The following is a 54,843-nucleotide window of genomic DNA, read 5'->3' as shown; positions in this document are numbered from 1 at the left end:
CGTTGCGCGCAGCGGATCGCGCAGACATAGCCGCCGGGGCCGGAGCCGATGATGATCACGTCGTAAGAAGCCATGTCTTTGGTCCTTTGTTTTTGGGTCGGGACGGGGGCGCTGCCCCCGAAACCCCCGTGGTATTTTTGGTCAGAAGAAACTCACAAAAGGGCGGCGATCAGCATGCACACCGTGGCCGAAAAGCCGACAAACCAGATGTAGCTGCGCCAGGGCGTCCAGCCAAAGGCGTAGGCTGGCACATAGGCGATGCGGGCGGCGAGATAGAGATAGGCACATGTTGACGTGACCGTGCCGGATTTTTCGCCCAGTGTCACCACCACGCAGGCGATGGTGAACAGGATCAGCCCTTCGAAATGGTTGTCGAGCGCGCGGTAAAGGCGCGCGGTGCGGGTGCTGAGCAGATCCTCGATGTCGCCGCCCAATCGCGCGCGATCCCGTGGTGACATGGTTTTGCCCTGGCCAAGTTCGAGGTTTGCCGGGATGGCCATCAGCACGAATTGCACGACTTGCAGCAGGGCAGCGAGGGTCAGTACGGTGAGTTCCGGGGTCATGTGACGGGCATCATCCCAACAGCGGCGGGATCATGAGCGCGAGCCCCGCCAGAGACGTGAACCACGCGATGGAGCGCCCGAAGGGAATGCCCGAGGCAAAGACAGGAACATAGGCGACGCGCGCCCAGAACCAGATCGCGGCCCCCAAGGCGGTGGTTTCACTGCCCAGATCGGTGACCTTGAGCATCAGCGCCAGGGCGACGAAGGCGGGCAGGTTGTAGACATAGTTGCGCAAACCCCGTTCCAGCCGCCCGGCAACAGGGCTGGGGTCGCGCGCTTCGTCCTGGGTGCCAATGGCCCATCCGATCCCCTTGGTCAGGGCAGAGAAGGTCGCCTGCACGAACATGTGCACGATCAGCAGGATGACGGCATAGGTGAGGTAGGTGAGTTCGGGGGTCATTTTTTCATTTCAACTATATCAGTCTTGATTGCGAGTGCATTCAAGTTTCCACCACGCCACTGAGCAAAAGTACAAGTCCAATGATGAGAGAACCGATGCAAATAATCGCCATTCCTGCATTGACGGAAATCACCCATCGATCCCAATACCTGTGCCAAGCAGTATCAGGGTGTGCCGCGGTGTATGTATAGGAAATCAACAACGCAATCAGGATAGAGCATATTCCAACGACAAATGATGTCATAGCTTGTTTAATTACGCAGATTTTTACAGTAATAGATGTCTGCGCAGACGCATTGCCTAAAAAAGTCATAAGCGCCAATAATGCGCCTCCGTGCAAGACGATCATTGTCCGTACAAAAGACATGCCCAGAGCATCTGCTCGTTCCAGACGAGATATTTCCGACTCATCTCTTTTCAATTGCGTTTCCACCCAGTCATAGAAACCGTCGGCGGGGTGAAACCCCGCCTTACCGCTTTTGAGTAGGGTGGGGTTTCACCCCACCACACCATCACAAATCCATCAACAACCGCCGTGGATCCTCCAGTGCTTCTTTCACCCGCACAAGGAAGGTCACCGCGCCTTTGCCGTCCACGATCCGGTGGTCATAGGACAGCGCCAGATACATCATCGGACGGATCACCACCTGACCGCCAATCGCCATGGGGCGATCCTGGATCTTGTGCATCCCCAGAATCCCCGACTGCGGCGGGTTCAGGATGGGCGAAGACATCAGCGATCCATAGACCCCGCCATTGGAGATCGTGAACGTCCCGCCCTGCATTTCGGCCATGCTCAGCTTGCCGTCCCGCGCGCGCGCGCCCTTCTCGGCGATTGCCTTTTCGATGGCGGCAAAGGACATCGCATCCGCGTCACGAATGACCGGCACCACAAGACCCGTGGGCGTGCCCGCGGCAATGCCCATATGGACAAAGTTCTTGTAGACGATGTCGGTCCCGTCGATCTCGGCGTTCACCTCGGGCACTTCGCGCAACGCATGCACGCAGGCCTTGGTAAAGAAGGACATAAAGCCCAGCTTGACCCCGTGTTTCTTCAGGAACAGGTCCTTGTACTCGTTGCGCAGGGCCATCACCTCGGTCATGTCGACCTCGTTATAGGTGGTCAGCATGGCGGCGGTGTTCTGGCTGTCCTTGAGGCGGCGGGCGATGGTCTGGCGCAGACGGGTCATCTTGACCCGTTCCTCGCGGGCGGCGTCATCGGCAGCGACCGGGGCACGTGGGGCGGGCGCGGTCGCCGCAGGCGCCGGGGCGGACCCCGCTGCGGCAACGGCGCGGGCCACATCGTCTTTCATCACCCGGCCATCTCGGCCAGATCCGGTCACCGCATCACGGCTGATCCCGGCCTCGGCCATCGCTTTCTTGGCAGCGGGGGCGTCTTCGACATCCTTGCTGGCGGCCGGGGCAGGGGCCGGGGTGGCGGCCGCCGCAGGGGCCGCAGCAGCACCTGTACCGGAGGACGAGATCACAGCCAGCTTGGCGCTTGCATCCACGGTTGTGCCTTCAGGCGCGGTGATTTCGGCCAGGACGCCAGCAGCGGGGCTTGGCACCTCGACGCTCACCTTGTCGGTCTCCAACTCGCACAGCATCTCGTCCTGCGCGACGCTGTCGCCGACGGCCTTGAACCACGTGCTGACGGTCGCCTCTGTCACCGACTCGCCCAGTGTGGGCACCATCACATCGACAGAGGCACCACCGGCGGCAGCGGCCGGTGCTTCGGAGGCGGCGGCCTTGGCTTTGGGCGCGGACGCCGCGGCAGCGCCACCTTCGGCAATGGTGGCGAGCAGCGCGTCGACGCCAACGGTTTCACCCTCGGCGGCGATGATATCGGCCAATGTGCCTGCCACCGGACTTGGCACCTCCACGGTCACCTTGTCGGTTTCCAGCTCGCACAGCATTTCGTCAACGGCGATCGCCTCGCCGGGCTTCTTGAACCACGTCGCAACGGTGGCTTCGGTAACGCTTTCGCCCAAGGTGGGTACGCGGACTTCGGTTGTCATGGTCTTATTTCCCTTTGATGGTCAGCGCTTCGTCAACGAGAGCGGCTTGTTGGGCTTTGTGGTTGCTGGCCAGACCCGTGGCGGGCGAGGCGGACGTGGCGCGGCCCACGTAAACGGGGCGGGTGTGCTTGGCCTTGATGCGGCCAAGAACCCATTCGAGGTTGGGTTCGATAAAGGTCCAGGCCCCCTGGTTCTTGGGCTCTTCCTGACACCAGATCATCTCGGCCTTCTTGAACCGTTCCAATTCCTTGACCGCCGACTGGGCGGGGAAGGGATAGAACTGCTCAAACCGCATCAGGTAGACATCATCGATCCCGCGGGCATCGCGTTCTTCCAGCAGGTCGTAATAGACCTTGCCCGAACACATCACCACGCGCTTGATCTTGTCATCGGCCACCAGTTCGGTGTCCGAATTGCCGTGCTGGGCGTCGTCCCACATGATCCGGTGGAAACTGCTGCCGGTCTTGAACTCTTCGGCCTTGGACACCGCCAGCTTGTGACGCAACAGCGATTTGGGCGTCATCAGGATCAGCGGCTTGCGGAAATCGCGGTGGATCTGGCGGCGCAGGATGTGGAAATAGTTGGCCGGTGTCGTGCAGTTGGCGACGATCCAGTTGTCCTGCCCACACATCTGCAGGAACCGCTCCAACCGGGCGGAGGAGTGTTCGGGCCCTTGCCCTTCAAACCCGTGAGGCAGCAGCACAACCAGACCGGACATGCGCAGCCACTTGGACTCGCCAGAGCTGATGAACTGGTCGAACATGATCTGCGCACCGTTGGCGAAATCGCCGAACTGCGCCTCCCACAGGGTGAGGGCGTTGGGTTCAGCCAGCGAATAGCCATACTCAAAGCCCAGCACCGCATATTCGCTCAGCATCGAGTCGATGACCTCGTATTGGGCCTGCCCGGTGCGGACGTTGTTGAGGGGGTAATAGCGCTCTTCCGTCTCCTGATTGACGAGGCCGGAATGGCGCTGCGAAAACGTCCCGCGGGTCGAATCCTGCCCGGCCAGACGCACCGGATAGCCTTCGGTCAGCAACGAGCCAAAGGCGAGCGCCTCGCCCGTCGCCCAGTCAATGCCGGTGCCGGTCTCAAACATCCTGGCCTTGGCATCCAGCAGCCGTTCGACCGTCTTGTGCAGGGGAATACCGGAGGGCACCGTGCTCAGCGCGCGGCCCACATCGTCAAACGTCTTTTTGGGGATGGCCGTCTTGCCGCGCTGGTACTTCGTTTCCGCCGATTTATCGAGGTGCGACCACTTGCCATCCAGCCAGTCGGCCTTGTTCGGGCGGTATTCCTTGCCGGCCTCGAACTCGTCATTCATGCGGGCCTGAAAGGCGGCCTTCATGTCTTCGATCTCGCCTTCGGGGATCAGCCCATCCTTGACCAGCCGTTCGGTATAGAGGGTCAGCGTGGTCTTATGCTTCTTGATCTTCTTGTACATCACCGGGTTGGTGAACATGGGCTCGTCGCCCTCGTTGTGTCCAAAGCGGCGATAGCAGAAGATGTCGATAACCACGTCCTTGTGGAATTTCTGGCGGAATTCGGTGGCGACCTTGGCGGCATGGACCACGGCCTCCGGATCATCACCGTTCACGTGGAAAATCGGGGCCTCGACCACCAGCGCATTGTCGGTGGGATAGGGGGAAGACCGGGAAAAGTGCGGCGCCGTCGTGAACCCGATCTGGTTGTTGACGACGATATGCATGGTGCCACCCGCACGGTGACCGCGCAGGCCCGACAGGGCGAAACACTCGGCCACAACCCCTTGCCCGGCAAAGGCCGCGTCGCCGTGCAGCAGGATGGGCATGACCGTGGTGCGCTCGGGGTCGTTGTTCTGATCCTGTTTGGCGCGCGCCTTGCCCAAAACGACGGGGTTCACTGCCTCAAGGTGGCTGGGGTTGGCCGTCAAGCTCAGGTGCACGGTGTTGCCGTCAAATTCCCGGTCGGATGACGCACCAAGGTGGTATTTCACATCACCCGATCCATCCACATCCTCGGGCTTGAAACTGCCCCCTTGGAATTCGTTGAAAATCGCCTTGTAGGGCTTGGCCATCACGTTCGCCAACACGCTCAGACGCCCCCGGTGGGGCATGCCGATCACGATGTCCTGCACGCCAAGGCTGCCGCCGCGCTTGATGATCTGCTCCATCGCGGGGATCAGGGATTCACCGCCATCCAGACCAAAGCGTTTGGTGCCCATGTATTTGACATGCAGGAATTTTTCAAAACCCTCGGCCTCGACCATCTTGTTGAGGATCGCCTTGCGGCCCTCGCGGGTGAACTGGATTTCCTTGCCCAGCCCCTCGATGCGCTCTTTCAGCCAACCCGCCTCTTCGGGGTTCGAAATATGCATGTATTGCAGCGCGAATGTGCCGCAATAGGTGCGTTTGACGATGTCGAGGATCTCGCGCATCGACGCCACGTCCAGCCCCAGAACCTTGTCGATAAAGATCGGGCGATCCATGTCGGCCTCGGTAAAGCCGTAGGATTTCGGGTCCAGCTCCGGGTGTGGCTCGGTGCTGCGCATGCCCAGCGGGTCGAGGTCCGCCACCAGATGGCCCCGGATGCGATAGGCGCGGATGATCATCAGCGCGCGGATGGAATCCAGCACGGCGCGCTTGACCTGATCGTCACTGACGGCGACGCCCGACTCGGCCGCCTTGGCCTTGATCTTGTCACCGGCCCCTTTGACCTCGGCCGGGGCCGCCCACTCGCCTGTCAGGGCCTGGGTGAGGTCATCACCCGGCATCGGCGGCCAGTCACTGCGCGCCCAGGATGGCCCCGCCGCCTCATGCTTGACAGAAACCTCGTCATCGCCCATCGCCTTGAAAAACGCCTGCCACGCTTCGTCCACGGCGTGCGGGTCATTGGCGTAGCGGGCGTACATCTGTTCGAGGTACTCCGCATTGTGCCCCTGCATAAAGCTTGAGGCACGGAACTGGTCGTTGGGGGATTGGTCGGTCATGGGGTTACCTCATTGTTTTGATCCGAGGGTGCGGGTTGGGCGCTCGGGCCAGTGAGAATCCAGAAGGCGCGGAAGATGGGCAGCGCCCATATGATTGTGACGACAAAAAAAACTTCGGGCTCGGACGCGTAGAGTTTGTCGTCCAAGGCGGCCAGGAAAAACAGATTTGCGACGAGAATAATCGGGCTGAGGATCAGGATAGGCCACACCCATCTGTCTTGATCGCGCAACCGCCTGACGGCCGCGGCATGTGCCGGAACGAGTGTGACAACATAGACAATGACGGCGGCCCAGATGAAGACAATTGCCGACACAAATATCATGCCCTTTACGCTGAGGTAAAAGTACCAGAATTCCGAGCGGGAGGTTTGGCCGGAGAACGTCGCATATTTTTGAAAGCAGGTTTTTACGGACGTGGTCAGGGTCATATACGACACCTTCCCGCCAAGCTGGGGCAGCCTGACGCGCCGGACCCAATGGCTCTGCCGCGAAACGGCAACGCATATGCGGCACGACGATCCATCACCCCAAGTTCACCTTGACCGAAAATCCCAACTCAAATCGCACGTCCATAACCCGTCCCTTCACGCGTCTTCCCTCCACTGGGGCGGTCCTTCCGCCCCTAGATTTGCCGTCTCCCAAGGCCCACATCCGGGGCCCATCTCTCTCCTCAAAGGTTAAGGGATGGTAAATTCGCCCCTGTAACCCATTGATTTTCCTGCGGTGTGGTGATGTCCCAGCGTGGGACAGCCCTCACTTGTTGATCGCCTCCATCACCGCCTCGCCCAGCGTTGCCGGGCTGTCGGCCACCACGATCCCCGCGGCGCGCATGGCTTCGATCTTGTCTTCGGCCCCACCTTTGCCACCGGCGACAATCGCGCCTGCGTGGCCCATGCGGCGCCCCGGAGGGGCGGTGCGGCCCGCGATGAAACCGGCCGTCGGCTTCCAGCGGCCCTTCTTCTTTTCGTCGGCGAGGAACTGTGCGGCGTCCTCTTCGGCGCTGCCACCAATCTCGCCGATCATGATGATCGAGGTGGTTTCGTCATCGGCCAAGAACATCTCCAAAACGTCGATATGCTCGGTCCCCTTGATCGGGTCGCCGCCGATGCCAACGGCGGAGGACTGACCGATGCCCAGATCGGTGGTCTGCTTGACCGCCTCATAGGTCAGCGTGCCGGAACGGGACACAACCCCGCAGGACCCGCGCTTGTGAATGTGACCGGGCATGATGCCGATCTTGCAGGCGTCCGGCGTGATGACACCGGGGCAGTTGGGACCGACAAGGCGCGACTTCGACCCATCCAGCGCGCGCTGCACCCGCATCATGTCGAGCACCGGAATACCCTCGGTGATGCACACGATCAGGGGCATCTCCGCATCGATGGCCTCAAGGATCGAATCCGCGGCAAAAGGCGGAGGCACGTAGATGACGCTCGCATTTGCCTCGGTCATCGCCATCGCCTCGTGGACCGAGTTGTAGACGGGCAGGTCCAGATGGGTCTGCCCACCCTTGCCGGGGGTGACGCCGCCGACCATCTTGGTGCCATAGGCGATCGCCTGCTCTGTGTGGAACGTGCCTTGCGAGCCGGTCAGGCCCTGGCAGATCACCTTGGTGTTTTCGTCAATCAATACGGCCATGTGGGGCGTCTCCTTGGGGTATTTCGGGGGATGTCTTTGTCATGCGGCCATCTGCGGTTTGCGCAGCAGCACCTTGATATTGTCGTCGACGGGAAGGCCAATGCGATTGACCAGATGGGTTGTAAACCCGGCGCGCCGCACGGTGTCGCGCAAGGTCGCGTAGGTGAAATAGGTGACATGGTCGGGGTAGCGGAACCCGCACCATTTGGGCCCGATCACATGCCGGTTGATCGATCCAAAGTTGGGCACCCGGACATAGACGGCACCGCCGGGTTTCAGGGCGCGAAACACGCCTTTCAGGATGCCCATCAGGTCGATCTCGTGTTCGAGATAGGAATGCATCAGCACGCCATCAAACATCTCGGCCTCGAAATCCCAGACCGCCTCGGCGCCTGCCCCATGCACGCAATAGCCACCGCGGGCACGCATATGGGCATCGGCCTCGGCATGCAGTGCGCGGCTGAGTTCGATGCCATAGGGGATCATCGGTTCGGGTATGTTCTGGTGGCTGCCGCAGCCGATATCCAGCACCTTGCCGTTGTTGAACCACGCGCCCATCTTGGCGTGCTTGCCCTTGTGGGTCAGGCCAAACTGCTGGCGCAGCTTGCGGATCGCAGGGCTGAGGCCGGTCGAGCCACCCGTCTTCTTCTTTTCCACATAGGTCTTTTCCCACGCAAAATCTTCCTCAAGCGCCTCGTAGGCGACCGGGTTGCGCAGGTAGGTCAACGTGCAGGTATCGCAGGTCGCCACGTGCCATTCATCCCGGCTGTAGGGGTCCAGCTTGGTCGCTGAGGGGGTTTCGCAACCGGGGCAGGGGCGCAGTTCGCTCATTCGCTCAACCCCATCCCGGGGGGAAGACGGTCGACGCGGATGAACGTCTCGGGGCCCTTGCGGGTCCCGATATGCACCACCGCCACGCGTTTGCGCAACAACTCACGCGCATCGAGATAGGCGGTGCCATCGTTTGCGGCGAAGGGCGGGGTCAGCGGGATCGAGGTGCCAAAGACAGGCGGTTTGGCCATCTTGGCCTGCACTTTGGTCACGGCATCCGCCGCGTGATCGCCGTCAAAGACCACTTCGCAGCGCCGTTCGGCATACGCTGGGGTGTTGGGGGCAGGTTCCAGCGTCTTGTCCCAGAAGGTGAGGGTAAAGGGCAGCGGGTCACCGACAAGGTCGGCCATATTGGCGTGCGCCTGCGCAGGGGTCTGACCGGCCTTGAAGCAATAGGCAGTAAAGGCGTCGATGGCCGGGTGGGCGGTTGCGGCTAGCGCGACGGAAGAAGCAACGATCCCCGCTACAATTCCGGCCCCATCAGATGCAAACCGGAGATTCAGGGACAAGCCGCTACCGGTCTTGTTGCGGCTGCGCGCCTCCCCCCTGGTCAACCGATTGCGGCGCAAGCACTGCATTCATCCACCCGCCACTGCAAATCGGACATAAAGACGGCCTTCGACATTCGTTGGACGGCCAATCGACACGAGCTCTTCGGAGCCTGCAAGACGCGGAACGGACGTCACCTGTTGTGCTGATTTCAACCCGCCGGTGACCGTCGAACAGCGCCCGTCGATCAATTTGACCGACAAATCATAGTCCTGATGATAATAGGTCAGCGTCTGGGCATTCTGCACAAACCCGCCAATCGCCGCCAATGCCTCAGGGGCGCGGCGAAAACTGGGGCGTGTGGCCAGGCAGGCGGCCCTTATCACGTCAGATGCAATTTTTGGGGTGACGGCGCGCGATCCCGGCCCGGCCGCAAAGGCCACCGGAACGGTGTCCGTTGCGACTGCCGGAACGGCCTGACCATCGGATACACCCGTCTGGCAGGCCGCAACGCCGACCAGGGCCAATGTGGCAAGCATCGCCTTCATTGGATTACCCCTTAACGGCCTTCACGATCTTCTGCGCACCGTCCTTGAGGTCGTCCGCCGCGATCACGTCCAGACCGGAGGAGTTGATGATCTCCTTGCCCGCTTCGACATTCGTGCCCTCAAGCCGGACAACCAGCGGCACTTTCAAACCAACCTCCTTCACGGCGGCCACCACCCCTTCGGCGATCACATCGCAGCGCATGATGCCGCCAAAGATGTTGACCAGAATGCCTTTGACCTGTGGGTCCGAGGTGATGATCTTGAACGCTTCGGTGACCTTTTCCTTGGTCGCGCCACCACCCACGTCGAGAAAGTTGGCAGGCTCGGCCCCATAGAGCTTGATGATGTCCATCGTCGCCATGGCCAGACCGGCACCGTTCACCATGCAGCCAATCTCGCCATCCAGCGCGATATAGTTGAGGTCGTATTTGGAGGCGGCGAGTTCCTTGGGGTCTTCCTCGGTCTCGTCGCGCAATTCGTTGATGTCGGCGTGGCGGTACATGGCGTTGCCGTCAAAGCTGATCTTGGCATCCAGCACTTTCAGATCACCGCTGTCGGTCACGATCAGCGGGTTGATCTCCAGCATCTCCATGTCTTTTTCCATGAACGCTTTGTACAGCAGGCTCATGAGGCCGACGCATTGCTTGACCTGCTTGCCGCTCAGACCCAGCGCAAAGGCGATGCGGCGGCCATGAAAGGCCTGATAGCCAGTGGCCGGATCAACGGAAAAGCTCAGGATTTTTTCGGGGGTGGAGGCGGCAACCTCTTCGATGTCCATGCCGCCCTCGGTCGAGCAGACAAAGCTGACGCGGGAGGTCTGGCGATCGACCAGCAGGGCGAGATACATCTCGGTCTCGATGCCCGAGCCATCTTCGATATAGATGCGGTTGACCTGCTTGCCGACGGGGCCGGTCTGGTGGGTGACCAGCGTGCGGCCCAGCATCTTTTTGGCCTCTTCGGCGGCCTCAGATGCGGACTTGGTCAGGCGCACGCCGCCCTTCTCGCCAGCATCGGCCTCTTTGAACGTCCCCTTGCCACGCCCGCCTGCATGGATCTGCGCCTTGACCACCCAAAGTGGGCCGTCCATTTCGCCTGCCGCGGTCTTGGCGTCTTCGGCGCGCAACACGACGCGACCGTCCGAAACGGGTGCCCCGTAGCTGCGCAAGAGGGCTTTGGCCTGGTATTCGTGGATGTTCATGAGCGTAGGGTCCCGTATTGATGCATCTCAGTTGGCCCTATACGAACAGGACTGAAGACGGCGTAAACCAGCAATGTGCCGAAGACGCGGATTTTGCGCAGAAAAGTGAAATTTGTGATCACTGCCCAAAAAAGTGTGATCACAAAAAAACGATCTGACATCAAAAGGGAATCAAGTGACCTCAGCGCCGACCCGTAAAACCGACCTGCGCGGCCCCTCCGATTGGGGGGTGGTGATGACGGTGAACGAGCCCGCAGCACTTGTTCTGTGCAATGTGCGCTGGCACCTCGCGACGGGCGCGTGCGCGGTGCACGTGTTCCTGGACGATGCAGGCGATCCCGTGGCGCGCGAATTGGGGGCGATTGACGGGTGTCATGTGACACTTTGCGATGACGCCTATTGGGCCGTCCATCGCGGGCAAAAGGGGCGCCCAGCCTCGCAGATGCGCCGCCAGAGCATCAACGCCCATGTCGCCAAAACCGCTGCGCAGATCGACTGGCTGTTTCACATCGATGCGGATGAATTCATCTGGCAGGACGGCGATTTTGCGGGCGAATTGGCGGCACAGGGTGACATAAGCAAGGCCGTGAACCTGACCGTGCTCGAGCGGCTGTTTCCACAAGGAGCGCAGCAGTCACTGTTTGACGGTTCATTCCGCGCAACCTCCGCACTGTCAGAGACGGACGCGCAGATGGCTTTCGGCGAATTCGCGCCCTTCATGAAGCGGGGGCAGTATTCGCACGGGGCGGGCAAAAGCGGCATCCGCACCAGCGCGGATTTGCGGCTGGGCGTGCATCACGCCACCCGCACCGGCTCCGAAGGGCGGCAGCGGCGCGCGGCGCACCATATCGCGACGACCGCCCGTCTGCTGCATTTTGACGGGGTCACGCCGCTGCACTGGCTGGCCAAGGTGCTGCGCTACAAACGCACGCCGCCGCGGGTGCAGGGGGCACTGCTGCAACCCCATCGGGCGGCACAAGTGGCGTGGATGATGGAACGCAGCACAGAGCTGGGCACAGCGCGCGACGCGCACCACGCGCTATTTGCCCTGACTTCAGACCGACAAAAGCGGCTGGAACAGTTCGATCTGCTGCAAGACATCCCCTTTGATCCCGCCGCGCGCATCGGGGCGGGCACGCCTGACCTGTCCCCGGCCGCCTTCGATGCGGACCTGCTCCAGCGCAATCCGTGGATCCGGGACAACCTGATAGGCGACTAGCTTGCGGGCGCCGTCTCCTCCGCCGTCTTGCAGGCGCGCCATTTGCGGTACAGCAGATACAGCAGACCCATCGTCGGCAGGAATGTGATCAGAAAGGGCAAATCAAGGGCGATCTCGAAAAAGAGGATCACGCCGACGCCGCCCAGAATGCGGTTGCGGTCCTTTTTGAACTGTTTGCGCAAGGGGGTATCTTCTTGCGGTTCGTCCGGAACGGGCTGCGCGAGGGCGGGATCAGGGGGCGGCGGACTGTGCGCCACCTTGGGCCCGAGATTGTCCAGAAGGCGCGGCGCGCTCACCCCGTCGGCAACCACGGCATAGACCCCGATCTCTTCGGCGAGATGCTTGGGGGTGGCGGGACCAAGGGGGCGCAACTCAACCGACCCCAACTTGCCATGGGCGTGGTCATAGACATGTTGCGAGATCAGGATGCCGCCGATTTCAGCCATTTCCTGCAGGCGGGCGGCGATGTTCACACCGTCCCCCAGCAAATCGGCCCCTTCGATGATCACATCACCCAAGTGCACACCGATCCGAAACGGCAACAGGCCATCGCCCGCGTTCAGCGTCACCTGAATGTCCGTGGCGCAGCGCACGGCGCGCACAACGGACGGAAATTCGGCGATCAGCCCATCGCCCGAGGTGTTGGCAATGCGCCCGCCCGCCTCGGTGATGGCGGTGTCGATGACCGAGCGCGCGGCGCGCAGGGCCTGCACGGTGCCTTCCTCGTCGCGGTTCATGCGGCCGGAATAGTTGGCAGCATCGGCGGCAAGGATCGTGGTCAGTTTGCGGTCTATGGGGCGCGGCTGGGACATGAGGGGCATATAGCAACGAAAAAGGCCGGACGCGACTGCGCCCGGCCAGAAAAATCACGAAAAAGGGGTCGGATCAGGTCAGGCTGTCGTCAATGCCCTTGCAGGCCTCGACCAGACCCTTGACGGCGGCAACCGAGCTGTCGAACATCGCCTGCTCGTCCTTGGTCATCTGGATGTCGATCACCTTTTCCACGCCACCGGCGCCGATCACGGTGGGCACACCCACATACATGCCCTTGAGGCCAAGGGCCCCGTCCACGTAAGCGGCGCAAGGCAGCACGCGTTTCTGATCCTTGAGGAAGGCTTCGGCCATTTCGATGGCAGAGGTCGCGGGCGCATAGAAGGCCGAGCCGGTCTTCAGCAGGCCAACGATTTCCGCACCACCATCACGGGTCCGCTGCACGATGGCATCCAGTTTCTCCTGGCTGGTCCAGCCCATCTTGACGAGGTCGGGCAGGGGGATACCGGCCACAGTCGAATAGCGGGTCAGCGGGACCATGGTGTCGCCGTGGCCGCCCAGAACAAAGGCGGTGACATCACGCATCGACACGCCGAACTCTTCGGCGAGGAAGTGGCGGAAACGGGCGCTGTCCAGCACACCGGCCATGCCGCAGACCTTTTCATGGGGCAGACCCGAGAATTCGCGCAAGGCCCAGACCATCGCGTCCAGCGGGTTGGTGATGCAGATGACAAAGGCGTTGGGCGCGTGATCGCGGATGCCTTCGCCGACGGATTTCATGACCTTGAGGTTGATGCCCAACAGGTCATCGCGGCTCATGCCCGGCTTACGGGGCACACCGGCGGTGACGATGCACACATCCGCGCCCGCAATGTCCGCATAGGATTGCGTGCCGCTCATCTTGGCGTCGAACCCTTCGGAGGGGCCGGATTCCGCGATGTCGAGGGCTTTGCCTTCGGGCGTGCCTTCGGAAATGTCGAACAGGACCACATCGCCCAGCTCTTTTATCGCTGCGAGGTGGGCAAGGGTGCCGCCAATCTGACCGGCGCCGATCAGGGCAATCTTGGGTCTGGCCATTTGTGAAATTCTCCGCACTAGGGGTTTTCGTTGGCGCGGTGCCTAACGCGCATGGACGCGCCGTGCAAGTGTGCTGCGCTGCGGCACGGACATTCGTGATCGCTGGCAGGGCGCAACGCCTTGGGCTAAAGGGTGGGGAAGGCGGGTTTTTTCGACGGGGCAGGACATGTTGCAGCTGGATATCTGGTTTTTTGCCATCGCCGCCCCCGCGATCGTCTTTGCCGGGATTTCCAAGGGCGGGTTTGGTTCGGGCGCGGCCTTTGCGGCCACATCGATTCTGGCGCTGGTGCTGGAACCGGGCATCGCGCTGGGCGTCACGCTGCCCTTGCTGATGCTGATGGATGCCGCGGCCTTGCGCCCCTATTGGGGCAAATGGGACTGGGCCATATCCGGGCGCATGATTATCGGAGGGTTACCGGGCGTCGCACTCGGGGCATGGCTTTTTGCGCGCACGGATGGCGACGTGTTTCGGGTTCTGATCGGTGTCATCTCGATCGCGTTTGTGATCTGGCAGGTCAGCCGGGCGCGGGGTTGGGTGCGCATGGCCGAACAGGCGCTGCCGGGATGGGTCGGCCTGCTGACCGGGGCGGTGGCCGGGTTCACCAGCTTTGTCAGCCATGCTGGCGGGCCGCCGGCGGCGGTGTATCTGTTGTCGCTCAAGCTGGGCAAGACGGCCTATCAGGCCAATACAGTGCTGATCTTTACGGCTGTGAACGTGTTCAAATTCGTGCCTTATGCCTTTCTGGGGATGTTCACGCTGCAGACCTTCACGGCCAATCTGGCGCTTGCGCCCTTTGCGCTTTTGGGCACGTGGCTGGGGGTCAAGGCGCATCACCTGGTGCCGGAGCGCGCCTTTTTCCTGCTGACTTACGTGCTGTTGATCATGACTGGGACCAAACTGATCTGGGACGGGCTGACCTGACCGGCCCGGCCGCGCACATGAAAAAGGCGCACCAAAGGGTGCGCCTTACGGGCCAGTTGGGTCCGTGGTGGTTTGCTCAGGCGTCGTTGCCTTTGGCAGGCAGCGCCTCGGCCAGTTCTTCAAAGGCCTGACCGCTGGCAATCAGGCAGGTCATGCCGTTCGGTGAGGTCACGGTGATGGTCCACGACCCGGATTCTTCAGAGGCAAACACCTCGATCACCGCATTGTTGGCGCCCAGCCCCATGGACTGGCGGGTTTCGCCGTAGCCTTCGGCCAACCGGTTCACCACAAGGTCGCGCGGACCGCAATTCCGGTTCTGCTGGGCCGCGGCCAGTGTCGTTGTCACAAGGTTCAGCGCAGCGGCAGTGACGAGTGCACCCATCGTCATCAAAGTCGTTTTCCGTTTCATTTTGTTCAGCCTTTCACAATGGAAGGCGTCACCTCTGGTCATCTGGCCCAACCGGACTGCCCGGTGATGACCGGGCGGCCCCGGTTCATATCACATTCCGCGTTCTCTCATTTTCCGCAAAAGTGTTCAGCGGCCCAGCTGAAACGGCCCTCCCGGAGATGTCGGAATGCATGCAGGGTGCGCCCATGCTCTGAATTAATGGTTAATGGCCCGCACGGTCGTTGTTTCAATTTGAATCGTAATCGTAATCCGTGTGTAACTTTCTGCGTTGCAGCGCGACGCTCCTTGAACTATCTGACAAAAAACTGCGGCTGCCCGCGCAACATTATGACCCTACGGAGGTTTCGATGGCCATCGCCCGCCCACTACGCTCTGTTCTGTACATCCCCGGCTCCAAACCCCGCGCGCTGGACAAGGCGCGCAGCCTACCTGTCGATGCTATCATCTTCGACCTCGAAGACGCGGTGTCCCCGGATGAAAAAGAGGTCGCGCGCGGCACGCTCGCGGAGGCACTCAAAGAGGGCGGATATGGCGGGCGCATGAAAATCGTGCGCATCAACGGGCTCGACACCGACTGGGGCACCGCGGACGCGCAGGCGGCTGTTGCCATGGGCGCCGACGCCATCCTGCTGCCCAAGGTCTCGCACACCGATGATCTGGACGGCCTTACCGCCATCACTGGCGACACGCCGCTTTGGGCGATGATGGAAACCGCGCTGGGCATGCTCAACGCGCCACAAATCGCCACCCATCCACAGCTGTCAGGCATGGTCATGGGCACCAACGATCTGGCCAAGGAACTCCAGACCCGGCACCGCGACGACCGGCTGCCGCTGCAAACGGGCCTCGGCCTATGCCTGCTGGCGGCCAAGGCGCACGGGCTGGCCATCATCGACGGGGTCTACAACGCCTTCAAGGACGAGGCCGGTCTGCAGGCCGAATGCGCACAGGGGCGCGACATGGGCTTTGACGGCAAGACGCTGATCCACCCGGCCCAGATCGACATCGCCAATGCGGCCTTTTCCCCCTCTGACACCGACGTAGACCTCGCCCGCCGCCAGATTGACGCCTTCGAGGCGGCCGAGGCCTCTGGGCAAGGTGTCGCCGTGGTCGATGGACGGATCGTCGAAAATCTGCACATCGTGAGCGCACGCGAAACGCTGGCCAAGGCCGACGCAATCGCAGCCATGATGGAAGGATAGGGTATGCACTGGATCATTCTGCTTTTGGGCGTGGGCCTGTGGTGGGCGGCGCATCTGTTCAAACGGGTTGCCCCGGCGCGGCGGGCGGCGATGGGCGATCCGGGCAAAGGGGTGGTCGCAGCCGCCATCGGCATCGGCATCGTGTTGATGGTGATTGGCTATCGGGGCACCGATTTCATCACCATCTGGTCGCCGCCATCCTTCATGGTGCACATCAACAATACGCTGATGATCATCGCGATCTACATGCTCAGCCCCGCGCCGAAACGGGGCAAGCTGATCGCGGGCATGCGGCACCCGATGCTGACGGGCTTTTCCATCTGGGCGGTGGCGCACCTGCTGGTGAACGGCGATCTGGCCTCGCTCATCCTGTTTGGCGGCTTGCTGATCTGGGCGATCCTGACCGCGCGCGTTGTCAACGCGGCCGAGCCAGACTGGCAGCCGGGGCCCGCAGGCAGCTATGCCAAGGACGGTATGTTCCTCTTCGGCTCCGTCATCCTTCTGGGCATCATCGGCATGATCCACAGCTGGCTGGGCGTCTGGCCGTTCCCGAGTTAAGCACATGAAACTATACCGATTTTTGTCCGAAGAAGACACGTCCGCCTTTTGCCACAAGGTCACCGAGGCGCTGAACAAGGGCTGGGCGCTGCATGGCAGCCCGACCCAGACATGGGATCACGCCGCAGGGGTCATGCGCTGCGGACAGGCGGTGACCAAAGAGGTCGAGGGCACCTACACCCCCGACATCAAACTGGGGGCGCAGTGAAAATGGGCAAGACCAATCAGGGCCGGTTTTTCGAGGATTACCATGTCGGCGATGTGCTGATCCACGCGGTGCCGCGCACCGTCGGGCAAGGCGAACGCGCGCTCTATCATGCGCTCTATCCGGCGCGCCACGCGCTCTATTCCTCGGACAGCTTTGCGCAAGGCTGCGGGCTCGCCGCTTCGCCTCTGGACGATATGATCGCCTTTCATACGGTTTTTGGAAAAACCGTGCCGGACGTATCTCTGAACGCGGTGGCCAACCTTGGCTACGCCGAGGGGCGCTGGCTGGCCCCCGTCTGGCCGGGCGACACGCTGACCTCGCAATCAGAGGTGATCGGGGTCAAGCAGAACTCCAACGGCAAGACCGGCGTGGTCTGGGTGCGCACCACCGGACGCAATCAGCACGGGGTCGCGGTGCTCGACTATGTGCGCTGGGTGATGGTGCGCAAAGGGGATGTGGATGCCCCCGCACCCGAGAAGGTTGTGCCCGAACTGGCGTCTGTCGTGGGTCCCGACACCCTTGTCGTGCCCGAGGGGCTGAGTTTCGACACTTACGACTTTGCCCTCGCGGGCGAACCGCACCGTCTGCGCGACTATTCCATCGGTGAACAGATCGACCATGTGGATGGCGTCACGATCGAAGAGGCCGAACACATGATGGCCACCCGCCTGTGGCAGAATACGGCCAAAGTGCATTTCGACACCTCCGCCCGGCCCGACGGGTCGCGTCTGATCTATGGCGGGCACGTGATTTCCATGGCGCGGGCGCTGTCCTTCAACGGGCTGGCCAATGCGCAGATGGTGGTGGGGCTGAACGCGGGCGCACATGCCAATCCCTGCCTCGCGGGCGACACGATCCGCGCGTGGAGCGAAGTGCTGGACACCGCGGAAACCTCCGCCCCTGGCGTGGGCGCGATCCGCCTGCGGCTGGTGGCAACGCGCGGCGGCGCCGCGTTTGGCCTGCGCGGGGATGACGGCAAATACCTGCCCGATGTGCTGCTTGATCTGGATTACTGGGCGCTGATTCCTGAATAGAGCCGTTGGATACAGGCTGTCGGGACCAATTGCCGTCCGAAGACCGCGCTGTCTGACCCGGACTCAAGCCGAAGGCGCCGGGCATTCCATTGCCCGACAGGCGATTTGGCCCCGCTCAAATCTGCCGAGAGGGGCCAGCCCGTCCCGTCGCACCGCAGGTGCGCCAATAACAGGTCTGCATGCCTTTGGCATGACGGGATGGCGATATGATACCCTGGGCGAACAGTTGAACGGGAAGAAGTACCTTGCTGCCATAACGTGCGGTAGCGGGCAGCTCTGATCGCCACCCCACGGGCCGTCGATGACCCGCCTAGTGTTTGTGACGCGTAGCGGGGAGGCTGGATTTCCAAGGCGCGCCAAGGGCGGCATTGCGGGAAAAACCGAGCAATCACCGGCAGTGAGCGAAGGCCTGCTCCCGCAAAAACAAAATGAGTTGCCAGAAGAGACGTCTTGGAACATTGTGAGAACAAATCAGCATTGCGAAAGGTCGAACCATGCAAGATGTATCCCTCTATCTCCCCGGTATCCTTCTTGCGTATTCGGCGTTCCTGCTTGCCATCGCCAGTCCCGGTCCGAACATCCTCGCCGTCATTGGCACGTCGATGAGCGTAAATCGCGCATCGGGCATGGCGCTTGCCATGGGGGTTGCCACCGGCTCATTCACCTGGGCACTGCTCACGGTTTTTGGCCTGTCGGCAATCCTGGCGACATATGCCTCGGCATTGCTTGTGATCAAGATTTTCGGCGGACTTTACCTGCTGTGGCTGGCCTACAAGTCCTTCAAGTCCGCAGCGTCCAGGCACGATATCGAGGCGAAAGAGCTGGCCGGAGGCCGTCGCACGCCGTTTGGCTATTTTCAACGCGGCTACATTATTCAGATGACGAACCCCAAGGCGGCACTTGCTTGGATCGCAATCATCTCATTGGGCTTGCAGAAAGGTGCGCCGCTTTGGGTTGGGGCGGTGATCGTGTTGGGGACTTTTGCTCTGTCGATCCTCATCCACCTTCTCTACGCGGTTACGTTCTCAACGCCCGTGATGGTGCGCGTCTACGGGAAAGCTCGGCGGGGCATTCAAGCGGTCTTGGGCACATTCTTCGCACTTGCAGGGCTGCGGCTCTTGACCAGCAGGACCTGAACTCGGGACGTTCTATCCCGGCATTGCTGCCGACAGCTTGGCCGAACGCCATAAAGGTGCGGCCGGGTGGGATGCACAAGACGAATCCGCCACGCGCTGTTCCAAACTGGCACAGACATGTCCCACATGCTTCACCGACATTTCAGATGCATGTCCGACCCGCTCTGCTACGCTCGCCCCATGTTCCGTTTCTGCACCCTGTCTCTTGCGCTCCTCTCTCCGGTCCAGGCCTTTGCCTGCGAGCTGGCGCTGGTGCTGGCGGTGGATGTCTCGGGCTCGGTCGACAATCAGGAATACCGCATTCAGATGGACGGGATGGCCGCAGCCCTTCGGGACGGCAGCGTTGCCGACGCACTGGTGGAACAACAGGCGCTGGTCACGCTGATCCAGTGGACAGGCTCTTCGCGGCAACGCCAGACCGTGCCCTGGACGCAAATGCGGACCTACGCGGATGTGCTCACACTGGCCGACACGATCGAGACTGACCAACGGATCTGGCGCAACTTCTCGACCGCCGTCGGCGAGGCGCTTGAAGTGGCGCGCGACGCTTTTGGCGCGGTCAGTCACTGCACGCGCAAGGTGATCGACGTCTCGGGCGATGGCGAATCAAACGAAGGGATCGAACCGGCAACACAGCGCCCTGTGCTGCGGGACGCGGAAATCACCGTGAACGCCATCGCCATCGAAACCGACGATGCCGACCTCACCGCCTACTTCTTTGAAAACCTGATCACCGGGCCGGGCGCCTTTGTGGTCACGGCCAATGGATTCGCGGATTACCCCGAACAGATCAGACGCAAACTGCAGCGGGAAACCACGCGACAGGTGACATCTGTCGCGAAATGAAGCGGTTTCGTGATCACAGCCATTTCTCGTGTGATCACAACATGGAAAAACCCGAGCATTGCGCCAATTAACCACGCCATAACATATCGCGCAGTACGTGACTCCCGCACAGAATGCGTTATCAAGTGTCAACGAACGAAAAAAAGGACGCAACATGGCCGACGTCAACCGGGGCAACCGCCCCCTCTCGCCCCACCTGTCGATATATCGTCCGCAGCTGACCTCGATGACATCGATCCTGACGCGGATCACCGGCAACGCGCTCCTGATCTCGGCACTTCTGGTGGTGTGGTGGTTTCTTGCGGCCTCGACCTCGCCCGAAGCCTTCGCCCGCGCCGACGGGGTGCTGACCAGCTTTTTCGGGGATATCGTGATGGCGCTGTCGCTCTTGGGGCTTTGGTATCATACGCTTGCGGGCGTGCGGCACCTGATCTGGGACAATGCGATCGGGCTCGACATCGAAACGGCGGAAAAGATGGGATACGCCGTTCTGGGCGGCTCGGTTGTTCTGACCATCATCACGCTCATCGCGATATAAGGGGGCGAGACATGCGATATCTCACAGACCGCAAACGCGCCATGGGCCTCGGATCGGCCAAGACGGGGACGGCCCATTTCTGGGCGATGAAGGTCAGCTCCTTCGCGCTGCTGTTCCTGATCCCGCTTTTCGTCTTCACCTTCGGCCCGATGCTGGGCGAACCGCATGCTGAGGTCACCGCCTATTTCGCGCGTCCCTTCCCGGCACTTGTGGCCGCGCTGACCATCGTGGTCACCTTCATGCACTTCAAGGACGGTGTGCAGGTGCTGATCGAAGACTACGTGCACGGAACAATGCAAAAGGTGCTCATCCTCGCGATGATCTGCCTCAGCTACGCTGCCGCCGCGACCGGGCTTTTCGCCATCGCGCGCCTGGCGCTTTGAATTAGGAGGCCAAAATGGCTGCATACGATTACGAGACGCATGAATATGATGTTGTGGTGGTCGGCGCCGGCGGCGCGGGCCTGCGCGCCACGCTCGGCATGGCCGAACAGGGGCTGCGCACCGCGTGCGTGACCAAGGTGTTCCCGACGCGCTCCCACACCGTGGCCGCACAGGGCGGTATCGCCGCATCCCTCAGCAACATGGGCCCCGACAACTGGCAGTGGCACATGTATGACACCGTCAAGGGCTCCGACTGGCTGGGCGACACGGACGCGATGGAATACCTCGCCCGCGAAGCGCCCAAGGCGGTTTACGAACTGGAACATTACGGCGTGCCGTTCTCGCGCACCGAAGAGGGCAAGATTTATCAGCGCCCCTTTGGCGGCCATACCACCGAATTTGGCGAAGGTCCCCCCGTGCAGCGCACCTGCGCTGCCGCTGACCGGACCGGCCACGCGATCCTGCACACACTCTATGGGCAAAGCCTCAAGAACAACGCCGAATTCTACATCGAATACTTCGCCATCGACCTGATCATGTCCGAAGATGGCGTGTGTCAGGGTGTGCTGTGCTGGAAACTCGATGACGGCACCATGCACCTGTTCTCCGCCAAGATGGTGGTGCTGGCCACGGGCGGCTATGGCCGCGCCTATTTCTCGGCCACATCCGCGCATACGTGCACCGGTGACGGCGGCGGGATGACGGCGCGCGCAGGCCTGCCATTGCAGGATATGGAATTCGTGCAATTCCACCCCACCGGCATCTACGGCGCGGGCACCCTGATCACCGAAGGGGCGCGCGGCGAGGGTGGGTATCTCACCAACTCCGAAGGCGAGCGGTTCATGGAACGCTACGCGCCAACCTACAAGGACCTGGCCAGCCGGGATGTTGTGTCCCGCTGCATGACGCTGGAAATCCGCGAAGGGCGCGGGGTGGGCGAAAACAACGACCACATCCACCTGCACCTCAACCATCTGCCCAAGGAAACGCTGGACCTGCGCCTGCCGGGCATCACCGAAAGCGCGCGCATCTTTGCCGGCGTGGATCTGACCAAGGAGCCGATCCCGGTCCTGCCCACCGTGCACTACAACATGGGCGGCATTCCGACGAATTACTGGGGCGAAGTGCTGGCCCCCACCAAGGACAAGCCCGACAACATCTCGCCCGGTCTGATGGCCGTGGGCGAGGCGGGCTGCGCCTCCGTGCACGGGGCCAACCGGCTCGGGTCCAACTCGCTGATCGACCTTGTGGTCTTTGGGCGGGCAGCGGCCATCCGGGCCGCTGAAATCGTGGACCCGAAAACGCCTGTTCCGACACCCAACCAACGTTCGATCGACGCTGCGTTCAGCCGATTTGACGGGCTGCGCTATGCCAAGGGCCACGTGCCCACCGCCGAGTTGCGCCTTGAGATGCAGAAAACCATGCAGGCCGACGCCGCCGTCTTCCGCACCGACAAGACGCTGACCGAAGGCGAGGAAAAGATGAAGGACGTGGCCGCCAAGCAGTCCGACCTCAAGGTCACCGACACCTCGCTGGTCTGGAACTCGGATTTGATGGAAACGCTGGAGCTGACCAACCTCATGCCCAACGCCGTGGCCACCATCACCGCCGCCGCTGCGCGCAAGGAAAGCCGCGGGGCGCATGCCCACGAGGATTATCCCGACCGCGACGACAAAAATTGGCGCAAACACTCGCTGATCTGGTTTGAAGGCAACGCGGCGTCCCTGGGCTTTCGCGGTGTGCATCTGAACCCGCTGACCAGCCACAATGACGGCGGGATCGATCTGAAAAAGATCGCCCCAAAGGCGCGGGTGTACTAAGCCCGCATGTCCCAAAGCCTCAGTATCCAGACCCCGACGGCACTTGCCCCTGCGCAGGTGCTGCGGGTCTATGGGATGCGGCGGTCGGGCAATCATGCGGTGATCGACTGGATGATGCGCAACGCGCCCGCCGGGACCGGGCTGTTCATGAACAACTGCAAGCCGAACCGCGATCCGCTGAAAACGGCGCGCGGGGTGGCGACGTATCAGGATGGGCGCGAATTGAATCTCGACACCGAGGCGGACAAGCTGCGCGCCGCCGGGCCGACTCCGTTCACCCTTGTCAGCTACGAAGACACGATGCCGTCGTCCAAGCGGTCTCCGCTGTTTGAGGCGCCCGAAACCTGCGTGATCATCTATCGCAGCTTTCTGCACTGGGCCGCGTCGCTGTTGCGCAAGATCCAGGGCAACAAGGGCTACGGGCCGCTTGAGCGGATGCGGGTGATGATGCAGGCGATGCGCACCTATGGCGAAATGCTGGGCCGCGTGCGTGAGGCAGACGTTGTGGCGGTCTGTTACGACCGCTGGAAAGAGGACGAAGGCTACCGCCGCGCAGCCCTTGACCGGCTGGACCTGCCCGGGCGCGATCTGGGGCTGGGGGCGGTGCAACGCTATGGCGGCGGGTCGTCCTTTCAGGGCAAATCGGCAGAGGCAACCGCGCTGGCCACCGACGAACGCGCCGCGCAGATGGCGCAGGACCTCGAATACCAACTGGTGCTCTGGACAGCGGCGCGCGATCTCGGTTTCATGGTGCGGCTGGCCGAGGTGTTTCCAAATGACGCCGAACGGCTCTCCGGTCTGCTTGATACCGCAACTGCAAAGGTGACGTTGCCATGATGATCCGAACAACGCTGGCCCTGTGCGCCCTGATGGCCGTGACGGCCTGCGATGATGCCACCCAGGCCGTGGACGAGGCGGCGCGGCGCAGCGCCAAGCTGGCCGTGTCCGAAATTGTCGCCACCCGCTTTCCCGTGGTGCCCAAGGCGCTCATCACCCCCTTTACCGACTGCGTGATCGACAATTCCTCGGCCCGCGAGATCGGCACATTTGCCCGCGACGCGGTGATCGGCGTCTCCGATACGACCGCAGCACTTGTGCGCACCGTGCTGGAACGGCCCGAAACGCAGCAATGCGTCGTGCGCGCAGGCGTCAGCGCGCTGGGCACGGGATAGGCACAGATAATGACACCCCATTCAACGACAGATCAGAGCAGAGGATATGACGGATAAATGATAGTGCGGACTCTTTCAGCGGCGTTGGCCGTGTTCACCCTTTCGGTCACTTTTGCGATGGCCGACGCGCCTCGCCTTGCAGCACAGAAATGTGCGGCCAGCACCCACGCGCCGGGCAATTACAACATCTCCAACGCGCCCGGCATCCCCCATGTTCTGCCCGGCGATGGCGGCACCAAAGCAGGGGCGGCCAGCATCAATGACTGCCTGAAAGACGCCTATGCCGTGCAATACGGCACCAAGCAGGGCACCGCGGCAGTGGCAGCAGTGGCACCGCGGGCCGGAACAACCTCCATCGCGGAATGTGACCGAATCCGCAGACAGAATATCACCACCGGCGTCATCGCCACCGTGGGAATCATTGCCGTCCTCGGCGAACCCTATACCGCATCAGCCATCGGCGGCGCGGCAGGGACCATCACCGGGGTGCGCGGCGTCAATCGGCGCCACCGGGCCTGTGTTGCAGCAGCCTCGGCCACGCCTGTCGACCCCAAGGCGGCCATCCATGTCGGCTGCAGCCGCCGCGGCGGCGTGTTCAGCGGCGGCACCCGGCTTTGTGTGGCACCATGACCAATTGCGCCCGCACCCGCGCGCGCCCTATCACGGCCCCGTCTCTTGAAAGGATCACCCAATGGTTCAACTGACGCTTCCCAAGAACTCCCGCATCCAGACGGGCAAGACATGGCCCAAGCCCGAGGGCGCCACCAACGTGCGCAAGTTCAGCATCTATCGCTGGAACCCGGATGACGGCAAAAACCCGCAAGTGGACAACTACTTTGTCGACATGGACACCTGCGGGCCGATGATCCTGGACGCGCTGATCAAGATCAAGAACGAGATCGACCCGACGTTGACCTTCCGCCGCTCCTGCCGCGAGGGGATCTGCGGGTCTTGTGCGATGAACATCGACGGGATCAACACGCTGGCCTGCATCTACGGCATGGACGAGGTGCAGGGGGACGTCAAAATCTACCCCCTGCCGCACATGCCGGTGGTCAAGGACCTGATCCCGGATCTGACGCACTTCTACGCCCAGCATGCCTCGATCATGCCGTGGCTGGAAACCAAGACCAACGCTCCGGCCAAGGAATGGCGCCAGTCGATTGACGACCGGGAAAAGCTGGACGGGCTTTATGAATGCGTGATGTGCGCCTGCTGCTCGACCTCGTGCCCCAGCTACTGGTGGAACGGCGATCGCTACCTCGGGCCAGCTGCGCTACTGCACGCCTATCGGTGGATCATCGATTCACGCGATGAGGCAACAGGCGAGCGTCTCGACGATCTTGAGGACCCGTTCAAGCTTTATCGCTGCCACACGATCATGAACTGCGCCAAGACATGCCCCAAAGGGCTGAACCCGGCCGAGGCTATCGCGAACATCAAGAAAATGATGGTCGAACGGACTGTCTGATCCGGGCCTGAATGACCAGAAACCAGCCCCGCTTCGGCGGGGCTTTTTCGTGGGTCCGACGCAAAACAAGCCACGGCGTTTTTGGCGTAACAGCCATGCAAAAAATCTATCTTCCCATACGTCACATTTGGCCCGATATGCGGCCCATAGACGCCAACGCACGCGCCTCTGTCCGGAGTGTCCGGGGATGCAGCGACGGTAACGTCTCCTTTCGGAAATGCACGGCCACATCGGCCCATGTCTATTGGAGATGCCCCCATGAATGCCATCACATCCGAGTTTCTCGCAGCACCCGTCCAGCGTGCCAACCGTGCGGAAACCTATATCGCCCACCACCAGTTCGAACGGCCCACACTTGTCCTCGATATCGACGCCGTCGAGGCGCAGTATCGCGCGCTGGCCGCAGGTCTGGGGGATGCGCATATCCACTACGCGGTCAAGGCTAACCCGCAACGTGAGGTCATCGAACGGCTGGTGCGTCTGGGTTCTCATTTTGACGCCGCTTCGCGGGCCGAGATCGAACTTTGCCTGTCGCTGGGCGCCGATCCCGCCCACATCTCCTTTGGCAACACCATCAAACGCGCCTCTGACATTGCCTTTGCGCATGGGGCCGGTCTGACCCTCTTTGCGGCGGACGCCGAGGAAGAGCTGGAAAAGATCGCCGAGCATGCGCCCGGTGCCCATGTCTATATCCGCCTGATTGTCGATGCCTCGCAGGCCGACTGGCCGCTGTCGCGCAAATTCGGCTGTGGTCACGACAAGGCGCTGGCCCTCATGGGGCTGGCTGTCGCGCTGGGTCTGACCCCGCGCGGGATCAGCTTTCACGTGGGCAGCCAGACCCGTCAGGCCAGCATGTGGGGGCCGTGCCTTGATCAGATGGTTGGTATCTGGAACGCGGCGCGCGATGCGGGTTTTGCACTTGATCTGCTGAACATTGGCGGCGGTTTCCCGGCGTTCTACGGCGAAGCAATCGATGCGCCCACCAGCTACGGGGCAGCTGTGATGGAACAGGTGCGCGCGCGTTTTGGCGATGCGCCAACCGTGATGGCCGAACCTGGTCGCGGCCTTGTGGCCGAGGCAGGGGCCATCGCCGCCGAGGTGCTGCTGGTGTCGCGCAAATCCAAACGCGACCTGCACCGCTGGGTCTATCTCGACATCGGCAAATTCTCCGGGCTGGCCGAAACCATGGACGAGGCGATCCGCTATCAATTCCTCAGCGACCGGCCCCATGCCCAGACCGGCCCCTGCATCGTGGCGGGCCCGTCCTGTGACAGCGCCGATGTGCTTTACGAGAAAAAGATGGTGGACCTGCCGCTTGACCTTGCGGCCGGGGACCGGGTCGTGATCCGCAACTGCGGGGCCTACACCACCACCTATGCAACCATCGGCTTCAACGGCTTTCCGCCGCTGGATGTAGTTGTCATCTAACGGCTTGCCGTTGCGACCAATGCAGGCTCCAATGGCGCACCATTCAGCAATGAGGTGCGCCCTTGGACATCCCACATGACGCCGACGCCCGCCGCGCAATTGCGCCGGTGATCTGCTATTCGCCCGACACGCTGCCCCAGCCCGACATGGCGCGCTACGCTGCCGCCCGCGACGGGATGGTCAAGGTCGACGAGGCGCTGGCCCCACCCCGTGAGGCCGCCTGTTTCGAAGTGCCCGCAGGCCACATCTTTCGCATTTCATCCGTCGAGGGGCCGCAGGTGGGCGATCTGAACCTGTGGAATGCCAACGATCTGAACGAGCGGTTCTATTCCGGCAAAACACGCGCGCTGCACGGCACGCATATCACAACCGGCGAGCGGATGTGGAGCAGCCTGCCCACCCTGCGCCCCATGGCCACGGTGATCAACGACACGCTCGGCTGGTACGGGATCGACGCCTTTGGCGGGTCGGTCCATGACGTCATCGGCACCCGTTGCGATCCCTATACCGGCAACCTGCTGCAGGGCGGGCATTACCACCATTGCTGCCATTCCAACCTGACCCGCGCGCTGGCCGATCACACCGGCCTGTCCCTGGCCGAAGCGGAACCCCTTGTGCATGACGTGCTCAACGTCTTCATGTGCACGGGATTCACCCGTGATACAGGCCAGTATTTCATGAAGGCGAGCCCGGTGCGCCCCGGCGATCACATCGACTTCTTTGCCGAGATCGACCTGCTCGGGGCCATCAGCGCCTGCCCGGGCGGGGATTGCAGTTCTGAACACTCCTCGGACACGGCCCCGTGCTACCCTCTCAAGATCGAAGTCTTCGCCCCGTCCAGGGGCGCACTCGACGGCTGGTCCAGCCCGCCCCCCAACGGTTATGACGGCACCCACGGGCGCTAGGGCACGGCCGATCCGTTAACGCGTGGTTTACGGGCAGGGCGCACACTCACGCCAAAGGGTCCGCGTTTCCAAAGAAAGCCTTAACGGCCCGCCCGGTCCCTGTGCACAATCGGTGCACAGGTTGTGTACGCATCGTGCACGGCATGTGCATGGCGAAATTCGGGTATAACTCGCTGTTTTAAAGCGTGAATTTGAGAATAGCGCTCAGGAAAACGCCGCCTCCAACGCAATCTCGACCATATCGCCAAAGGTCCGCTCGCGGTCCTCGCTCGGCAACAGCTCACCGGTCAGCAAATGGTCACTGACGGTCAGCACGGCCAGCGCGCGGCGGCCATGTCGTGCGGCAAGAGTGTAAAGCTCGGCCGCCTCCATTTCGACACCCAGAATGCCATGGCGCATCATCTGCTCGTCCAGATCAGGACGCTCGGAATAGAACACATCCGATGAATAGATGCCGCCCACATGGGTCTTGCTGCCTTTGCCCTCAGCGGCCTTCACCGCAGCCTGCAGCAGGCCGTAATCGGCGCAAGGCGCAAAGCTGAACTCGCGGAATATCCCCGACGAGGGCGAGGTGATGGTGCTGGCCGTCATCGCGATGATCACATCGCGGATCGCCACGTGATCCTGCATGCCGCCGCAGGACCCGATGCGGATCAGGGTCTGCGCGTCATAGTCGCGGATGAGCTCATTGGCATAGATCGACAGGGACGGCATGCCCATGCCCGACCCCTGTATGGTCACCGGATTGCCGCGCCACGTCCCGGTAAAGCCGAGCATGCCGCGCACTTCATTGACCAGTTCGGCCCCATCCAGAAACGTCTCTGCCGCCCACCGCGCGCGATAGGGATCGCCGGGCATCAATACGGTTGGGGCGATTTGTCCGGGTTTGGCACCGATATGTACGGTCATGGCTGCTCCGATCTTTATACGACTCGGGCCACGTTACCGCAAAAGGCCGGGGCGATACGAGGGTGAGTTACACCGCTCGTATCGCCGCATTTCAGATCAGCAGATCGTCGGGGCTTTTGCCGCCTGCCACTGCCGTTTTGAACCAATTGGGCTGGCGCCCTTTTCCGGTCCATGTGTTGGTCGGATTTTCAGGATCCATGTATTTCGCTTCGGCCTTGGTGCCTTTGGCAGCTGCGCGACCGGCGCGTTTGCCTGTCAGTTCCTCAAGGGAAAACCCAAATTCTGCAGCGGCTTTCTGCGCGGCGGCCAGCGCCTCTTTCTTTTCTTTCTTGTGCGATGCGACAATGGCCTTGTCGACATCAGCCCGCAGCGTTTCGAGTTCTTTACGACTCATTTTTTCGAGTTTGATCGCCATCTCAGGTCTCCGATATTCATTCTGATAAAAGAGCGTATTTTCGATTCCGTTTGAAAAATCAATGGCCTGTAATGATTGAGTTTGTGTCAACGGCGGTTGTTTGCTCGGCACGCGCGATAAATTCGTGCGCCAGTGGAAAAACACAGGCAATACGTGTGCCGTCTCGTGTTTCAATGGTTCACGAATTTTCGGAAATGTGCGTTATTCCGCAGCCACCGATTTCGGATCAGCCAATGTGATGATGTCAGACATGATCGTATTCAGCTCAAAGTCCTTGGGCGTATAGACCCGCGCGATCCCCAGCATACGCAGCCGTTCAGCATCATCATCCGGGATGATGCCGCCGACGATCACCGGCACATGGGACAGCCCCTCGGCCTGCATGCGCCGCATCAGGTCCTCGACCAGCGGGATGTGACTGCCCGACAGGATCGACAGCCCGACCACGTGTGCGGCGTCCTCGCGCGCAGCCGAAACGATCTCTTCGGGCGTCAGGCGGATGCCCTCATAGGCGATGTCCATGCCGCAATCGCGCGCACGCACAGCGATCTGCTCCGCCCCATTGGAATGGCCATCAAGTCCCGGTTTTCCGACGAGAAATTTGAGCCGACGCCCAAGACGATCACTGACCATATCCACAGCACTGCGCAGCTCGTCCAGCCCTTCGGTCATGTTGGATTGCGAGGCCGACACACCGGTCGGCCCGCGGTATTCGCCATGTACCGCACGCATTTGCGCGGCCCACTCGCCCGTGGTGACCCCGGCGCGCGCGCAGGTGATCGAGGCGGGCATGACATTGCGCCCCTCCGCCGCCGCTTGGCGCAACGCGGCCAGCGCGTTCGCGACCTCTGCACTGTCGCGCGACGCACGCCATGCCTCCAGCCGGTCAATCTGTTCCTGTTCGACCGCGGGGTCCACAACCATGATCCCGCCATCACCGGTCATCAGCGGCGAGGGTTCGCCCGCCTGATATTTATTGACGCCAACCACCACGGTTTCACCGCGTTCAATCCGGCCCAGCCGTTCGGCATTGGAGGTAACCAATTGCGCCTTCATGTAATCAATCGCGGCAATTGCACCGCCCATTGCATCAAGCTGGCTCAATTCCTGTCGCGCGCCGTCCTTGAGCGCCTCGACTTTCGCATCGACCGCCGGATTGCCATCAAACAGATCGTCGAATTCCAATACGTCGGTTTCAAAGGCCATGATCTGCTGCATGCGCATCGACCATTGCTGATCCCAGGGACGGGGCAGACCCAGCGCTTCGTTCCAGGCGGGCAATTGCACGGCGCGGGCGCGGGCCTTTTTCGACAAGGTCACAGCCAGCATTTCAATGAGAATACGGTAGACGTTGTTTTCGGGTTGCTGTTCGGTCAGACCTAATGAGTTGACCTGTACACCATAGCGGAAACGGCGGAATTTCGGGTCCGCGACTCCATATCGCGTTTCGCAAATCTCATCCCAGAGATCGACAAAAGCGCGCATTTTGCACATCTCGGTCACGAACCGAATACCGGCATTCACAAAGAAGGAAATGCGACCCACAACGGCCGGGAAATCTTCAGGCGCGATGCGGGGTTTGAGCGCATCCAGCACGGCCGTCGCCGTGGCCAAGGCAAAGGCCAGTTCCTGTTCTGGCGTCGCACCGGCCTCTTGCAGGTGATAGGAACACACGTTCATCGGGTTCCATTTCGGCACGTTGGTATAGCAATACTCGGCCACATCCGCGATCATCTTGAGGCTTGGCGCGGGCGGGCAGATATACGTGCCCCGGCTTAGGTATTCCTTAATCAAATCGTTTTGTACTGTGCCCTGCAATTTCGACACATCGGCGCCCTGCTCTTTGGCCACCGCGATATAAAGGGCCAGCAGCCACGGCGCCGTCGCGTTGATCGTCATCGAGGTGTTCATTTGCTCCAGCGGGATATCCGCGAACAGGGTGCGCATGTCACCAAGGTGCGAGACGGGCACGCCGACCTTGCCGACTTCGCCACGTGCCAGAACGTGGTCGCTGTCATACCCGGTCTGCGTGGGCAAATCGAAGGCAACGGACAGGCCGGTCTGACCCTTGGCAAGGTTTGCACGGTAAAGCGCGTTGGACGCCGCAGCGGTCGAATGCCCTGCATAGGTCCGGATCAGCCAGGGGCGGTCTTTTTGGGTCATGTCAGCCTCGTGAATCGATCAAGCAATAAAATTGCGTGTGAGGTGAGGTATAGGTAATTATGTGGCGCTGTCAATTCGCTGCAGCGCGGCGTGACTTGCGCCGTGGCAGCAGGGCGACGATCAGCATGGCCCAGCCCAAAAGGCCGACGCCGTGGGCTGACAGGGTCGGTGCCGCGCGAAAGGTCAGCAGGGCCAGGATCTGGTCCGGCGGCGGCATCGGGCCCAGCACCGATTGCGCGGGCAGCCCGTCGAAAATCAGCCGGTAATAGGTGTAATAGCCCTGCGGCGAGGCCCAGACAAAGGTGATGAACAGAACGAACCAGATCGGCACCCGCAGGATGTAGGGGCGAAAATAGGTCATCACGCGGGTGATCCCGAGGGCGGCCAGCGAAAAGACAGCCGTCAACGCCACCAGCCCGATCCGGCCCCAAAGGGTCAGGGTAAAGAATGAGTCACCGTCATACATCACCTGACTGAACCCCACCGCGCCGCCAAAGGCCAGTGCGCAGTTTGTCGTTTACCCCAGAGGTCACGTTTGCGAATGTCCAAGGCAATGACCATGACCGTAGAACTTCCGCTCTGGCTATTCGTGCTGATGGTGCTGTTTGCCACGGTCACCTTTGCCTCGCACTTCCTGTTTCCTTCTGTGCGTTGGTTTTTCCGTCGCCGCTTTGAGCGGGCGGTGGCGCGGCTCAACACCCGGCTCACGCGGCCCATTGAACCGTTCAAGCTGGCGCAGCGCCATGACATGATCCAGCGGCTGATCTACGACCCCGAGGTCACGCGCGAGATCGTGAACTATGCCGAGGAAAACGGTGTGCCCGAGGCGGTTGCGTTCCAGAAGGCCCGGGAATATGCGCGTGAGATCGTGCCGGGGTTTTCGGCCTTTGCCTATTTCAGCTTTGCGATGCGGGTGGCGCGGCTGCTGGCCAATGCGGTCTATCGGATCAGACGGACGGACAGCAACGATCGCGTCTTTGCCGATATTCCGGCGGATGTGACGGTGGTGTTCATCATGAACCACCGCTCCAACATGGATTACGTGCTCGTCACTTATCTCGCCTCGCGCAACACCACGATGTCCTATGCGGTGGGCGAATGGGCGCGGGTCTGGCCGCTGTCTTTGATGATCAAGCTGTGGGGCGCGTATTTCATCCGGCGCCACTCGCGCGGGGCACTCTATCGCAAGGTGCTGGCGCGCTATGTACAGATGGCGACGCAGGGCGGCGTGACCCAGGCGATTTTTCCCGAGGGCGGGTTGACCGTCACCGGCGCGCTGCAACCGCCCAAGATGGGGCTTTTGTCCTATGTGCTCGAGGCCTATGCCGCCGATCCCAGCCGTGACATCGCCTTTGTGCCTGTGGCGATCAACTATGACCGGGTGCTGGAAGATCGCGTTTTGATTGCGGCAGGCAAGCGTGGCGACCGGCGCTTTGGTGCGCGCATCAGCGTCGTGGTCTGGGCCTTCTTTCGCAAGTTCTGGCAGCGCGTGCGGGGCAAGGACACCCGGTTCGGCAGTGCAGCGGTCGCCTTTGGCACACCTGTCAGGCTGGCCGACAGCGGGCTGACGGATGTCGATGCGCTGTCCCACACGCTAATGGAGCGGATCGGCGCGGTGATGCCGGTTCTGGCGGTGCCTTTGATATCCCATGTGTTGCTGCGCGAGGAACGGGTTGAGGTCAACGTGCTGGAGGACAAGGTGCGCGCGCTCATGGCGCAGGCGCCGGAGCGAAACTGCGATATCGCGCAGGACGAGCTTGCCGGTGAAATCCAGCGCGGTCTGACTGGCCTCAGCCGCCGCGGTATCCTGAGAGTAGATGATGGGCATTGGACTGTTGAACCGGGGCAGGAGGATGTCGTGATCTTCTATGCCCGTTCCATAGCGCATCTCTTGCCGGAAGATGTCGCAGTTGCAGAAAAACTTTCTGCGCACGCAAAGTCATAAAATTACAAAATCTGCATTAGAGTTGTTGCATTGTTGCGTGTAGGGTCATATTCAACCCTCAGACGCCGCGATTCTGCACTGCGGCATGTATTTCTGATCCGGAGGCTGACATGGCACTCGACCTTGCACCTGAGACAACCATCGCGCCCTATGAGGCACCCGAAAAAGACCTGTACGAGATGGGCGAAATGCCCCCGATGGGTTACGTCCCCAAGCAGATGTATGCATGGGCGATCCGCCGCGAGCGCCATGGCAACCCTGATACGGCCATGCTGCAAGAGGTGGTCGATGTGCCGACACTGGACAGCAATGATGTGCTCGTTCTCGTGATGGCCGCAGGGGTGAACTATAACGGCGTGTGGGCCGCTCTGGGCCAGCCGATCAGCCCTTTTGACGGGCACAAGCAACCCTATCACATCGCCGGATCGGATGCCGCGGGCATCGTCTGGGCCGTGGGGGACCGGGTCAAACGCTGGAAAGTCGGCGACGAGGTCGTGGTGCATTGCAACCAGGATGACGGCGACGACGAACACTGCAACGGAGGCGATCCGATGTATTCGCCCACCCAGCGCATCTGGGGTTACGAGACACCGGACGGGTCCTTTGGCCAGTTCACCCGCGTGCAAAGCCAGCAGCTGATGCCGCGCCCCAAGCACCTGACCTGGGAGGAAAGCGCGTGCTACACGCTGACGCTTGCCACCGCTTACAGGATGCTGTTCGGGCACGAACCCCACGACCTCAAGCCCGGCCAGAACGTGCTGGTCTGGGGCGCGTCGGGTGGCCTGGGGTCTTATGCGATCCAGTTGATCAACACGGCAGGGGCCAATGCGATCGGCGTCATCTCGGATGAAAGCAAGCGCGACTTTGTGATGGATCTGGGCGCCAAGGGCGTGCTCAACCGCAAGGATTTCAACTGCTGGGGGCAAATGCCCACGGTGAACACGCCCGAGTACGCAGAGTGGTTCAAGGAAGCGCGCAAGTTTGGCAAGGCGATCTGGGACATCACCGGCAAGGGCGTGAATGTCGACATGGTGTTCGAGCATCCCGGCGAGGCGACGTTCCCTGTCTCGACCTTCGTGTGCAAAAAGGGCGGTATGGTCGTGATCTGCGCGGGCACCACCGGGTTCAACTGCACCTTTGACGTCCGTTATATGTGGATGCACCAAAAACGTCTGCAGGGCAGCCACTTTGCGCACCTACAGCAAGCCTCGGCCGCCAACCAGCTAATGGTCGAGCGCCGCCTTGATCCGTGCATGTCCGAAGTCTTCACCTGGGAAGACCTGCCGCTGGCGCACATGAAGATGCTGCGCAACGAGCATAAACCGGGCAACATGAGCGTTCTGGTCCAGTCCCCCAAGATGGGTCTGCGCACGCTCGAAGACGCTCTTGAGGCACGACGTTAATTGTAATACACGCTAGAGGCGAGTTTTTACACCCGCGAATCACCTCTGGGTTTCGCGGGTGTTCTTCGTTTCAAAGGCGGATGATTGCCTTCAAGGGGTTAGAAATTCGACCCTCACTATTTCTGGGGAGTAGAAATAGGCGAATTTTACCAAAGGAATAGCACATGCTATAGTTGTGTTAATCTTTCGTTAACCACTGGGAAGTGAGTCTGTACATGAGAAGTGACTGGATACTGGACGTTCTAACGGACCTCAAGACCTTTGCCCGCGCCAACAATATGCCAATCCTGGCAGAACAGTTGGATGACTCTGCAATCGTCGCAATGGCCGAGATCGCCGCGATGAAGGATGTTAAAAATGCTCAGCGCCATGACGGCGACACAGCCGTTGGAAGCCATCTTGGAGGAGCTGGAACAAGCTGAGGGGCTTGCAGGACTTCAGGCCGCGACCGAAGCCCTGCGGATCCACTATCAGATCGATCATGTCATCTATCACTGGGTGGACTCAGCAGGAGATCAGTATGGCTGCGGAACGTATTCGGACACTTGGCGCAATCGCTACTTGGAACTCAACTATCTTCGCGTGGATCCGGTCATCATTGGCTGCTTTCAACGCTTTCACCCCGTGGACTGGAAACGCCTTGACTGGTCCAGCAAGGCAGCCCGTGCTTTCAAGAGCGACGCCATCGAACACGGCGTCGGCAATCAGGGGTTCTCGGTACCCATACGGGGGCCAAACGGGCAATTTGCACTCTTTACCGTCAACCACACGTGCGACGACGCACATTGGGCGGAATGGACGGAACTTCACCGGCGGGATCTGATCCTGATCGCGCATTACTTCAACGAAAAAGCACTGGATTTCGAACCCGAACGCACCCCCGAACAATCCCAGGCCCTCAGCCCGCGCGAGATCGACGCGATGACCTTACTGGCCATGGGATACAGCCGCGCACAGGTGGCCGACACGCTGTCGATATCGGAACATACCTTGCGGGTTTATATCGAAAGTGCCCGGTTCAAACTGGGTGCCATGAACACCACCCACGCCGTTGCCCGCGCGATGAGTCGCGGGTTGATCGTGGTCTGAAACCCCCCGTTGCGCGGGGGGAGAACTTGTCGTTCGCATATATGAACAGGTGTTAACGAACGCTTGGGTAATACTTCGGTCATGCCTTCCCCGGTCTGACAAGGAGTTCCCAAATGCTGCGTTACGTTTATGCCTCTGATCTCGTCGATTACCCCAAACTTGCCCGCACCATGTTTCGCGACCGCGCGGACCAGTTCAAAACACGGCTCGGCTGGGAGGTGAACGTCGACGCCGAAGGCTGCGAACGTGACGAATATGACGATCTCAATCCACTTTACGTGATCTGGGAAGAACCCGATGGCAGCCATGGCGGTTCCATGCGGTTTCTACCCACAACGGGACGCACAATGGTGAATGAACACTTTGGCGATCTCATTTCGGGCCCCATAACCAGCCCGGCGATTTGGGAGTGCACGCGGTTCTGCCTGACCCGCGGTGCCGGAGGACATGTGGCAGCGGCCCTGATGCTGGGCGGCGGCGAGATCATGCAGAATTTCGGTGTGGAGCATTTTGTCGGCGTCTTTGATGCCCGCATGGTGCGCATCTATCGCATGATCGGGTCGTCGCCCGAAGTGCTGGGCAGCGCCGGAACCGGGCGCGATCAGATCAGCGTCGGACTATGGCATTTCGACCCCGATGCCGCCGAAAAAGTGGCCGAGCGGGCAGGGGTTCCGCTTGCGCGGTCACGCCAGTGGTTTGACCACGCCTTTGGCGCGCAGACCCCCATCACATTTGCGCGCAGCGCCTGACCATAGACTGATTTGATACCGCGATCCGTCGGATCGCACTGGTCCATGGTGCGGCCCCTCTGTAGGGTCGCGCCATGACGACGTCCCTTGCCCTTTCCGATGATCAGGCCGGTGCCTATGACGCCGTGACGGACATGCTGCGCAGTGCGGGCATTGATCTGGACGACGCCCTTCTGACCCCGCCGAAATCCTCCGCCACCTCCGTGATGGCGATCACCGGCAAGGCCGGTTCGGGCAAGTCGTTGTTGCTGGCCGAGCTTTACAAGGCGTTGGAAGCGGCAGGGGTCGATATCGTCTCGGGCGACTACGAGTCCCGCAAAAGACGCGACAAGCGCACCCTCGCCATCCTCGCCCCGACCAACAAGGCAGCCAGCGTTTTGCGCTTTCGCGGCGTGCCGGCCACGACGATCCACCGGATTCTCTACACGCCCGTCTATGACCCCGAATACGAACGGATCGCCGAGTGGCTTGCAGGCAATGGCGAACGCCCCGAAGTCGAAGGGCTGACCGAGATGGCGCTCGACCGGGCCTATACGTTTTACCAATCCAACAAATCCATCCCCGGCGCTTTGGCGGCCGCAGGTCTGCGCGGCTCGGACTTCATTACGGGATGGAAACGGCGCGAAGAGCCGCTCGACATCGGGTTCATCGACGAATCCTCGATGCTGGATGACAAGCAGTTCGAAGACCTCAAGGAGATCTTTCCCACCCTGTTGCTGTTTGGCGATCCGGCGCAGCTCGCCCCGGTGAACCAGTCCGGCACCATGGTGTTCGAAAAGCTGCCCGCCCCCCGCGTGCTGCATCTCAACCGCATTCACCGACAGGCGGAGGGCAACCCGATCCTTGATCTGGCCCATGCACTGTCCGACCCGGAAGTCGATTTCTATCGCTTCGAAAAGATGGTGGAAGAGGCCGCTGCCCGCGATGACCGCGTCGTCTGGGGCCAGCGGGTCGAGGTTGATCTGATGGCGCGCAGCCCTGTGTTGGTCTGGCGCAACGCCACGCGCATCCGGCTGATCAACGCCTTTCGCAACGTCCACGGCGCCCCCGAAGACGCGCTGCTGGAAGGCGAGCCACTGATCTGCGACGGGCTGGAACTGCCGCTGAAACACCGCAAGAAACGGCTCGACCTCGAGGCGCGCGGGCTGATCAAGGGCGCGCAAGTGATATTCTTGGGCGAGGGGCGCAAGCCCGGCTTTTCCCGTCTGCACGTGATGGGCGCCGAAGACCCGCAAGTGTCCGCCGCCTCCATCGTCAAAATCGAAAAGCCGGATGAAGAGGAACCGTTCATCCCCTTCGCAGCTCGCATGGGAGCGACATTCCTGCACGGGGCGGCGGTCACCATCCACAAGGCGCAAGGCTCGCAATGGGACACGGTGCAGGTCTTTGCCCCGGACCTCTACGGCGCGGCGCGCATGGGGCGCAGCGAGGCGGGCCAACCTTTGTGGAAGCGGCTGGCCTATGTGGCCATTACCCGCGCGCAGGAACGGCTGATCTGGGTGGTGCGCAACCGCCTGGCCAAGCCCACAGGCCCTCTGACGGTCGATGATCTGCGCAGCACGCCAGCGGCCCCGCTCACTTTAGATGCACCGGACCCGGAGTTCTGACCAGAGTTTCTTCTGACGAAAAATACCACGAGGAGCGCGAGGGGCTGGCCCCTCGTTCCGACACGGCAGCGGCGATCAGTTGCGCAGCAGGGAAAACGCGGCAGACGCGCCCCAACCGGCAAAGATTGCGATGGCCAGCGACATCAGCCCATAGACCATCGGCTGTTCGCGGCTGAGCGAAAACAGCCAGCGTTCCAGTCCGACCTTGCGCACGTCGATGCTGGTCTCGTAGTCGGAAATCACCACGCCGTCGCGGGTCAGGAAAATGCGGGTCGCATAAGCCCCTTCTGTCAGCGCCGAGGGCAGTTGGATGCGGGTGCGGAACAGGGTTTGTTCGTCCACCACCACAGCCCCTTCGAGCAACAGGAAACTGCCCGCCCGTTCGCGAATGCGCAGCAGCGCGTTCACGTAGCTGCTGGCGTCGATCACTTCGGTCGGTGCGCTGATAGCCTCGATCATGCTGGGGACTGAGACTTTGTATTGCAGGTTGTCGCGGATGCTCAGCACCTCGTCGAACGGCCCGCTTGTGGCCACTGCGTAATAGCTGGGTGCGGCTTCGATATCGACGCCTTCGGTGTTGACCCAGATGCCAAAGCGCCGTTCCTTGCGCCGCACGGTGACGGGCAGCGGCGGGCCAGAGATTGTGACAATCACGCCCAGATCACCCTCGGGGATTGTGGTTTCGCGCTTGACCGCGCCAAAGACAAAAATCTCGGAGCCGTCAAAGCTGGTGGTGATCGCCACCTCGTCCTGGCTGAGGCCGAGCACCACTTCTTCGGCGGTGATGGCTGTTGGCAGGATCAGCAGCAAAAGGGCGAACAGAGTGCGCATCAGTGGCCTCCTGACGCAGCGATGGTGAAGAATTCGCTTGGCGTGACCAAGAGGTCAAAGGCCAGTTTGCCACAGACCGCCAGCACCATCAGGGCCAGCAGGATGCGCAGCTGTTCAGCCTTCATCTTTACCCCGATGCGGGTGCCGATCTGCGCCCCGACGACGCCACCCACCAGCAGCAGAACGGCCAGCACGATGTCGACGGTAAAGTTCGTTGTGGCGTGCAGCATGGTCGTGAATGCGGTCACAAAGATGATCTGGAACAGCGATGTGCCCACAACAACCTTGGTCGGCATGCCCAGCAGGTAGATCATCGCAGGCACCATGATAAACCCGCCGCCCACACCCATGATGGCGGCCAGAACACCCACGCACAGCCCCACAAGCACCGGCGGAATGACCGAAATATAAAGGCCCGACACCCGGAACCGCATCTTGAATGGCAGTTTGTGGATCCAGTTGTGTTTCTTGCGGGTGGGCACTTTGCCCTTCTTGGTGTTGCGGATGGCATTCAGGGATTCGATGAACATCAGCCCGCCGATGATGCCCAGAAACAGCACGTAGCAAAGCTTGACCAGCAGATCGACCTGTCCCAGCGACTTGAGATAGTTGAACAGCACCACGCCAAGGGCGGCCCCGATGAGGCCCCCCACCAGCAGGACACAGCCCATCCTGAGGTCCACCGTCTTTCGTTTCAGATGGGCCAGAACCCCGGAAAAGGACGATGCCACGATCTGGTTGGCTTCGGTGGCCACGGCCACGGCCGGAGGGATGCCGATAAAGAACAAGAGCGGCGTCATCAAAAATCCGCCGCCGACCCCGAACATCCCCGAAAGAATGCCCACCAGGCCGCCCAACCCCAACAGGAGGAACGCATTGACCGAAACCTCGGCGATGGGGAGGTAGATTTGCATACCCTTCTTTGGCGCTCCGGCGCGGGTAAATCAAGGTGTCTCGCCGCTCTGCAGCAAACTGGCGATGTGAAAGTCGGAAAACTGGACCTACGACAGGGTCTGTCAGCGTTCTTTCACGTAAGGCTCACCCCCCGCACGGGGCGGAATCGCCTTGCCGACGAATCCGGCGAGGATGACAACGGTCAGGATGTAGGGCATCGCATCCAGCAATTGCACCTGTACCTTGAAGCCAAGCGCGCCCTCGATGATGTCGGGCCGCAGGGCGATGGCCTGCAGATATCCAAACAACAGCGTCGCCCACAGCGCATGCCAGGGCCGCCATTTGGCAAAGATCAGGGCCGCAAGTGCAATGAACCCGCGCCCGGCGGTCATGTCCTTGACGAAGCCTGCCTGCAGCCCGGTGGCGAGATAGGCCCCGGCAATGCCGCACAGGATCCCGCAGATGCCCACGGCGGCAAAGCGCAAGGTGACAACCGACACCCCCGCTGTATCCACGGCTGCGGGGTTTTCGCCCACGGCACGCAGGCGCAGGCCAAATCGGGTGCGGAACAGGATGTACCACGTGCCCGGCACGCACAGCAGCGCGACATAGACAAGGATCGAGTGCCCCGAAATCAGCTCGGCATAGATGGGCCCGAAAACGGGCACGTTGCTGAGGGCCTCGGCAAAGGGCAGGGTGATCGGCTCGAACCGACCGCCACCGATCAGGGACGGGGTGCGCCCACCTTGCTGGAACCAGCTTTGGGCAATCAGCACGGTCAGGCCCGCGGCAAGGAAATTGATCGCAACGCCCGAAATCAGCTGGTTGCCTCGGAAGGTGATCGAGGCAAGCCCATGCACGGCAGACAGAACCAGCGACGCAGCCACCCCGGCCAGCAACCCGATCCAGACCGACCCGGTCATCGCCGCAAGGGCCGCCGAGAAAAAGGCCGCCGCCAGCATCTTGCCCTCAAGACCGATGTCGAAAATCCCGCCCCGTTCGGAAAACAGCCCCGCAAGGCAGGCCAGCAGCAGCGGCGTGGCCAACCGCACGGTGGTGTCGAGGACGGACAGATCAAAGAGTGCGAAAAATCCCATGTCCCTTACTCCGCCGCTGTCGATTTGGGGCTGCGGGATGCGCGCAGCGCCAGGAATATGCGTTCAAGCGGCATGCGCACCATGTTGTCGAGTGCGCCGGTGAACAGGATCACGAGAGCCTGGATGACGACGATCAATTCACGCGGGATCGACGTCCAAAGCGCGAGTTCGGCGCCCCCCTGATAGAGAAAGCCAAAGAGAATCGCGGCCAGAAACACACCCACCGGGTGGCTGCGCCCCATCAGGGCCACGGCGATGCCGATGAACCCGGCGCCTTCGACGGCGTTCAGCACCAGACGCTCGGCCTCGCCCATGACGTTGTTGATGGCCATCATGCCCGCAAGCCCGCCCGAGATCAGCATGGCGATCATGGTGATGCGCACCGCGCCGATGCCTGCATAGCGCGCCGCGCGCTGGGATTTGCCATAGGATCGGATCTCAAGACCCAGCGGCGTGCGCCAGATCAGCAGCCAGACCAGCACGCAGGCGATCACCGCGATCACCAGCGACACATTGGCCGGGGCAGCCTTGGAAAAGGCGATGCCAAAGGGCGCGAGCAGTTCATGCAACGAGGGCAGATGCACGGCCTCGGGAAAGCGCTCGGTCGCAGGGTCCATGCTGCCCGCAGGGCGCAGTACGTTGACCAGCGTGTAGTTCAGCACGGCTGCGGCGATAAAGTTGAACATGATCGTGGTGATCACGATATGGCTGCCGCGTTTGGCCTGTAGATAGGCTGGGATCGCGGCCCAAAGTGCGCCAAACAGGGCCGAACCGACCACGGCGGCAAGTACGGCGATGGTCCAATGTGGCCATGGAATGAACAGGCACACAAGGGCAACGCCAAGCCCGCCCAGCATCGCCTGACCCTCGCCACCAATGTTGAACAGGCCCGCGTGAATGGCGACAGCCACAGCCAGCCCGGTGAACATGAAATTCGTCGCGTAATACAGGGTATAGCCCCAGCCATAGGTCGACCCCAGCGCGCCCGAAACCATCAGTTTGACGGCGGCGACGGGGTCCTCTCCGATGGCGAGGATCACAAGGGCCGACAGGATCGCCGCCAGCAGCAGCGAGATCAGCGGCACAAGGGTGACCTCGGCCCATTTTGGCATCACGTCCATGTCAGTTCTCCTCGACCACAAAGCCGGAAAAGGCGGGCCGCCCCCCGGCCAGAGAGGCAAGGATGCGTGCATAAGGCGCGCGCCAGTCGTCCACCGAAATGCTCTCGGTGCTGCCTGCGTGATAGACCCACAGCCCCGCAATAAAGCAGCGCAGCGTGTCCTGCGGCTGGCCGACGCCACTGTCGTGGATCACCATCAGCACATCCGTGTCGTCAAAGCGGTGGCGCGAGACGTCACAGGGGCTGGCAACGGATGCGACCTGTGCGATGGAGTTGGCGAGCGGTCCTGGCAGAGCGGTGCGCAGCTTTTCCGAGGCGGCGCCGTCTTCGACCAACCCGTTGCCCGAGCGGAACTCAAGGCGTGAGGCCTTGCGCTGGCCCGAGGTGCGCGGCGCCATCATTGCGAATGTCGTGGCCAGTGTCATCAGGGTGGATTGGGCGGTCTCGTCTTCGGCGTTGATCGAGATGTCGAAGCGGTCCAACTCGGTCTGGCTGGTCGCTGTGGTGGCCACGCAGGTCACCGCCACCGCCAAAGCCGTCAAATAGCGTTTCATGCTGCGTCCCCGCTTACTCCGGCCATCAACAGGCCGAGCTCTTTTTCATTGGTCTGTTCCGGCATCCGCTCGCCCATGACCTGCCCGTCGAACATGACGGCGACGCGGTCGGCGAGGCTCAGGATTTCCTCCAGCTCGACCGACACCAGCAGGATCGCCTTGCCCTGATCGCGCAGCGCAACAATTTGCTGGTGGATGAATTCGATGGCCCCGATGTCCACGCCGCGTGTGGGCTGGCCGATCAGCAGCAGGTCGGGATTGCGCTCGATCTCGCGGGCCAGAACGATCTTTTGCTGGTTGCCGCCAGAGAAATTCTTGGCCGCCAGATGCGGATGCGGCGGGCGGACGTCAAAGCGGTCCATCTTGGCTTGCGTTTCGGCCTTGATCGCGGCGTTGTTGGACAGCATGCCGGATTGATAGGCAGGATCGTGGTGATAGCCGAAGGCAGTGTTTTCCCACGCCGAAAAGTCCATGATTAGACCTTCGCGCTGGCGGTCTTCGGGCACGTGTGCGATGCCGCGCGCGCGGCGCGAGCGACCATCCGAGTTTTTGCCGGACAGTTCAACCGGTTGCCCGTTCAGGGTGATTGTGCCGGTGCCGTGCGCATAACCGCCCAGCACCTCAAGCAGTTCGGACTGGCCGTTGCCCGCCACGCCCGCAATGCCAAGGATTTCCCCGGCCCGCACCTGCAGATCAATGCCGCGCAGCCGTTCAACCTTTTGATCGTCAACGACGCGCAAGCCTTTGATATCAAGAACAACATCACCCGGTTTGGCAGGCGTCTTGTCGACACGCAGCAGCACTTTGCGCCCCACCATCAACTCGGCCAGATGCTCGGGCGAGGTTTCGGCCGTCTTGACCGTCGCGGTCATTTCGCCGCGCCGCATCACGCTGACGGTGTCGGTTGTGTCCATGATCTCGCGCAGCTTGTGGGTGATCAGGATGATGGTTTTGCCCTCTTCGCGCAGGCGGCCCAGAATGCGGAACAGCTGGTCGGCCTCGGACGGGGTCAGCACGCCGGTGGGCTCGTCCAGGATCAGGATGTCGGCCTGCCGATAGAGCGCCTTGAGGATTTCGACCCGCTGTTGCATGCCCACGCCGATCTCTTCGATCAGTGCGTCGGGGTCGACGTTCAATTCGTATTCGGCGGCCAGTTCGATGAGCGACTTGCGCGCTTTGGCCAGCGACGGTTTCAGAAACCCGCCATCTTCGGCCCCGAGAATGATGTTTTCCAGAACGGTAAAGTTCTCGACCAGTTTGAAGTGCTGGAACACCATGCCGATACCGGCGGCAATGGCGGCCTGGCTGTCGGGGATCTCGGTGCGGTTTCCGGCGATGTAGATCTCGCCCGCGTCCGCCTTGTAAAACCCGTAGAGGATCGACATCAGCGTTGATTTGCCCGCGCCGTTTTCGCCGATGATGCCGTGGATCGTGCCCGGCATGACGCTGATCGAAATGTCTTTGTTGGCTTGTACCGGACCGAAGGCTTTGGAAATGCCTTTGAGTTCAATGGCGGGGGCGGTCATATCAATTTGTTTCCCGGCTAGTCAAAAGGGCCGCGCCACAAGAACATGCGGCACGGCCCGAATGTTATCGGATCAGATCAGAAGTCCAGAACAGGACAGCTGTCATCCGACATGTAGTCATGCACGGCCAACTCGCCGCTGGCGATCTTGTCCGACGCCTCGTCCACCGCGTTGCGCATGGAGGCAGGGACCAGATCGGCGTTGTGCTCGTCCAGCGCATAGCCGACGCCGCCATTGGCCAGACCCATCACCTGGAACCCGGTTTCCATGTCAACGCCATCCGAGAATGCCTCGTAAACGGCGTTGTCCACCCGCTTCATCATCGATGTCAGAACCTTGCCCGAGTGCAGGTAGTTCTGGTTGCTGTCGACGCCGATGGACAGGATGCCTTCGTCGGCGGCTGTCTGCAGCACGCCCACGCCAGTGCCGCCCGCCGCGGCATAGACCACGTCAGCACCCTGGCTGATCTGGGCCTTGGTCAGTTCGGAACCCTTGACGGGGTCATTCCACGCGGCTGGTGTTGTGCCGGTCATGTTGGCCACAATCGTGGCATCCGCGTTCACAGCCTTGACGCCTTGGGCATAGCCGCAGGCGAATTTACGGATCAGCGGGATGTCCATGCCGCCGATAAAGCCGACAGTGTCGGATTCCGAAGCCATCGCGGCCATCATGCCGACAAGGTAGGACCCCTCATGCTCGTTGAACACGACCGAGCGGACGTTCGGTGCGTCAACGACCATGTCGATGATGGTGAATTTGGTGTCGGGATAATCCGCCGCCACCTGACCCAGTGCGTCAGCAAAGGCAAAGCCTGCCATGACGATCGGGTTCGCGCCCGCTTCGGCAAAGCGGCGCAGGGCCTGCTCGCGCTGTGCTTCGGATTGCAGTTCGATTTCGCGAAATGTGCCGCCGGTTGTGTCGGCCCAGCGCTTGGCGCCGTTGAAGGCCGCTTCGTTAAAGGATTTGTCAAATTTTCCACCAAGATCGAAGATCAGGGCGGGATCGGCAGTGGCAACACCTGCCGTCAGGGCCAGTGCAGCGCTTGCGCCGAGGAATTTCTGCATGAGTGTCATGTGGACATGTCTCCCGTGTTTTATGTTTGGGGCGGCACCAGCAGCACGGTGCGCCCGGGATCGCAGTGATCAGGCGGGATTAGGCCGCAGGGGCGGGGTGGGGTCAACCGCTTTTTAGTGGCACGGGCAGGCATCACGGGCTGACCTTGCGATACGCTGAACCTTTGTGCGGTGTGCTGTTTGCCCCTGAACTGGCCCTAGCGTGACCGGCTGTCGATGGGTTTTTGAAAGCTGGAAACGGGCAGGTCCACGCGCAGGATCAGCGCATCGACTGCCTGACCCGCGCGTTTGTAATAGCCTGTGCGGCGCGCCACTTCGTCAAAGCCGAACCGGGCATAAAGCCTTATGGCCGCAGTGTTATCCGCCGCCACTTCGAGGAATGCCGTTCCGGCGCGGGTCTGGGCGTCGCCCATCCAGCGTTGCATCAGCGCCTTCGCCACGCCTTGACGGCGATGGTCGGGATGGGTGGCGATGGTCAGCAGTTCCGCCTCACCCGCAACCGCCCGCCACAGGGCAAAGCCATGGGCGGCATCCGTCAGGTGACAATGTGGGCTGTCGAGCAGCGCGGCGAACTCTTCTGCCGACCACGGCCTGTCTTGTGTAAAGGCTGCGGCGTGCAAATCGGCGAGGTTTTGCGGCGTCACGACAGCACGCGCGGCGGCGCATCGCGGGCCGGGGCGGCATCCGGCGGGCGGACATAATAGGGCGCAGGCGGCGGCGCGGAGGCGGGCCAGATGCGCGCCGCATGAAGGGCGACGCCCACCGCCAGATCGGCGGGGCTTGGCGCTGGTGCGGGTGCGGTGACGGCGTCTGCGGGGATTAGGTGTGCGTCGCCCTCATCGTGGACATAGACCATGTCGCGGGGTGCTGGGATGGTGATCGTGCGACCCTGGGGTGCGGCATGCACGCGCGCGTCGAATCCGGTCACGCCGTAGGCCGGAATACCAAGGCCCAGGGCCAGCCCGCGCGCAGCTGAGACGCCGATGCGCAGCCCCGTGAAGTTGCCCGGTCCGGTCCCGACGGCAATGGCCGACAGATCGGCCCAAGTCTTGCCCTCAGCGGTTAGCAATTCTTGCAACAGATCCATCAACCGTTCGGCCTGTCCGCGCGCCATGTCCTCTCCGACGGCGCGCAAGGGGGTCTCGCCCAAGGTCAAAGCCGCAGCGCAATGAGGCCCGGACGTGTCAAAGCCGAGGATCAGCGGTGCGCTCATGTTGCTGGCCCTCGCAGGCGGGTGCGTGCGGTGCCCGGCGAGCGCGGCAGGTCGTCTTCGATATGCAACCAGGGCAGCGCGCTGTTCGCGTGGCTGTGCAGGACGGGGGCCAGCGCATCGGCCTGATCGATGATCCCGAGTGGGACATAGACCTGCCCGGCAAGGTAGTCGAAGGCGGCGGCCAAAGGTGATCCGCAGGTTTCACAAGTCCAGCGCCGCACGCCGCCCAGTTGCAAAAGGCGATCGGGCAGATTGGGGACCACGGCGGCCTCGTCAAAGGCGGCGAAGGCGGCGACCGGTCCGCCGGTCCAGCGGCGACAATCGCTGCAATGACAATAGGCCACCGTTTCCGATGGCCCTTGGATCGTCAGTCGTGAGGCGCCGCAATAACAGCGGGCCGTGAATGTCTCAGACGGCAACGGGACGCACTTCTGTGACCTCGGGGATGTAGTGGCGCAGCAGGTTCTCGATGCCCATCTTGAGGGTCAGGGTCGAGGACGGGCAGCCCGCGCAGGCGCCTTGCATGTGCAGGTAGACCACACCGCGGTCAAAGCCGTGGAAGGTGATGTCGCCACCATCCTGCGCCACGGCGGGGCGCACGCGGCTGTCCAGCAATTCCTTGATCTGACCAACCACAACGCCGTCTTCACCATCATGTTCTGCATGGCCAGACGCAGGGGCGTGGCCGTCATCCATCACCGGCTGGCCGGATTGGAAATGCTCCATGATCGCACCCAGAAGGGCCGGTTTGATGTGGTCCCAATCGACGCTGTCGGCCTTGGTCACCGTGACAAAATCGGTGCCAAAGAACACGCCTGTCACACCCTCGACGGCAAAGACACGCTGCGCCAGCGGCGACTTGGCCGCCGCCTCGGCGGTCGGGAAATCTGCGGTGCCGACCTCAAGAACGGTCTGGCCGGGCAGGAATTTCAGCGTGGCCGGGTTGGGTGTGGATTCGGTTTGAATGAACATGGCGCATCTCCTGAGTGCTTCTGTCGGATATGCGCCTGCGCAGCGGCTGAGTCAAGGTTTGGAACGGTTCTAAACTGCGCAGCGGGCTGTGCGCAGGCGTGATCGGCGCACAAGCGTGTCAGGTGATCGCTTCGAGCCGTTCCTTGCTCAAATCACCGGGCACGATGGTGATCGGGATGGGCAGATTGCCTGCATTGCGGGTCAGTTGGGTGACCAGCGGGCCGGGGCCCTTCTTGTCGGTGCCCGCGCCCAGCACCAGAACGCCAATTTCGCCGTCCTCGTGCACCTGCGCCATGATTTCGTCGACAGGCGGGCCCTCGCGGATGACCAGTTGCGGGTCGACCCCCTGTTTGTCGCGCATCCACTTGGCGAACACCTCGAAATGGGCGTGAATCCGTTCGCGGGCCTCCTCACGCATGACGGCGCCGACGCCGATCCAATGGTTGAACTCGTCCGGCGGAATCACCGACAGAATCGCTACACCACCCCCCGTATGGGCCGCGCGCATCGCGGCAAAGCGCATGGCGTTCAGACACTCACGGCTGTCATCGAGAACCACTAGAAATTTGCGCATGTCAGGCCTCTTTTGATCTGCAGGGGCCAACATGACGGCCCAACGGGCCAGTGGCAATGGAAAGTTGAGGGTTGTCAGATGGTCGCGGCCCAATCCCAATACATCTCGCGCACACGACGGGTGACCGGACCAACCTGATATTGCGTATCTTCAAAGGCGGTCACGGGTGTGACTTTCATCATGTTGCCCGACAGGAACACCTCGTCCGCGTCAGCAAAATCGGCAAAGCCGAGGACGGATTCGTGCACCTCCATCCCGTCGGCGCGCATGTTTGTCATGTGCCGCGCGCGGGTGATCCCGGCCAGGAACGTGCCGTTGGGGATCGGCGTGAACACGGCGCCATCCTTGACCATGAACACGTTGGCCGTCGCACTTTCCGCCACATTGCCCATCGCATCGGCCACCAGCGCATTGCCAAAGCCGCGTGCGCGGACCTCGGTCAGCATGCGGGCGTTGTTGGGATAGAGGCAGCCTGCCTTGGCGTTTACGACATTGTCCTCCAGCACCGGGCGGCGAAACCGGGTGCGCCCAAGCGTGGTCGAGGCGTTCTGGTCGGCCATTGGTATGGCCTCAAGACAGATGGCAAACCCGGTCGCCTCCGGTTTCGGCACGATGCCAGAGGCGTCCCCGTCCAGCGCCCAGTACATCGGGCGGATATAGACCGCCTCGTCCGGCCCATAGGCCTTGAGACCCTCGCGGGCGATGTCGACAATCTGTTCGGTGGATTGGGTCGGGGTGATCATCAGCGCCTCGGCCGAGGCATTCACCCGCGCGCAATGGGCCTCGAGGTCCGGCGCGCGCCCGTCAAAGTACCGCGCCCCGTCAAACACGGTGGTGCCAAGCCAGCTGCCATGATCGGCAGCGCGCATGATGGCGACATCCTCGTCATGCCATGCGCCGTTGAAATAGGTGCGGATATGAGTGCCGACGGACATGGGGCAGGCCTTTCGTTTGGTTGGGCGGTGGCGAGCAGAAACAGGTCACGGTTCCAGACCTGTTCAGTCGACCTGCCGCAGTTGATAGACCCCTTCGGGCAGATCGAGGGCGGCGGCCAGATCGCGCACCTGTTCGGGTGACAGCGTGATGCGCACCACCTGATCAGTGCGTGTGTCGAACTGTTCGACGGTGATACATTCTGCAAAGCTGTTGACGATCACATCCTCTTGCAGCGGGGCCGCGCCCTCGTCCACCAGCGTGATCACCGTTGCGTCAAATTCGTGCTCGATCGTAAACATTTGGCAAGGCTAAAACATGTGCGCCACTTTGCAAAGAGTGGCCCGCTATGGGGCAAAGGGTTGATCGGGGCTGCAACCCGCATATTTGCGTGGTATTCAGGAACTGGCTGGTGGCCAAGATGTGCGTCCGGCGTGGTTGAAGAAGGAATGTGTTATGATCCGATTTGTGGCCGCTTTGGCGATCCTGACCTTTGTGGCGGCGTGTGATGATGTCGTCATCAGCTCAGCACCCACCTCCACCGGGCCGGCGACCGCGCCCGCCGATGTGCCCGACGAGTTGCGCACCCGCGACCAGACAGGACGCGCCTTTGCCAGTGTCGTGGGTCGGGTCGAACCGATTGCGGAACGCGAATGCCGCGCGCGCACCAATGGTGTGAACTGCGACTTCCGCATTCTTGTGGACGACCGGCCCAACCAGCCTGCCAACGCCTTCCAGACGCTGGATGAAAACGAACGCCCGATCATTGTCTTTACCCTTGCGCTGCTGGACGAGGCGCGCAACGCCGACGAAATCGCCTTTGTCATGGGCCACGAGGCCGCGCACCACATCCGTGGTCATATTGCCCGGCAGCGGCAGAACGCGGCGGCGGGTGCGGTGATCTTTGGTGGTCTGGCCTCGATCGGCGGGGGCGACGTTTCGGCCGTCGAATCCGCACAGCGGATCGGGGCGCAAGTGGGAGCGCGGTCCTATTCCAAGGATTTCGAGCTTGAAGCCGATGCTTTGGGTACAGTGATCACGTCGCGGGCGGGGTACAATCCGATCAAAGGCTCTGAATTCTTCAACCGTATTCCTGATCCCGGTGACCGATTCCTTGGAACGCACCCGCCCAATGCACAGCGCATCGAAACGGTGCGCCGGACGGCGGCGGGGCTTTAGGTCTCACGCGACGCGCGACACGCCGCGGCGCAAGCGCATCACCAACCCCACGCTGGACATGATCACCCAAAAGATCTGGATCAACGCCGCGGCGAGGTTGAAGCTGGCGGCCAGCCCGATCAGCACACAGCTGGCCGCCACGAGATTGATGGCGAAATAGGTGGCACAGCTGCTGGTGCGCCAATGCAGAGTCAGAAGGCTGTAGTTCAGAATGTACAAGGCAAAGCCAAACAGACCGATTGCGTTCAAAACAGCCACGGGGACGCTGTCAAAAATGGGCATGGGTGAAATCCGGTGACAGAAAATTGGATGATCGTTCAATGCACTGTGCCTAGCACGCCATGCGTGTGTCGTCTGGTCCGGGAAACCCTACCTTGAAACAGTTGGGCCGCATTCTGACGGATCGCGGATCGAAATATGCGGTTTCGGGCTGTCCGGTGACCGACCGGGCGGGCATTGACGCAGGCCTCGCCCTGCTCAAGTCGGAACGGAGCTATGCCAAGGCCACCCACAACACATGGGGCGCCTGTCTGAGCGTGGGCGGTCCGATCAAGGGCGATGACGGCGAGACGGGCGCGGGGATGGTGATCCTGCGCATGCTCGAGCGCGAAGGGCTGCAGGATCACCTGGTCGTGGTGACTCGCTGGTATGGTGGCAAGCATCTGGGCGGAGATCGGTTCCGCCACGTGCAGACCTGCGTGCGGGCCTATCTGGACAGTCTTTGATCTGGATCAAGGACGCCTGCGGACCCACCCGGCATCCTCTTCGCAACCTCATCCCGTTGGAAGGAAGTGTTTCTCATGTCCAGTACCCGTCTCAAGCGTCACGCAACCGTTGTGGACAACATGGCAGCCGCGCGGGGGATCGATCTGCAAGAGATCGCGTTGCGCGGGGACCTCTCGCCTGCTGACATCTCGGACCTTGTGATCCGATGTTCCGGCTGCACGCAGACCACACATTGTGAACAGTGGCTGGCCGAGCAGGTCGGCACGGTATCCGCAACCCCGCATTATTGCCGCAACGCGCATGATTTCGACGAATTGGCCGCCCGCTCAGGCTGAGACGCTGACAGAAACGGCGGCGAAAAAGCAGGTCGAGGCGGCCAGCACGACCCCGTGCCACACCGCGTTCTGATACCGCATCTGCGGATAGCGATAGACAAGTGTGCCAAGTGAATACAGCACACCGCCCCCGATGATCAGCCCGACAGCGACAGAGGGCAAGGTCTGTGTCATGGGCCAGATCAGCAACAGACTGGCCCAGCCCATCCCCAGATAGACCGGCAGCGACCCACGCGCATCCGCCGCCCAAAAGCTGAGCTTGGCCACGGCGCCAATCAGCGCCACCAGCCACACCCCCGCCAGTACCACATAGGCAAAGGCCGATCCGATCAGCACCACGAGCGGCGTGTAAGTCCCTGCGATCTTGAAATAAATCGCGGCATGATCGATGCGGCGAAAGAGTGGGCGCAAAGTCTCGCCCGGCAACAGGTGGTAGAGAGCAGAAGCGACAAAGGAAAAGAACAGGAACCCGGCATAGATGCTGGTGGCGGCGATCTGGGTCGGACCTTCGGTCTGCGCCACATGGATCAGCAGGATCACGCCCGCACCAAGGGCAAGTAACAGACCCAACACATGAATCGACGCATCTGCAAGAGTTTCACGCATGGAATAGGGGTACGGCATCGGCTCAGACTGACAAGGGTTACCGCCTCAGTCTAGGCCTGCAAATGTCACGATTGTGTTGACGTCGCGCCAACACGACGCAGGTGCCAGTGATAAATCAACGGCGCAAGGATATGGTCATAGGTGAGACAGGCCAGCCGGTGCACCCCGGGCAGCGCCACCAGCCGCGCCAGCCAGCGGTACCGCGGCATGTCTTGCCACAGCACGATGAAGGCTGGAATGCCCCGATACATCTGCCCGCCCTTCAGAACATAAAGCCTGCGGGCGGCGTCATCCCGGCTCAGCCCCCAGTCGTCCAGCGCGCCATGGTTCAGATCTTCGAAACGGATGGGCAGGGCCGAGCGATCCGCATAGGCCGCGTAGTGGTTGATCTCGAAACTGCACACGGGGCAGTCGCCATTGTAAAGAACGCGGGTTTCGTCGGTCATATTTGGGATGTAGGGCCGGGGCCGCTTTGGCCAAAGAGGCATTGCGCCGCAGGCCGCATTAGCGCGGTTTGTTCCCGTCGATCCAGCGCGACATCATTACCTTGTCCTTGAAACACTCCGCCGGAATCTGGCGCCGTTTCAGGCGGGCAATCCGTTCTGCAAACTGCACCTGCTTGGCGCTTGGGTAGGCCGAGAACTTGCCCTGAGGTGCCTGTTTTACCCGGTCGATCCACGCCGACAGACCCGCCTTGTCTCGCAACAGTGCGGCGGGCAATACCTGCCCCGTTCTGGCTGCAAGCGCGCGGGCAAAGGCGATCTGCTTTTCCGTCGCCGCCTCCGGCGTCTTGATCGGCAAGGCCCCCTGTGCGGGGTCGAAAAGGCCGGGCTGATGCGCGTGATAGGACATCGTGTTCTCCGCTCTCTATCGGAAGAACAAATATAGAACATATAATTCAAATTGCAAGTATCGCGTGAGGTCGAGGCGGGCAGATGACACCTCCGCCTTACGGGGATAAGGATCAGAGCTTGGCGTGCGAGCCGTCGCAGAGCGGTCTTTTGCCTGTCGCCTTGCAGCCGCAAAAGAACACCTTCTTGCTTTCCTCGGCCGTGTATTTTTCCGGGTTCATCCCGGTGTCCTTGTGCGACCCATCGCAGAACGGCTGGTTGGCCGAATGCCCGCAGGCGCACCAGAAATAGGATTTTCCGGCTTCGACTTCGACAGGATAAGGGGCTTTTTGTGCGATTTTGGGCGTGGTCATGGGGGTCTCCGTTTCAGGGTGGCGATACGTCACCGGGTCTTGATGGCATGCCGCACTTCAAATGGAGAAGAAGAAAGTGCGGGGCGGTCGGCTTAGTGATGGCAATGATGATGCCGTCTCTTGTGCGTATTGAGGGCGAGCGTATTGTGCCGCCGGCCTGTAATGCCAAGACCAATCAGATTGGCAACTCGGTTAGGCGGACTGTCGATTTACTGGCATCCTTGACTTGCTTCCGATCCTGTTAGATCAGAGCAGCACTTCAACGAGTGACGGCTTTGAGCCCAATTTTGACGGTAGGCGTGTGGTGTACAAAAGTCCGCTTCGGGGAAATCAAGCCAATTCACTTAATACTATTGGCAAAAGTGTTTGTGCGTCGACCGGAGCTATAACGGGGTAAGTCCACTATTTGGCAGATAGTTTCATGCCGCCACTTGGGACTTTGAACACCCAACTCTGTTTGACTTTAGTGGATTGCATCGTTGCTGCTTCTTTATTGGTAATTTTTTTCCCACCAGCCGAAAGCACCCCCCACTCAAGCCCTAGGCCGATTTCAGCGCTATCACCAAATTTTTTACTTGCTTGCTTGAGGCCTTCGACCTCAAGCGGAACTTTAGTAGGCAGAAGCTCCGCGGACAACGTTAATTGTTTGCCCTTTAACGCATAATTGATACCTCGCTCACTCACTTTCAGCTTCTTGGCAACAGGTTTGATTTTGACATGGACGTAGCCTTTCTCCGGGATCATCACGCCTCGAACTCGAACGCGTCCGCCTGACATTTTCTTCGTGAATGTCGCCTCCCGTGATTTTTGTGACCGAACGCTGATTTCAATAGAGTTTTTGTCGAGGGACTGATTTTCCCAATTGGAAGCGTCTAAGACAATATCAGCTTCGACAAGCCCTTGAGCCGCACCAGATTTTTCGTATTCTTTCTCCAGCTTCTGTACAGCTGAATGCATATGCACTGCGATTGGATATGCCCAAGTGAGCGAAGAATGAACGTTATAGTGGGGATCGTCCTTCGTTTTTTTAACTTCATCTTGCTTTAGTAGCCCCCTAGCTTCTTTAATTATGAAATCTAGTTCCCAACCCATACCTTCGTACTGGGGCTCCTTCAGCGAGCAAAGCTTTATGGCAGATTTTTCCATTTTCTTTAGGCTACCAATTGTTTTTGAAGAAAATTTTCCTTTATTGAAACGATGCTTCGAGAACTTAAGAGCTGAGCCAACAAACCCTGTCAATTCTTTCGCCTGCTTAATAATGTCAGTCATAATTGCCTCTTACTCTTCGTAGGTTCAGCTCTTGCGGCGACGTCCCGCCATGCTAAGGTCACCGAGAGCGGCCAAAAGCAACGGCTGGGAGGTTGGCAAAGGGGCCACCCTTCACAAGATGCGGGCCCTTTGGGTTTTTGTAAGCTCAGCTGCTAAGCCCCTGAAAATCAGGCGCATATCCTAACAATTCGGCCAAAGTCGAAATTTTTTTGCCATGAATCTCATATACGGGATTTTTCCCGTAATTAACGCTACGTCATGTTCTAAACAATTGATACAGCTAATTCGTGTCTCTCAGTCTGCCCTTGGCACTGCCGCAGCGAACGGCATTTTTGTCAGCATCGCAACCCCTCACAGCGATAATGGGACTACCGGCCCTATCGGATATACGAGCCTTAACAGGGCCCTGGAAATCAGTTTACGATTTGCGCCTTCAGGGGTTTAAAAAGACGCATTTGGACTTTTCTCGGGTACTTGACGCTCAGCCGCCTCATACATCATGCGGGTCGTGGTGCGGGCCGCGCTGATGCTGCAAAGCGGACCTTGGCGCAGCCGCACCGAAGGGCCGCTATGTCCCGCAGACTGTGAGTTCGAACAGCCTTGATTTTTGCACAGTCGACGAATGGCATGTGTGGATGGCTCCTGCATAGCAAGTCCTTTTTGATCTAATTTGTGCACTTGTCAGAAGCAGTCATGTGTCCGGCC

65 protein-coding genes and 1 pseudogene (1 of these 66 only partly in view) are annotated in these 54,843 nt (G+C 61.1%); 26 read left to right on the top strand and 40 right to left on the bottom strand.

Features of this window, described 5'->3' with window-relative positions; all coding sequences use genetic code 11:
- From lpdA to sucC, 12 genes and pseudogenes are all read right to left on the bottom strand, one after another.
- Positions 1–77: pseudogene (lpdA, locus tag Q1A89_RS08750) on the bottom strand (dihydrolipoyl dehydrogenase); its annotated part reaches 1,315 nt to the left of the window's first position; the annotation flags it as partial.
- Between the two features lie 75 nt (positions 78–152).
- Positions 153–563: an MAPEG family protein gene (locus Q1A89_RS08745; protein WP_299726389.1), complete on the bottom strand. Its 411-nt coding sequence runs from the start codon at positions 561–563 to the stop codon at positions 153–155.
- A gap of 10 nt (positions 564–573) precedes the next feature.
- Entirely contained in the window at positions 574–963 is a 390-nt protein-coding gene (locus tag Q1A89_RS08740; RefSeq protein WP_299726388.1) for an MAPEG family protein, read from the bottom strand.
- Positions 964–1,003: 40 nt separating this feature from the next.
- Positions 1,004–1,396, bottom strand: coding sequence for a hypothetical protein (locus Q1A89_RS08735; protein ID WP_299726385.1), 393 nt, complete (start codon positions 1,394–1,396; stop codon positions 1,004–1,006).
- Positions 1,397–1,475: 79 nt separating this feature from the next.
- Entirely contained in the window at positions 1,476–2,981 is a 1,506-nt protein-coding gene (gene odhB, locus Q1A89_RS08730; protein ID WP_299726382.1) for a 2-oxoglutarate dehydrogenase complex dihydrolipoyllysine-residue succinyltransferase, read from the bottom strand.
- Between the two features lie 4 nt (positions 2,982–2,985).
- Positions 2,986–5,949 (bottom strand): 2-oxoglutarate dehydrogenase E1 component, encoded by a 2,964-nt coding sequence (locus tag Q1A89_RS08725; RefSeq protein WP_299726379.1) that lies wholly within the window; start codon positions 5,947–5,949, stop codon positions 2,986–2,988.
- Positions 5,946–6,377 (bottom strand): DUF805 domain-containing protein, encoded by a 432-nt coding sequence (locus tag Q1A89_RS08720; RefSeq protein WP_299726377.1) that lies wholly within the window; start codon positions 6,375–6,377, stop codon positions 5,946–5,948. Before Q1A89_RS08720 ends, Q1A89_RS08725 begins: the two co-directional genes overlap by 4 nt.
- Positions 6,378–6,702: 325 nt before the next feature.
- The gene (gene sucD / locus Q1A89_RS08715; protein ID WP_299726376.1) at positions 6,703–7,587 is read right to left on the bottom strand and encodes a succinate--CoA ligase subunit alpha; all 885 of its coding nucleotides are present in this window, start codon (positions 7,585–7,587) and stop codon (positions 6,703–6,705) included.
- Positions 7,588–7,626: 39 nt separating this feature from the next.
- On the bottom strand, positions 7,627–8,418 hold the full coding sequence (locus Q1A89_RS08710; protein WP_299726375.1) for a class I SAM-dependent methyltransferase: 792 nt from the start codon (positions 8,416–8,418) through the stop codon (positions 7,627–7,629).
- On the bottom strand, positions 8,415–8,927 hold the full coding sequence (locus tag Q1A89_RS08705) for a hypothetical protein (protein ID WP_299726373.1): 513 nt from the start codon (positions 8,925–8,927) through the stop codon (positions 8,415–8,417). The genes Q1A89_RS08710 and Q1A89_RS08705 overlap by 4 nt, the downstream gene beginning before the upstream one ends.
- A gap of 69 nt (positions 8,928–8,996) precedes the next feature.
- Positions 8,997–9,455 (bottom strand): hypothetical protein, encoded by a 459-nt coding sequence (locus Q1A89_RS08700; RefSeq protein WP_299726372.1) that lies wholly within the window; start codon positions 9,453–9,455, stop codon positions 8,997–8,999.
- A 4-nt stretch (positions 9,456–9,459) separates the two neighbouring features.
- Complete coding sequence (gene sucC, locus Q1A89_RS08695) at positions 9,460–10,653, bottom strand: ADP-forming succinate--CoA ligase subunit beta (protein WP_299726371.1); 1,194 nt, start codon at positions 10,651–10,653, stop codon at positions 9,460–9,462.
- 175 nt (positions 10,654–10,828) lie between these two features.
- Here sucC and Q1A89_RS08690 point away from each other — a divergent pair, with 175 nt between their 5' ends.
- Positions 10,829–11,872, top strand: a complete 1,044-nt coding sequence (locus tag Q1A89_RS08690; protein WP_299726369.1) for a glycosyltransferase family 2 protein — start codon at positions 10,829–10,831, stop codon at positions 11,870–11,872.
- Here the strand turns inward: Q1A89_RS08690 and Q1A89_RS08685 are convergent.
- Both Q1A89_RS08685 and mdh read right to left on the bottom strand, forming a co-directional pair.
- Entirely contained in the window at positions 11,869–12,684 is an 816-nt protein-coding gene (locus Q1A89_RS08685; RefSeq protein ID WP_299726366.1) for an adenylate/guanylate cyclase domain-containing protein, read from the bottom strand. The genes Q1A89_RS08690 and Q1A89_RS08685 overlap by 4 nt on opposite strands.
- 73 nt (positions 12,685–12,757) lie before the next feature.
- Complete coding sequence (gene mdh / locus Q1A89_RS08680) at positions 12,758–13,720, bottom strand: malate dehydrogenase (protein ID WP_299726363.1); 963 nt, start codon at positions 13,718–13,720, stop codon at positions 12,758–12,760.
- A 166-nt stretch (positions 13,721–13,886) separates the two neighbouring features.
- Here mdh and Q1A89_RS08675 point away from each other — a divergent pair, with 166 nt between their 5' ends.
- Positions 13,887–14,642: a sulfite exporter TauE/SafE family protein gene (locus Q1A89_RS08675; RefSeq protein WP_299726359.1), complete on the top strand. Its 756-nt coding sequence runs from the start codon at positions 13,887–13,889 to the stop codon at positions 14,640–14,642.
- Positions 14,643–14,718: 76 nt separating this feature from the next.
- On the opposite strand, the gene Q1A89_RS08670 is transcribed toward Q1A89_RS08675, so the two are convergent.
- Positions 14,719–15,051 carry a hypothetical protein gene (locus Q1A89_RS08670; protein WP_299726356.1) on the bottom strand — a complete coding sequence of 111 codons (333 nt, stop codon included), beginning with the start codon at positions 15,049–15,051 and terminating at the stop codon, positions 14,719–14,721.
- A 347-nt stretch (positions 15,052–15,398) separates the two neighbouring features.
- Between Q1A89_RS08670 and Q1A89_RS08665 the strand changes: the two genes are divergently transcribed.
- The 15 genes from Q1A89_RS08665 (at position 15,399) to Q1A89_RS08595 (ending at position 27,752) form a co-directional block, all read left to right on the top strand.
- Positions 15,399–16,253, top strand: coding sequence for a CoA ester lyase (locus Q1A89_RS08665; RefSeq protein ID WP_299726353.1), 855 nt, complete (start codon positions 15,399–15,401; stop codon positions 16,251–16,253).
- 3 nt (positions 16,254–16,256) lie between these two features.
- On the top strand, positions 16,257–16,811 hold the full coding sequence (locus tag Q1A89_RS08660; protein WP_299726350.1) for an NnrU family protein: 555 nt from the start codon (positions 16,257–16,259) through the stop codon (positions 16,809–16,811).
- Positions 16,812–16,815: 4 nt separating this feature from the next.
- Entirely contained in the window at positions 16,816–17,019 is a 204-nt protein-coding gene (locus tag Q1A89_RS08655) for a DUF1737 domain-containing protein (protein WP_299726347.1), read from the top strand.
- 2 nt (positions 17,020–17,021) lie between these two features.
- The gene (locus Q1A89_RS08650) at positions 17,022–18,053 is read left to right on the top strand and encodes a MaoC family dehydratase (protein WP_299726344.1); all 1,032 of its coding nucleotides are present in this window, start codon (positions 17,022–17,024) and stop codon (positions 18,051–18,053) included.
- Between the two features lie 494 nt (positions 18,054–18,547).
- On the top strand, positions 18,548–19,189 hold the full coding sequence (locus Q1A89_RS08645; protein WP_299726341.1) for a LysE family translocator: 642 nt from the start codon (positions 18,548–18,550) through the stop codon (positions 19,187–19,189).
- 180 nt (positions 19,190–19,369) lie between these two features.
- Positions 19,370–20,035: a DUF1194 domain-containing protein gene (locus tag Q1A89_RS08640; protein ID WP_299726338.1), complete on the top strand. Its 666-nt coding sequence runs from the start codon at positions 19,370–19,372 to the stop codon at positions 20,033–20,035.
- Positions 20,036–20,189: 154 nt separating this feature from the next.
- On the top strand, positions 20,190–20,573 hold the full coding sequence (sdhC, locus tag Q1A89_RS08635) for a succinate dehydrogenase, cytochrome b556 subunit (protein ID WP_299726335.1): 384 nt from the start codon (positions 20,190–20,192) through the stop codon (positions 20,571–20,573).
- A gap of 11 nt (positions 20,574–20,584) precedes the next feature.
- Positions 20,585–20,956 carry a succinate dehydrogenase, hydrophobic membrane anchor protein gene (gene sdhD / locus Q1A89_RS08630; RefSeq protein WP_299726332.1) on the top strand — a complete coding sequence of 124 codons (372 nt, stop codon included), beginning with the start codon at positions 20,585–20,587 and terminating at the stop codon, positions 20,954–20,956.
- Positions 20,957–20,970: 14 nt separating this feature from the next.
- Entirely contained in the window at positions 20,971–22,776 is a 1,806-nt protein-coding gene (gene sdhA, locus Q1A89_RS08625; protein WP_299726329.1) for a succinate dehydrogenase flavoprotein subunit, read from the top strand.
- Between the two features lie 6 nt (positions 22,777–22,782).
- Positions 22,783–23,613 carry a hypothetical protein gene (locus Q1A89_RS08620; protein WP_299726326.1) on the top strand — a complete coding sequence of 277 codons (831 nt, stop codon included), beginning with the start codon at positions 22,783–22,785 and terminating at the stop codon, positions 23,611–23,613.
- Positions 23,610–23,948, top strand: coding sequence for a hypothetical protein (locus Q1A89_RS08615; RefSeq protein ID WP_299726323.1), 339 nt, complete (start codon positions 23,610–23,612; stop codon positions 23,946–23,948). Before Q1A89_RS08620 ends, Q1A89_RS08615 begins: the two co-directional genes overlap by 4 nt.
- Before the next feature lie 63 nt (positions 23,949–24,011).
- Positions 24,012–24,578 carry a hypothetical protein gene (locus tag Q1A89_RS08610; protein WP_299726320.1) on the top strand — a complete coding sequence of 189 codons (567 nt, stop codon included), beginning with the start codon at positions 24,012–24,014 and terminating at the stop codon, positions 24,576–24,578.
- A gap of 61 nt (positions 24,579–24,639) precedes the next feature.
- On the top strand, positions 24,640–25,419 hold the full coding sequence (locus tag Q1A89_RS08605) for a succinate dehydrogenase iron-sulfur subunit (protein WP_299726317.1): 780 nt from the start codon (positions 24,640–24,642) through the stop codon (positions 25,417–25,419).
- A 258-nt stretch (positions 25,420–25,677) separates the two neighbouring features.
- Entirely contained in the window at positions 25,678–26,847 is a 1,170-nt protein-coding gene (locus Q1A89_RS08600) for a type III PLP-dependent enzyme (protein ID WP_299726314.1), read from the top strand.
- Between the two features lie 62 nt (positions 26,848–26,909).
- Positions 26,910–27,752, top strand: coding sequence for a DUF1989 domain-containing protein (locus Q1A89_RS08595; protein WP_299726311.1), 843 nt, complete (start codon positions 26,910–26,912; stop codon positions 27,750–27,752).
- A gap of 204 nt (positions 27,753–27,956) precedes the next feature.
- Here the strand turns inward: Q1A89_RS08595 and deoD are convergent, their stop codons facing one another.
- The 4 genes from deoD to Q1A89_RS08575 all read right to left on the bottom strand — a co-directional run bounded on the left by deoD (position 27,957) and on the right by Q1A89_RS08575 (position 31,705).
- Positions 27,957–28,661, bottom strand: a complete 705-nt coding sequence (gene deoD, locus Q1A89_RS08590) for a purine-nucleoside phosphorylase (protein WP_299726308.1) — start codon at positions 28,659–28,661, stop codon at positions 27,957–27,959.
- 91 nt (positions 28,662–28,752) lie between these two features.
- On the bottom strand, positions 28,753–29,250 hold the full coding sequence (locus Q1A89_RS08585; protein WP_366524463.1) for an H-NS histone family protein: 498 nt from the start codon (positions 29,248–29,250) through the stop codon (positions 28,753–28,755).
- 27 nt (positions 29,251–29,277) lie between these two features.
- Entirely contained in the window at positions 29,278–31,239 is a 1,962-nt protein-coding gene (locus tag Q1A89_RS08580; protein ID WP_299726305.1) for a protein meaA, read from the bottom strand.
- Positions 31,240–31,309: 70 nt separating this feature from the next.
- On the bottom strand, positions 31,310–31,705 hold the full coding sequence (locus tag Q1A89_RS08575; RefSeq protein ID WP_299726302.1) for a hypothetical protein: 396 nt from the start codon (positions 31,703–31,705) through the stop codon (positions 31,310–31,312).
- A gap of 93 nt (positions 31,706–31,798) precedes the next feature.
- On the opposite strand from Q1A89_RS08575, the gene Q1A89_RS08570 reads away from it, so the two are divergent.
- From Q1A89_RS08570 to Q1A89_RS08545, 6 genes are all read left to right on the top strand, one after another.
- On the top strand, positions 31,799–33,184 hold the full coding sequence (locus Q1A89_RS08570) for a 1-acyl-sn-glycerol-3-phosphate acyltransferase (RefSeq protein WP_366524462.1): 1,386 nt from the start codon (positions 31,799–31,801) through the stop codon (positions 33,182–33,184).
- A gap of 110 nt (positions 33,185–33,294) precedes the next feature.
- On the top strand, positions 33,295–34,587 hold the full coding sequence (gene ccrA / locus Q1A89_RS08565) for a crotonyl-CoA carboxylase/reductase (RefSeq protein ID WP_299726296.1): 1,293 nt from the start codon (positions 33,295–33,297) through the stop codon (positions 34,585–34,587).
- 215 nt (positions 34,588–34,802) lie between these two features.
- Positions 34,803–35,009, top strand: a complete 207-nt coding sequence (locus Q1A89_RS08560; protein ID WP_299726293.1) for a hypothetical protein — start codon at positions 34,803–34,805, stop codon at positions 35,007–35,009.
- Positions 34,957–35,676: an autoinducer binding domain-containing protein gene (locus Q1A89_RS08555; protein WP_299729092.1), complete on the top strand. Its 720-nt coding sequence runs from the start codon at positions 34,957–34,959 to the stop codon at positions 35,674–35,676. Before Q1A89_RS08560 ends, Q1A89_RS08555 begins: the two co-directional genes overlap by 53 nt.
- Before the next feature lie 113 nt (positions 35,677–35,789).
- Positions 35,790–36,425 (top strand): acyl-homoserine-lactone synthase, encoded by a 636-nt coding sequence (locus Q1A89_RS08550; protein ID WP_299726290.1) that lies wholly within the window; start codon positions 35,790–35,792, stop codon positions 36,423–36,425.
- A 74-nt stretch (positions 36,426–36,499) separates the two neighbouring features.
- On the top strand, positions 36,500–38,032 hold the full coding sequence (locus tag Q1A89_RS08545; RefSeq protein ID WP_299726287.1) for an AAA family ATPase: 1,533 nt from the start codon (positions 36,500–36,502) through the stop codon (positions 38,030–38,032).
- 75 nt (positions 38,033–38,107) lie between these two features.
- Here Q1A89_RS08545 and Q1A89_RS08540 read toward each other — a convergent pair whose 3' ends face one another.
- From Q1A89_RS08540 to Q1A89_RS08475, 14 genes are all read right to left on the bottom strand, one after another.
- Positions 38,108–38,863, bottom strand: coding sequence for a TIGR02186 family protein (locus Q1A89_RS08540; protein WP_299726284.1), 756 nt, complete (start codon positions 38,861–38,863; stop codon positions 38,108–38,110).
- Positions 38,863–39,777, bottom strand: a complete 915-nt coding sequence (locus Q1A89_RS08535; RefSeq protein ID WP_299726281.1) for a sulfite exporter TauE/SafE family protein — start codon at positions 39,775–39,777, stop codon at positions 38,863–38,865. The genes Q1A89_RS08540 and Q1A89_RS08535 overlap by 1 nt, the downstream gene beginning before the upstream one ends.
- Positions 39,778–39,879: 102 nt before the next feature.
- Positions 39,880–40,854 (bottom strand): ABC transporter permease, encoded by a 975-nt coding sequence (locus Q1A89_RS08530; protein WP_299726278.1) that lies wholly within the window; start codon positions 40,852–40,854, stop codon positions 39,880–39,882.
- Positions 40,855–40,859: 5 nt separating this feature from the next.
- Positions 40,860–41,975 (bottom strand): ABC transporter permease, encoded by a 1,116-nt coding sequence (locus tag Q1A89_RS08525; RefSeq protein ID WP_299726275.1) that lies wholly within the window; start codon positions 41,973–41,975, stop codon positions 40,860–40,862.
- Position 41,976: 1 nt separating this feature from the next.
- A complete protein-coding gene (locus Q1A89_RS08520) occupies positions 41,977–42,528 on the bottom strand; it encodes a hypothetical protein (RefSeq protein ID WP_299726272.1) in 552 nt (183 codons plus the stop codon).
- Positions 42,525–44,054, bottom strand: a complete 1,530-nt coding sequence (locus Q1A89_RS08515) for an ABC transporter ATP-binding protein (protein ID WP_299726269.1) — start codon at positions 44,052–44,054, stop codon at positions 42,525–42,527. Before Q1A89_RS08515 ends, Q1A89_RS08520 begins: the two co-directional genes overlap by 4 nt.
- Before the next feature lie 77 nt (positions 44,055–44,131).
- Positions 44,132–45,127: a BMP family ABC transporter substrate-binding protein gene (locus Q1A89_RS08510; RefSeq protein WP_299726266.1), complete on the bottom strand. Its 996-nt coding sequence runs from the start codon at positions 45,125–45,127 to the stop codon at positions 44,132–44,134.
- A 197-nt stretch (positions 45,128–45,324) separates the two neighbouring features.
- Positions 45,325–45,771, bottom strand: coding sequence for a GNAT family N-acetyltransferase (locus tag Q1A89_RS08505; RefSeq protein ID WP_299726263.1), 447 nt, complete (start codon positions 45,769–45,771; stop codon positions 45,325–45,327).
- Positions 45,768–46,340 (bottom strand): tRNA (adenosine(37)-N6)-threonylcarbamoyltransferase complex dimerization subunit type 1 TsaB, encoded by a 573-nt coding sequence (tsaB, locus tag Q1A89_RS08500; RefSeq protein ID WP_299726261.1) that lies wholly within the window; start codon positions 46,338–46,340, stop codon positions 45,768–45,770. The genes Q1A89_RS08505 and tsaB overlap by 4 nt, the downstream gene beginning before the upstream one ends.
- Entirely contained in the window at positions 46,337–46,684 is a 348-nt protein-coding gene (locus tag Q1A89_RS08495) for a GFA family protein (RefSeq protein ID WP_299726259.1), read from the bottom strand. The genes tsaB and Q1A89_RS08495 overlap by 4 nt, the downstream gene beginning before the upstream one ends.
- A 64-nt stretch (positions 46,685–46,748) precedes the next feature.
- Positions 46,749–47,312, bottom strand: a complete 564-nt coding sequence (locus tag Q1A89_RS08490) for a NifU family protein (protein WP_299726256.1) — start codon at positions 47,310–47,312, stop codon at positions 46,749–46,751.
- A gap of 118 nt (positions 47,313–47,430) precedes the next feature.
- Positions 47,431–47,886 carry a universal stress protein gene (locus Q1A89_RS08485; protein ID WP_299726253.1) on the bottom strand — a complete coding sequence of 152 codons (456 nt, stop codon included), beginning with the start codon at positions 47,884–47,886 and terminating at the stop codon, positions 47,431–47,433.
- 74 nt (positions 47,887–47,960) lie between these two features.
- Positions 47,961–48,821, bottom strand: coding sequence for a branched-chain amino acid aminotransferase (locus Q1A89_RS08480; protein ID WP_299726250.1), 861 nt, complete (start codon positions 48,819–48,821; stop codon positions 47,961–47,963).
- A gap of 63 nt (positions 48,822–48,884) precedes the next feature.
- Complete coding sequence (locus Q1A89_RS08475; protein ID WP_299726247.1) at positions 48,885–49,121, bottom strand: hypothetical protein; 237 nt, start codon at positions 49,119–49,121, stop codon at positions 48,885–48,887.
- Between the two features lie 154 nt (positions 49,122–49,275).
- Between Q1A89_RS08475 and Q1A89_RS08470 the strand changes: the two genes are divergently transcribed.
- Positions 49,276–49,998: a M48 family metalloprotease gene (locus tag Q1A89_RS08470; protein WP_299726244.1), complete on the top strand. Its 723-nt coding sequence runs from the start codon at positions 49,276–49,278 to the stop codon at positions 49,996–49,998.
- A gap of 3 nt (positions 49,999–50,001) precedes the next feature.
- Here the strand turns inward: Q1A89_RS08470 and Q1A89_RS08465 are convergent, their stop codons facing one another.
- Entirely contained in the window at positions 50,002–50,280 is a 279-nt protein-coding gene (locus Q1A89_RS08465) for a hypothetical protein (protein WP_299726241.1), read from the bottom strand.
- 92 nt (positions 50,281–50,372) lie between these two features.
- On the opposite strand from Q1A89_RS08465, the gene Q1A89_RS08460 reads away from it, so the two are divergent.
- Both Q1A89_RS08460 and Q1A89_RS08455 read left to right on the top strand, forming a co-directional pair.
- The gene (locus Q1A89_RS08460; protein ID WP_299726238.1) at positions 50,373–50,723 is read left to right on the top strand and encodes a YigZ family protein; all 351 of its coding nucleotides are present in this window, start codon (positions 50,373–50,375) and stop codon (positions 50,721–50,723) included.
- 75 nt (positions 50,724–50,798) lie between these two features.
- Positions 50,799–51,059, top strand: a complete 261-nt coding sequence (locus Q1A89_RS08455) for a DUF6455 family protein (RefSeq protein WP_299726235.1) — start codon at positions 50,799–50,801, stop codon at positions 51,057–51,059.
- On the opposite strand, the gene Q1A89_RS08450 is transcribed toward Q1A89_RS08455, so the two are convergent.
- The 6 genes from Q1A89_RS08450 to Q1A89_RS23490 all read right to left on the bottom strand — a co-directional run bounded on the left by Q1A89_RS08450 (position 51,051) and on the right by Q1A89_RS23490 (position 54,246).
- A complete protein-coding gene (locus tag Q1A89_RS08450; RefSeq protein WP_299726233.1) occupies positions 51,051–51,665 on the bottom strand; it encodes a hemolysin III family protein in 615 nt (204 codons plus the stop codon). The two genes, Q1A89_RS08455 and Q1A89_RS08450, sit on opposite strands and share 9 nt — an antisense overlap.
- A gap of 65 nt (positions 51,666–51,730) precedes the next feature.
- A complete protein-coding gene (locus Q1A89_RS08445) occupies positions 51,731–52,111 on the bottom strand; it encodes a thiol-disulfide oxidoreductase DCC family protein (RefSeq protein WP_299726231.1) in 381 nt (126 codons plus the stop codon).
- 58 nt (positions 52,112–52,169) lie between these two features.
- Positions 52,170–52,517 carry a hypothetical protein gene (locus tag Q1A89_RS08440; RefSeq protein ID WP_299726229.1) on the bottom strand — a complete coding sequence of 116 codons (348 nt, stop codon included), beginning with the start codon at positions 52,515–52,517 and terminating at the stop codon, positions 52,170–52,172.
- Positions 52,518–52,629: 112 nt separating this feature from the next.
- Positions 52,630–52,869, bottom strand: coding sequence for a CDGSH iron-sulfur domain-containing protein (locus Q1A89_RS08435; RefSeq protein ID WP_299726227.1), 240 nt, complete (start codon positions 52,867–52,869; stop codon positions 52,630–52,632).
- 402 nt (positions 52,870–53,271) lie between these two features.
- Positions 53,272–54,138, bottom strand: a complete 867-nt coding sequence (locus Q1A89_RS08430) for a hypothetical protein (protein ID WP_299726224.1) — start codon at positions 54,136–54,138, stop codon at positions 53,272–53,274.
- 24 nt (positions 54,139–54,162) lie between these two features.
- Positions 54,163–54,246 carry a VPLPA-CTERM sorting domain-containing protein gene (locus Q1A89_RS23490; protein ID WP_366524488.1) on the bottom strand — a complete coding sequence of 28 codons (84 nt, stop codon included), beginning with the start codon at positions 54,244–54,246 and terminating at the stop codon, positions 54,163–54,165.
- Between the last annotated feature and the right edge of the window lie 597 nt (positions 54,247–54,843).

Origin of the sequence: uncultured Tateyamaria sp. (genome assembly GCF_947503045.1) — a bacterium.
GTDB lineage: Bacteria > Pseudomonadota > Alphaproteobacteria > Rhodobacterales > Rhodobacteraceae > Tateyamaria.
The sequence above is the reverse complement of the archived record's forward strand: the minus strand, read 5'-3'. Positions and strand labels throughout refer to the sequence as shown.

Bases quoted from the DNA above. Each gene is read 5' to 3' on its own strand.
- Q1A89_RS08515 (WP_299726269.1), bottom strand. From the start codon at position 44,054: ATGACCGCCCCCGCCATTGAACTCAAAGGCATTTCCAAAGCCTTCGGT.
- sdhD (WP_299726332.1), top strand. From the start codon at position 20,585: ATGCGATATCTCACAGACCGCAAACGCGCCATGGGCCTCGGATCGGCC.
- Q1A89_RS08615 (WP_299726323.1), top strand. From the start codon at position 23,610: ATGATGATCCGAACAACGCTGGCCCTGTGCGCCCTGATGGCCGTGACG.
- Q1A89_RS08470 (WP_299726244.1), top strand. From the start codon at position 49,276: ATGATCCGATTTGTGGCCGCTTTGGCGATCCTGACCTTTGTGGCGGCG.
- Q1A89_RS08445 (WP_299726231.1), bottom strand. From the start codon at position 52,111: ATGACCGACGAAACCCGCGTTCTTTACAATGGCGACTGCCCCGTGTGC.
- Q1A89_RS08640 (WP_299726338.1), top strand. From the start codon at position 19,370: ATGTTCCGTTTCTGCACCCTGTCTCTTGCGCTCCTCTCTCCGGTCCAG.
- Q1A89_RS08435 (WP_299726227.1), bottom strand. From the start codon at position 52,869: ATGACCACGCCCAAAATCGCACAAAAAGCCCCTTATCCTGTCGAAGTC.
- Q1A89_RS08475 (WP_299726247.1), bottom strand. From the start codon at position 49,121: ATGTTTACGATCGAGCACGAATTTGACGCAACGGTGATCACGCTGGTG.
- Q1A89_RS08740 (WP_299726388.1), bottom strand. From the start codon at position 963: ATGACCCCCGAACTCACCTACCTCACCTATGCCGTCATCCTGCTGATC.
- Q1A89_RS08520 (WP_299726272.1), bottom strand. From the start codon at position 42,528: ATGAAACGCTATTTGACGGCTTTGGCGGTGGCGGTGACCTGCGTGGCC.
- Q1A89_RS08580 (WP_299726305.1), bottom strand. From the start codon at position 31,239: ATGACCCAAAAAGACCGCCCCTGGCTGATCCGGACCTATGCAGGGCAT.
- Q1A89_RS08675 (WP_299726359.1), top strand. From the start codon at position 13,887: ATGTTGCAGCTGGATATCTGGTTTTTTGCCATCGCCGCCCCCGCGATC.
- sucC (WP_299726371.1), bottom strand. From the start codon at position 10,653: ATGAACATCCACGAATACCAGGCCAAAGCCCTCTTGCGCAGCTACGGG.
- Q1A89_RS08490 (WP_299726256.1), bottom strand. From the start codon at position 47,312: ATGTTCATTCAAACCGAATCCACACCCAACCCGGCCACGCTGAAATTC.
- Q1A89_RS08545 (WP_299726287.1), top strand. From the start codon at position 36,500: ATGACGACGTCCCTTGCCCTTTCCGATGATCAGGCCGGTGCCTATGAC.
- Q1A89_RS08600 (WP_299726314.1), top strand. From the start codon at position 25,678: ATGAATGCCATCACATCCGAGTTTCTCGCAGCACCCGTCCAGCGTGCC.
- Q1A89_RS08465 (WP_299726241.1), bottom strand. From the start codon at position 50,280: ATGCCCATTTTTGACAGCGTCCCCGTGGCTGTTTTGAACGCAATCGGT.
- Q1A89_RS08700 (WP_299726372.1), bottom strand. From the start codon at position 9,455: ATGAAGGCGATGCTTGCCACATTGGCCCTGGTCGGCGTTGCGGCCTGC.
- odhB (WP_299726382.1), bottom strand. From the start codon at position 2,981: ATGACAACCGAAGTCCGCGTACCCACCTTGGGCGAAAGCGTTACCGAA.
- Q1A89_RS08620 (WP_299726326.1), top strand. From the start codon at position 22,783: ATGTCCCAAAGCCTCAGTATCCAGACCCCGACGGCACTTGCCCCTGCG.
- Q1A89_RS08670 (WP_299726356.1), bottom strand. From the start codon at position 15,051: ATGAAACGGAAAACGACTTTGATGACGATGGGTGCACTCGTCACTGCC.
- Q1A89_RS08575 (WP_299726302.1), bottom strand. From the start codon at position 31,705: ATGTATGACGGTGACTCATTCTTTACCCTGACCCTTTGGGGCCGGATC.
- Q1A89_RS08560 (WP_299726293.1), top strand. From the start codon at position 34,803: ATGAGAAGTGACTGGATACTGGACGTTCTAACGGACCTCAAGACCTTT.
- Q1A89_RS08455 (WP_299726235.1), top strand. From the start codon at position 50,799: ATGTCCAGTACCCGTCTCAAGCGTCACGCAACCGTTGTGGACAACATG.
- Q1A89_RS08570 (WP_366524462.1), top strand. From the start codon at position 31,799: ATGACCGTAGAACTTCCGCTCTGGCTATTCGTGCTGATGGTGCTGTTT.
- Q1A89_RS08660 (WP_299726350.1), top strand. From the start codon at position 16,257: ATGCACTGGATCATTCTGCTTTTGGGCGTGGGCCTGTGGTGGGCGGCG.
- Q1A89_RS08525 (WP_299726275.1), bottom strand. From the start codon at position 41,975: ATGGACGTGATGCCAAAATGGGCCGAGGTCACCCTTGTGCCGCTGATC.
- sucD (WP_299726376.1), bottom strand. From the start codon at position 7,587: ATGGCCGTATTGATTGACGAAAACACCAAGGTGATCTGCCAGGGCCTG.
- Q1A89_RS08725 (WP_299726379.1), bottom strand. From the start codon at position 5,949: ATGACCGACCAATCCCCCAACGACCAGTTCCGTGCCTCAAGCTTTATG.
- Q1A89_RS08645 (WP_299726341.1), top strand. From the start codon at position 18,548: ATGCAAGATGTATCCCTCTATCTCCCCGGTATCCTTCTTGCGTATTCG.
- Q1A89_RS08665 (WP_299726353.1), top strand. From the start codon at position 15,399: ATGGCCATCGCCCGCCCACTACGCTCTGTTCTGTACATCCCCGGCTCC.
- ccrA (WP_299726296.1), top strand. From the start codon at position 33,295: ATGGCACTCGACCTTGCACCTGAGACAACCATCGCGCCCTATGAGGCA.
- mdh (WP_299726363.1), bottom strand. From the start codon at position 13,720: ATGGCCAGACCCAAGATTGCCCTGATCGGCGCCGGTCAGATTGGCGGC.
- Q1A89_RS08605 (WP_299726317.1), top strand. From the start codon at position 24,640: ATGGTTCAACTGACGCTTCCCAAGAACTCCCGCATCCAGACGGGCAAG.
- Q1A89_RS08530 (WP_299726278.1), bottom strand. From the start codon at position 40,854: ATGGGATTTTTCGCACTCTTTGATCTGTCCGTCCTCGACACCACCGTG.
- Q1A89_RS08720 (WP_299726377.1), bottom strand. From the start codon at position 6,377: ATGACCCTGACCACGTCCGTAAAAACCTGCTTTCAAAAATATGCGACG.
- sdhA (WP_299726329.1), top strand. From the start codon at position 20,971: ATGGCTGCATACGATTACGAGACGCATGAATATGATGTTGTGGTGGTC.
- Q1A89_RS08710 (WP_299726375.1), bottom strand. From the start codon at position 8,418: ATGAGCGAACTGCGCCCCTGCCCCGGTTGCGAAACCCCCTCAGCGACC.
- Q1A89_RS08535 (WP_299726281.1), bottom strand. From the start codon at position 39,777: ATGCAAATCTACCTCCCCATCGCCGAGGTTTCGGTCAATGCGTTCCTC.
- tsaB (WP_299726261.1), bottom strand. From the start codon at position 46,340: ATGAGCGCACCGCTGATCCTCGGCTTTGACACGTCCGGGCCTCATTGC.
- deoD (WP_299726308.1), bottom strand. From the start codon at position 28,661: ATGACCGTACATATCGGTGCCAAACCCGGACAAATCGCCCCAACCGTA.
- Q1A89_RS08440 (WP_299726229.1), bottom strand. From the start codon at position 52,517: ATGTCCTATCACGCGCATCAGCCCGGCCTTTTCGACCCCGCACAGGGG.
- Q1A89_RS08480 (WP_299726250.1), bottom strand. From the start codon at position 48,821: ATGTCCGTCGGCACTCATATCCGCACCTATTTCAACGGCGCATGGCAT.
- Q1A89_RS08485 (WP_299726253.1), bottom strand. From the start codon at position 47,886: ATGCGCAAATTTCTAGTGGTTCTCGATGACAGCCGTGAGTGTCTGAAC.
- sdhC (WP_299726335.1), top strand. From the start codon at position 20,190: ATGGCCGACGTCAACCGGGGCAACCGCCCCCTCTCGCCCCACCTGTCG.
- Q1A89_RS08745 (WP_299726389.1), bottom strand. From the start codon at position 563: ATGACCCCGGAACTCACCGTACTGACCCTCGCTGCCCTGCTGCAAGTC.
- Q1A89_RS08650 (WP_299726344.1), top strand. From the start codon at position 17,022: ATGGGCAAGACCAATCAGGGCCGGTTTTTCGAGGATTACCATGTCGGC.
- Q1A89_RS08450 (WP_299726233.1), bottom strand. From the start codon at position 51,665: ATGCGTGAAACTCTTGCAGATGCGTCGATTCATGTGTTGGGTCTGTTA.
- Q1A89_RS08655 (WP_299726347.1), top strand. From the start codon at position 16,816: ATGAAACTATACCGATTTTTGTCCGAAGAAGACACGTCCGCCTTTTGC.
- Q1A89_RS08555 (WP_299729092.1), top strand. From the start codon at position 34,957: ATGACGGCGACACAGCCGTTGGAAGCCATCTTGGAGGAGCTGGAACAA.
- Q1A89_RS08540 (WP_299726284.1), bottom strand. From the start codon at position 38,863: ATGCGCACTCTGTTCGCCCTTTTGCTGCTGATCCTGCCAACAGCCATC.
- Q1A89_RS08685 (WP_299726366.1), bottom strand. From the start codon at position 12,684: ATGTCCCAGCCGCGCCCCATAGACCGCAAACTGACCACGATCCTTGCC.
- Q1A89_RS08550 (WP_299726290.1), top strand. From the start codon at position 35,790: ATGCTGCGTTACGTTTATGCCTCTGATCTCGTCGATTACCCCAAACTT.
- Q1A89_RS08430 (WP_299726224.1), bottom strand. From the start codon at position 54,138: ATGACTGACATTATTAAGCAGGCGAAAGAATTGACAGGGTTTGTTGGC.
- Q1A89_RS08510 (WP_299726266.1), bottom strand. From the start codon at position 45,127: ATGACACTCATGCAGAAATTCCTCGGCGCAAGCGCTGCACTGGCCCTG.